This window comes from Catellatospora bangladeshensis (assembly GCF_016862575.1).
GTDB lineage: Bacteria > Actinomycetota > Actinomycetes > Mycobacteriales > Micromonosporaceae > Catellatospora > Catellatospora bangladeshensis.
The window spans coordinates 57,672-98,724 of sequence record NZ_BONF01000024.1; the positions used below are offsets into that span (position 1 = coordinate 57,672).

General features: G+C 73.9%; 39 protein-coding genes (1 of these 39 running past the window's edge). 19 read left to right on the plus strand and 20 right to left on the minus strand.

Features of this window, described 5'->3' with window-relative positions; translation table 11 throughout:
* Positions 1-323 carry the 5' portion of a GlxA family transcriptional regulator gene (locus Cba03nite_RS20350; RefSeq protein WP_203748483.1) on the minus strand. The gene continues 622 nt to the left of window position 1, outside the view, so the window shows 323 of its 945 coding nt (coding positions 1-323); its start codon is at positions 321-323; its stop codon lies off the left edge, out of view.
* Positions 324-488: 165 nt separating this feature from the next.
* Here Cba03nite_RS20350 and Cba03nite_RS20355 point away from each other — a divergent pair, with 165 nt between their 5' ends.
* From Cba03nite_RS20355 to Cba03nite_RS20370, 4 genes are all read left to right on the plus strand, one after another.
* A complete protein-coding gene (locus Cba03nite_RS20355; protein ID WP_203748486.1) occupies positions 489-1,142 on the plus strand; it encodes a DJ-1/PfpI family protein in 654 nt (217 codons plus the stop codon).
* Positions 1,143-1,144: 2 nt separating this feature from the next.
* Positions 1,145-1,462 (plus strand): hypothetical protein, encoded by a 318-nt coding sequence (locus tag Cba03nite_RS20360; protein ID WP_203748488.1) that lies wholly within the window; start codon positions 1,145-1,147, stop codon positions 1,460-1,462.
* 134 nt (positions 1,463-1,596) lie between these two features.
* Positions 1,597-1,899, plus strand: a complete 303-nt coding sequence (locus Cba03nite_RS20365; RefSeq protein WP_203748490.1) for a putative quinol monooxygenase — start codon at positions 1,597-1,599, stop codon at positions 1,897-1,899.
* Between the two features lie 37 nt (positions 1,900-1,936).
* Entirely contained in the window at positions 1,937-2,689 is a 753-nt protein-coding gene (locus Cba03nite_RS20370; protein WP_203748492.1) for a helix-turn-helix domain-containing protein, read from the plus strand.
* 9 nt (positions 2,690-2,698) lie between these two features.
* Here Cba03nite_RS20370 and Cba03nite_RS20375 read toward each other — a convergent pair whose 3' ends face one another.
* From Cba03nite_RS20375 to Cba03nite_RS20415, 8 genes are all read right to left on the minus strand, one after another.
* A complete protein-coding gene (locus Cba03nite_RS20375) occupies positions 2,699-4,714 on the minus strand; it encodes an FAD-dependent oxidoreductase (protein WP_203748495.1) in 2,016 nt (671 codons plus the stop codon).
* Between the two features lie 241 nt (positions 4,715-4,955).
* Entirely contained in the window at positions 4,956-5,795 is an 840-nt protein-coding gene (locus tag Cba03nite_RS20380; RefSeq protein ID WP_203748498.1) for an ABC transporter permease, read from the minus strand.
* Positions 5,792-6,745 (minus strand): ABC transporter ATP-binding protein, encoded by a 954-nt coding sequence (locus tag Cba03nite_RS20385; RefSeq protein ID WP_239125903.1) that lies wholly within the window; start codon positions 6,743-6,745, stop codon positions 5,792-5,794. Before Cba03nite_RS20385 ends, Cba03nite_RS20380 begins: the two co-directional genes overlap by 4 nt.
* On the minus strand, positions 6,742-7,827 hold the full coding sequence (locus Cba03nite_RS20390) for a hypothetical protein (protein WP_203748504.1): 1,086 nt from the start codon (positions 7,825-7,827) through the stop codon (positions 6,742-6,744). Before Cba03nite_RS20390 ends, Cba03nite_RS20385 begins: the two co-directional genes overlap by 4 nt.
* Complete coding sequence (locus tag Cba03nite_RS20395; RefSeq protein ID WP_239125904.1) at positions 7,811-8,680, minus strand: sigma-70 family RNA polymerase sigma factor; 870 nt, start codon at positions 8,678-8,680, stop codon at positions 7,811-7,813. The genes Cba03nite_RS20390 and Cba03nite_RS20395 overlap by 17 nt, the downstream gene beginning before the upstream one ends.
* Positions 8,681-8,804: 124 nt before the next feature.
* The gene (locus tag Cba03nite_RS20405) at positions 8,805-9,269 is read right to left on the minus strand and encodes a CAP domain-containing protein (RefSeq protein WP_203748507.1); all 465 of its coding nucleotides are present in this window, start codon (positions 9,267-9,269) and stop codon (positions 8,805-8,807) included.
* Positions 9,270-9,307: 38 nt separating this feature from the next.
* A complete protein-coding gene (locus Cba03nite_RS20410) occupies positions 9,308-11,458 on the minus strand; it encodes a DEAD/DEAH box helicase (protein WP_203748510.1) in 2,151 nt (716 codons plus the stop codon).
* Between the two features lie 121 nt (positions 11,459-11,579).
* On the minus strand, positions 11,580-13,223 hold the full coding sequence (locus tag Cba03nite_RS20415) for a serine/threonine-protein kinase (protein WP_203748513.1): 1,644 nt from the start codon (positions 13,221-13,223) through the stop codon (positions 11,580-11,582).
* Positions 13,224-13,343: 120 nt separating this feature from the next.
* Between Cba03nite_RS20415 and Cba03nite_RS20420 the strand changes: the two genes are divergently transcribed.
* Positions 13,344-13,676: a YciI family protein gene (locus Cba03nite_RS20420; RefSeq protein ID WP_203748516.1), complete on the plus strand. Its 333-nt coding sequence runs from the start codon at positions 13,344-13,346 to the stop codon at positions 13,674-13,676.
* A 13-nt stretch (positions 13,677-13,689) separates the two neighbouring features.
* Here the strand turns inward: Cba03nite_RS20420 and Cba03nite_RS20425 are convergent, their stop codons facing one another.
* Together Cba03nite_RS20425 and Cba03nite_RS20430 are read right to left on the minus strand one after the other, a co-directional pair.
* A complete protein-coding gene (locus Cba03nite_RS20425) occupies positions 13,690-14,718 on the minus strand; it encodes a cobalamin B12-binding domain-containing protein (protein WP_239125905.1) in 1,029 nt (342 codons plus the stop codon).
* Positions 14,719-14,732: 14 nt separating this feature from the next.
* The gene (locus Cba03nite_RS20430) at positions 14,733-16,346 is read right to left on the minus strand and encodes a SpoIIE family protein phosphatase (RefSeq protein WP_203748521.1); all 1,614 of its coding nucleotides are present in this window, start codon (positions 16,344-16,346) and stop codon (positions 14,733-14,735) included.
* A gap of 715 nt (positions 16,347-17,061) precedes the next feature.
* Here Cba03nite_RS20430 and Cba03nite_RS40365 point away from each other — a divergent pair.
* From Cba03nite_RS40365 to Cba03nite_RS20445, 3 genes are all read left to right on the plus strand, one after another.
* Positions 17,062-18,600: a sigma-70 family RNA polymerase sigma factor gene (locus Cba03nite_RS40365; protein ID WP_203748523.1), complete on the plus strand. Its 1,539-nt coding sequence runs from the start codon at positions 17,062-17,064 to the stop codon at positions 18,598-18,600.
* A gap of 108 nt (positions 18,601-18,708) precedes the next feature.
* Complete coding sequence (locus tag Cba03nite_RS20440) at positions 18,709-19,077, plus strand: hypothetical protein (protein WP_203748525.1); 369 nt, start codon at positions 18,709-18,711, stop codon at positions 19,075-19,077.
* 50 nt (positions 19,078-19,127) lie between these two features.
* On the plus strand, positions 19,128-19,442 hold the full coding sequence (locus tag Cba03nite_RS20445; RefSeq protein WP_203748527.1) for a hypothetical protein: 315 nt from the start codon (positions 19,128-19,130) through the stop codon (positions 19,440-19,442).
* Positions 19,443-19,530: 88 nt separating this feature from the next.
* On the opposite strand, the gene Cba03nite_RS20450 is transcribed toward Cba03nite_RS20445, so the two are convergent.
* From Cba03nite_RS20450 to Cba03nite_RS20460, 3 genes are read right to left on the minus strand one after another with little or no spacing between them, the layout of a single operon-like run.
* Positions 19,531-19,869 (minus strand): ArsR/SmtB family transcription factor, encoded by a 339-nt coding sequence (locus Cba03nite_RS20450; protein ID WP_239125906.1) that lies wholly within the window; start codon positions 19,867-19,869, stop codon positions 19,531-19,533.
* Positions 19,870-19,898: 29 nt separating this feature from the next.
* On the minus strand, positions 19,899-20,846 hold the full coding sequence (locus Cba03nite_RS20455; protein WP_203748531.1) for a cation diffusion facilitator family transporter: 948 nt from the start codon (positions 20,844-20,846) through the stop codon (positions 19,899-19,901).
* Positions 20,847-21,470: a methyltransferase family protein gene (locus Cba03nite_RS20460; RefSeq protein ID WP_203748534.1), complete on the minus strand. Its 624-nt coding sequence runs from the start codon at positions 21,468-21,470 to the stop codon at positions 20,847-20,849.
* Between the two features lie 134 nt (positions 21,471-21,604).
* Between Cba03nite_RS20460 and Cba03nite_RS20465 the strand changes: the two genes are divergently transcribed.
* From Cba03nite_RS20465 to Cba03nite_RS40370, 8 genes are all read left to right on the plus strand, one after another.
* Positions 21,605-21,994, plus strand: a complete 390-nt coding sequence (locus Cba03nite_RS20465) for a hypothetical protein (protein ID WP_203748537.1) — start codon at positions 21,605-21,607, stop codon at positions 21,992-21,994.
* A 78-nt stretch (positions 21,995-22,072) separates the two neighbouring features.
* Positions 22,073-23,149 carry a sulfite exporter TauE/SafE family protein gene (locus tag Cba03nite_RS20470; RefSeq protein ID WP_203748540.1) on the plus strand — a complete coding sequence of 359 codons (1,077 nt, stop codon included), beginning with the start codon at positions 22,073-22,075 and terminating at the stop codon, positions 23,147-23,149.
* Entirely contained in the window at positions 23,146-23,367 is a 222-nt protein-coding gene (locus Cba03nite_RS20475; protein ID WP_203748543.1) for a cation transporter, read from the plus strand. The genes Cba03nite_RS20470 and Cba03nite_RS20475 overlap by 4 nt, the downstream gene beginning before the upstream one ends.
* A gap of 100 nt (positions 23,368-23,467) precedes the next feature.
* Positions 23,468-23,737, plus strand: coding sequence for a metal-sensitive transcriptional regulator (locus tag Cba03nite_RS20480; RefSeq protein ID WP_203748546.1), 270 nt, complete (start codon positions 23,468-23,470; stop codon positions 23,735-23,737).
* Positions 23,738-23,865: 128 nt separating this feature from the next.
* Positions 23,866-25,194, plus strand: a complete 1,329-nt coding sequence (locus tag Cba03nite_RS20485) for a rhodanese-like domain-containing protein (protein WP_203748549.1) — start codon at positions 23,866-23,868, stop codon at positions 25,192-25,194.
* A 39-nt stretch (positions 25,195-25,233) separates the two neighbouring features.
* Positions 25,234-25,812 carry a rhodanese-like domain-containing protein gene (locus Cba03nite_RS20490; RefSeq protein ID WP_203748552.1) on the plus strand — a complete coding sequence of 193 codons (579 nt, stop codon included), beginning with the start codon at positions 25,234-25,236 and terminating at the stop codon, positions 25,810-25,812.
* A gap of 47 nt (positions 25,813-25,859) precedes the next feature.
* Positions 25,860-26,573 carry a sulfite exporter TauE/SafE family protein gene (locus Cba03nite_RS20495; RefSeq protein ID WP_239125908.1) on the plus strand — a complete coding sequence of 238 codons (714 nt, stop codon included), beginning with the start codon at positions 25,860-25,862 and terminating at the stop codon, positions 26,571-26,573.
* A 113-nt stretch (positions 26,574-26,686) separates the two neighbouring features.
* Positions 26,687-28,363, plus strand: a complete 1,677-nt coding sequence (locus Cba03nite_RS40370; protein WP_203748556.1) for a GDSL-type esterase/lipase family protein — start codon at positions 26,687-26,689, stop codon at positions 28,361-28,363.
* A 112-nt stretch (positions 28,364-28,475) separates the two neighbouring features.
* Here Cba03nite_RS40370 and Cba03nite_RS20505 read toward each other — a convergent pair whose 3' ends face one another.
* The 3 genes from Cba03nite_RS20505 to Cba03nite_RS20515 are packed head-to-tail and all read right to left on the minus strand — an operon-like array spanning position 28,476 to position 31,860.
* Positions 28,476-29,690, minus strand: coding sequence for an epoxide hydrolase family protein (locus Cba03nite_RS20505; protein ID WP_203748558.1), 1,215 nt, complete (start codon positions 29,688-29,690; stop codon positions 28,476-28,478).
* Between the two features lie 16 nt (positions 29,691-29,706).
* The gene (locus Cba03nite_RS20510; protein ID WP_203748560.1) at positions 29,707-30,639 is read right to left on the minus strand and encodes a thioredoxin family protein; all 933 of its coding nucleotides are present in this window, start codon (positions 30,637-30,639) and stop codon (positions 29,707-29,709) included.
* Between the two features lie 6 nt (positions 30,640-30,645).
* Entirely contained in the window at positions 30,646-31,860 is a 1,215-nt protein-coding gene (locus Cba03nite_RS20515; protein ID WP_203748562.1) for an epoxide hydrolase family protein, read from the minus strand.
* A 438-nt stretch (positions 31,861-32,298) separates the two neighbouring features.
* On the opposite strand from Cba03nite_RS20515, the gene Cba03nite_RS20520 reads away from it, so the two are divergent.
* Complete coding sequence (locus Cba03nite_RS20520; RefSeq protein WP_203748564.1) at positions 32,299-35,091, plus strand: AAA family ATPase; 2,793 nt, start codon at positions 32,299-32,301, stop codon at positions 35,089-35,091.
* Here the strand turns inward: Cba03nite_RS20520 and Cba03nite_RS20525 are convergent.
* Together Cba03nite_RS20525 and Cba03nite_RS20530 are read right to left on the minus strand one after the other, a co-directional pair.
* Complete coding sequence (locus Cba03nite_RS20525) at positions 35,088-35,732, minus strand: response regulator (RefSeq protein ID WP_203748566.1); 645 nt, start codon at positions 35,730-35,732, stop codon at positions 35,088-35,090. The genes Cba03nite_RS20520 and Cba03nite_RS20525 overlap by 4 nt on opposite strands.
* On the minus strand, positions 35,729-36,904 hold the full coding sequence (locus tag Cba03nite_RS20530) for a sensor histidine kinase (protein WP_203748568.1): 1,176 nt from the start codon (positions 36,902-36,904) through the stop codon (positions 35,729-35,731). The genes Cba03nite_RS20525 and Cba03nite_RS20530 overlap by 4 nt, the downstream gene beginning before the upstream one ends.
* Positions 36,905-37,053: 149 nt before the next feature.
* Between Cba03nite_RS20530 and Cba03nite_RS20535 the strand changes: the two genes are divergently transcribed.
* Positions 37,054-37,809 (plus strand): ABC transporter ATP-binding protein, encoded by a 756-nt coding sequence (locus Cba03nite_RS20535; protein WP_203748570.1) that lies wholly within the window; start codon positions 37,054-37,056, stop codon positions 37,807-37,809.
* Positions 37,806-40,349: an FtsX-like permease family protein gene (locus Cba03nite_RS20540; protein WP_203748572.1), complete on the plus strand. Its 2,544-nt coding sequence runs from the start codon at positions 37,806-37,808 to the stop codon at positions 40,347-40,349. The genes Cba03nite_RS20535 and Cba03nite_RS20540 overlap by 4 nt, the downstream gene beginning before the upstream one ends.
* A 214-nt stretch (positions 40,350-40,563) precedes the next feature.
* Here the strand turns inward: Cba03nite_RS20540 and Cba03nite_RS20545 are convergent.
* The coding region (locus Cba03nite_RS20545) for an RNA-guided endonuclease InsQ/TnpB family protein (RefSeq protein WP_203748574.1) at positions 40,564-41,053 on the minus strand (490 nt) is incomplete at its 5' end.

Below are 41,053 nucleotides of genomic sequence, written 5' to 3' on the forward strand. Positions count from 1 at the left end.
AGGATGAACGCGCCCGAGCAGATCGACGCGATGCGGGTCCCGCGTGCCGCCGCGGCCCGCAGCGCGTCCAGCACCTCATCGGGTACGCGGTCGAGGGCGGCCGTGCCCGGCAGGATGATCGTGTCGGCGTCGGCGAGGGCGTCCAGCTCCCACGGCGCCTGCAGCGTGAACGCGCCCGCATCGACGCTGGACGTGACCCCGCAGACGCGCACCCGGTACGGCGTCCGCCCATCCGGCAGCCGGGTACGCGAGAACACCTCGATGGGCGTGGCCAGGTCGAACGGGATGACCTGGTCGAGGGCGAGCACGGCCACGATGTGCATGGCCGGAACTATAGCGCCCACCTGTTTCCCGCCATGCTGCTGAAGTGCCCATCTGCGGCTGACAGGCACTTGGCGAGAACCCGTTGGAAGCTGGCAGTCCAGCCACTTCTCGTGATCATGCCGCCTGACTAGCGTCGAGATGCGTCCAAGGAGGTCTGATTCACGATGCTTGCCCAGTTCGTTCTCTTCGACGGATTCGATCCGCTCGACGTCATCGCGCCCTATGAGGTGATCGCCGCCGCCGGTGAGCTCACCGAGCACACCGTCACCGTCGAGCTGGTCAGCGCGGAAGGCGTACGCGAGGTGCCCAGCGGTCTCGGCCTGCTGACCCTGCGCGCCACCGCCCGGCTCGACCCGCACCGCGCCGACCTGATCGTCGTGCCCGGAGCAGCGGGGCAGCTGCCCGAAGAGGGTGGCGAACCCGCCGACGACAGCATCCCGGTGCTGCTCGGCCGCACGCTCGACACCGGGCTGCCCACGCTGCTCGCGCAGGCGCTCGGCCGCGACGGCGTCACCGTCGCCACCGTGTGCGGCGGCTCGATGATCCTGGCCATGGCCGGTCTGCTGGAGAACCGCCCGGCGACCACCCACCACCTGGGCACGGACCTGCTCGGCGCGACCGGTGCCGTGCCCGTCGACGCCCGCGTCGTCGACGACGGCGACCTGGTCACGGCCGCCGGGGTCACCTCCGGCCTGGACCTCGGGCTGTATCTGCTGGAGCGCGAGTTCGGCCCGCAGACGGCGCTGGCCGTGGAGCGGCTGTTCGCCCACGAGCGGCGCGGCACGGTCTGGCGCCGCCCGGCTCCGGCGGCGGTGTGACCATGTCCCACTCCGTCGAAGGCACCTGGGAGCTGTCCATCCAGACGCCCCTGGGCCGCCAGCACACCATCCTCACGCTGACCCGCGACGGGGACCGCCTGTCCGGCGTGATGCGCGACGTGCGCCACGGCGAGCAGGTCGCCCTGACCGGCCTGGAGCAGCAGGGAACGCGGCTGACCTGGGCCCAGTCGATCACCCGCCCGATGCGGCTGAACCTCACCTTCGAGGTCACGGTCGACGGCGACGAGATGACGGGCCTGGCGAAGGCGGGCCGCCTACCGGCTTCGAAGGTGACCGGCCGACGGTCACCGGCGGCGTAGGTCACCTGACTGCGCTGATGCTGTCCGATGCGAGCGTGAAGGCGTCCGGCTGACGGGAGCCGGGCGGGTGGTCCGGGCCGGACGATGGAACCGTTCCCGCCGCGGCAGTCGCGGCCTGATCAGGAGGTTTCCGCATGCTCATCGCCATGGTCGACTTCACCGTCGCCGCCGCCGACCGCCCGTCCGCGCTCGCCCACCTGGACCAGGAGCGCGACCAGGTGCGCGCCATGCCCGGCAACGCCGCCTACCGGGTGTACGCCTCCCGCGAGGACGACACCGCGATCACCATCGTGCACGAGTGGCACGACCAGGCGTCGTTCGCGGGCTACCTGGAGTCGCCGTCGTTCACGCGGTCGGGCCGGGTGCTCCGGCCGATGATGACCTCGGCTCCGGTGAGCCGCCGCTTCCACGCCGAGCTGCTGGAGACGGTCGGCTGACCGAGGGCTCCTACGATGTCGGGATGCGAGGCCGCCGATGACCCGTGAGGCGTACGCCTTCGTGCGGGACTTCGCCGCCGAACCCGCCCGTGAGCTGTGCGTGGACCGTCACTACCTGCTCTGCGCCTCCGCCGGTGTGCTCCGGCTGGAGGCGCAGGGCCAGGCTTGGCTGCTGCCGCCCGCACGAGCGGCGCTGATCGAAGCGGGCAGGCCGATCCAGGTGAGCATCCCGTCGCCGGTGACGACGGCTTCGGTGCTGTTCGACCCCGGTTTCGCCCCGGCGCCGCCCGCGCCGCTGACCGTGTTCGACCTCAACCCGCTGGCGCGGGCCTTAGTCGGCGAGTGCAGCGCCTGGGGCGACGGCGAGGAGCCGCTGCCCGCGTACGCCCGGACGCTGTTCGCCGCGCTCGCGGCCGTCACCTGGCGGCTGGCCGAGCAGCCGAGCCCCGTCGTCGTGCCGGCGGGACGGTCGCCGGAGCTGCGCCGGGCGCTGCGGCTGACCGAGGAGCGGCTCGGCGGCCAGGTCCGGTTCGAGGAGCTGGCCGCCGAGGTCGGGCTGGTGCCGCGGTCGCTGGCCCGCCGGTTCGCCGAGGAGACCGGCCTGACCTGGCAGGCGGTCCTGCGCCGGATGCGGGTGCTGCGCGCGATCGAGGAGCTGGCCGCGGGCGACGCCCCGATCACGAGGATCGCCTTCAGCGTCGGCTACACCTCGCTGTCGGCGTTCAACGCCGCGTTCCTCGACCTGACCGGACGCACGCCGACGCAGTACCGGGCGAGTTTCCGCCCGTGACCGCCAGGGTCACGCCGGGACGAAGCGGGCCGCGTCGGCGACGACGTAACCGTTGGTGGCCTCGGTGCGGATCAGGACGCTCGCGCCCGCCGGTGACGAACCGGCGGGCAGGGTGAACGTGCCCAGCGACACCCACTGCCCTCCCCCGCTGCGCTGATCGACGGTGCGGGTGGTGACGGTGCCGTTCGCGCACACGTCGACCGGGACGTTGCTCGCCCGGTTGGCGTGGGAGGTCCAGCGCAGGTACACCTGGTAGGCGCCCGCGGCCGGGATCGCCGGGGTGAAGCGCAGCCGGTTGACACCCTTGCCGGTGTTGTCGTCGTGCTCGTAGTCGGGGCCCCAGTAGCCCGTGGCCGCGGTGGACTTCAGCCAGACGCCCGCCCGGGTCACCCCGGGTGAGGTCGAGCTGTCCACGATGATCTCGCCGGGGGTGGTGAGCGGCCAGGTCAGCAGCTGGCCGTCGGCGCGCAGCCGGGACTGCAGGGTGGCGACGGGCACCTGCTGCACCGCCGAGCCGGCCGTGATCGCCAGGTGCGCCGCGGTCGCCGCCGACTGGGCCAGGATCATGAACACGGGCTCCATCCGGATCGAGCCGTAGGCGATGTGGCTGGCGGACAGGCACACCGGCACCAGCAGGTTCGCGCACTGCGACTCGTACGGGACGATCGCGCGGTAGCTGATCGGGTAGGGCTGCGGCACGCCGATCTGCACGTCGCCCTCGTTCTTCAGCGCGCCGGACACCACCACGCGCTGGCAGTGGTGCGAGTCCATGGTGTAGCTGGCCAGGCCGACCGAGTCGGCGGGCACGCGGCTGCCGCGGCAGTCGGCCTCCGTCATCACGTACCCGGAGACCATCCGGCGGGCCTCCCGGATGTAGAGCTGCGTGGGCCAGCCGCCGTTGCCGGCGAACTCGTCGGGGGCCAGGCCCCAGGAGGCCGTGGCGCTGCGCACCGACACGGGCAGCCGCGGATCGTTGGCCAGGAACCACATGAGGCCCTGCTGGTAGACGCGGTGCTCCTCGACCATCGCGGCCCGCGCGGCGTACGAGGCCGTGGGATAGCCGTAATTCGCGCCGATGAAGTCGGTCGAGAACGGGCCGTTGTTGTTGGAGTCCGTCTTGCCGCCGCCCACGGCGTGCGTGGTGAAGAACGGCCCGGTGTATCCCGCCTGGACGAGCCGGGCCAGCGGCTCGTAGCGGATCGCGTCGTAGCCGCCCGGCCTGGCGAACGGGATCCGGTTCGCCGCCTGGGTCAGGCACATCCGGAAGTTGTACGCCTGGATGCGCGCATCGCCGCTGCCGGTCGGCGCGACCGGGCCGGCCGAGATGCCCGGCAGCAGGCCGCTGGCCGGACTGCCCGGGGTGACATACGGGTCGACGAACCGGTCGAACTGGTGCCCGCTGCGCAGCTGCACCCCGTTGATGCTCTCGCCGTACACGGAGTTGGCCTCGCGGCCCGCCGTCCAGGCGACCCCGGCCGCCGCCATCAGATCGCCCTCGTAGGTGGCGTCGACGTACATCGCAGCGCGGTACACCTGGCCGTTGTCGCACGTCATCTCCGTGATCCGGTTGCCCGCCTTGGTGACGCCGGTGAGCCGGTTGTTCAGGTAGACCGGCACGCCCGCCTCGGCGAGCAGGTCGTCGCAGACCGCCGTGGCGACGTGCGGCTCGAAGGTGAAGCGGGCCGGTGAGGTCGGGGTGACGGCGGTGCCGTTGTACTTCGCGTACACCCGCCGGTAGAACTCCCCGGCCAGGCCGCCGATCGCGGTCTTCACTCCGCTGTCGGTCATCCCGAGCCCACCCGTGGACAGGCCGCCGACATGCGTGCCCGGCTCGACGATCAGCGCGGTGCGGCCGAGCCGCCGGGCGGTCACCGCGGCGGCGATGCCCGCCGATGTCGCGCCGTAGATCACCAGGTCGGCGGTGACGACGGCGGCAGCGAGCGCGGGCAGCTCAAGCGCGGGAACGGAGGCGGCGACCAGCGTGGCGGCGCCCAGGCGCAGGACGTGGCGGCGGGTGTGCGGCATGGCAGGCTCCTGCTCGGCAGAGGATCGGTCGAGGAGCGCGCCGCCGCACCTGACCATCAAGGATCATGCTCACATCGGCCGATGTCAACTCCTGCGCCGCCGCCACGAGCAGGCAAGCCGGGCGCGCGGGCTGGCAACCTTTCGGCGCTCCCGCGCGTCCACAATGGTGAAGCCGGCGAGGGGATCCACTTGCCGGCTTCACCATCCGCCGCCCGTCAAGCACGCGTGAGGGCACCGCGCCTCACAGGTCGCGCCGCTGGAAGGCCAGTGCGGCGAGCCCGAGCACGAGGGCGACCCAGACCGCGGCCCAGCCGAGATACGCGCCGGCGAGCGGCGCATCGCCGACCAGCGGATGGCCGATGAGCTGCGGGGACAGCAGGATCGGGTCCTGGAACGCGTACATCGCGCCGCGCCACAGGCCGTCGGTCGGCAGGATCATCCGGGACACCGTGCCGACCTGCGCCACGCTGTCGTTGCCGAGCGCGGTGCCGACTCCCCCGACGACGCCCGCGACCCAGGCCGCGCCGAACAGGCCCACCGCGACGATGCCGGAGGCCATCGGCGAGATCGCGGTCGACAGCAGCAGCCCGAGGGTGAGCAGCACCGTCGTCTGGGCCGCGAGCAGGGCCAGCCCGGCCACCGGCTGCGGCGCCTGGTAGCCGGTGGTGAACCGGACGATGAGCAGTTGCGCGCACCCGGCCGCGATCACGAAGCCGCTGCCGAACACCACCAGCCCCAGCCACTTGCCCAGCAGCACCGCCCCGCGGCGTACCGGCCTGGCCAGCACCGCCAGCGCGATCCCCGACTCGATCTCACCGGCCATGGTGGGCCCGGCGAGGAACGCGGTGCCGAGCGCGGCGATCAGGCTGAGCCCGAACATCACCAGGTTGAGCACGATGGTCGACGCCATCAGCGCCTCGCCGCTGGTGAGGCCGCCGAACTCGGCGTCGATCCGGGAGAACCCCCACGCGCTCAGCCCCAGCAGCACGGCCGTCAGCACGGCGAGCGCGCGCAGCACCCGGCGGCGGGCGACCTCGCGCAGGGTGAGCGCGGCGACGGTGAGGACGATCTTGGCGGTCATGCGTGCTCCTCGTGGCGCAGGATGTCCAGCAGCCGCTGTTCCAGGCTGATCCGTCCGGGTTCGACGGCGTGTACGCGTACCCCCAGTCGGACCAGGTCGGCGACGAGGTCCGGCACGGTGGCGGGGTCGAGGTCGGCGGGCAGCCGGACCGTGCGGTTGTCCCCGTCGCGGCTGACCGAGCCGGCGGCGGCGAGCCGCTGCTCGGCCTGCGGGCTCACCGTGTCGAGCCGCAGGCGCAGCTCGTTCTGCCCGAGCAGCTCGGCGAGGGTACCCGCCGCCGCGACCCGGCCCTTGTCGAGGATGACCACCCGGTCGCAGACCCGCTCGACCTCGCCGATGAGATGCGAGTTGAGCAGCACCGCGACCTGCCGCGACTTGAGTTCGAGCAGCAGGTCGCGCACGTCGGCACGGCCGATCGGGTCCAGCGCGCTGGTCGGTTCGTCGAGGACGACCAGCTCCGGCCGGGCGACCAGCGCGACGGCCAGGCCCAGGCGCTGCTGCATACCCTTGGAGAAGCCGCCCAGCCGGTCGCCCGCACGGTCCGCGAGGCCGACCAACGCGAGGCTCTCCCGCTGCTCGGCGGCCGGGATGTCCACCCCGGCGAGCCGGACGTGCAGGGCCAGCACCTCCGACGCGGTCAGCCAGGGCTGGTAGCGGAACAGCTCGGGCAGGTAGCCGACCCGGGCGCGGGCACGCGGATCAGCGCCCGGCTGCCCGAGCAGCAGCACCTCCCCCGCGTCCGGCCGGACCAGGCCGAGCAGCATCTTGATCGCGGTGGTCTTCCCCGCGCCGTTCGGCCCGAGCAGCCCGACCACCTCGCCCCGGCCGACGGTGAATGACACGTCGTCTACCGCGACCCGGCCGCGGTATCGCTTGCGCAGACCCGAGCACCACACCGCGGGCGCGGAAGCGGCCTGCTCGGGCCGCCGCTCAGCGGTGTCGAGACTCACCTGTCCCACCTCAGCTCGCGGGCAGCCGCCAGCAGCTCGTCCGGGGTCGACGAACCGGCCAGCGCGGTCACGACACCCCCGTCCACCCACACCACCCCCGCCATGACGCCGTTGCGCGAGGTGAGCACCGTGGCGGTCACGCCGTTCACGTCGGCGGTGGCGCTGGTCATCCGCTCGCCGGAGACGAGCAGCGGCAGCGTCGTGCCGTCGCCGGTGAAGCCGCGCAGCTGGGCGGCCAGGTCCTCGGACAGGATCGGCAACGACAGCAGGTAGTCCCGCGCGGTCGCGAACGGAACGCCGGTCGAGTACGCGGTGGGTGCGACGGCACGGGCCAGGATCAGCGTCGGCACGCCCCGGCCCTTCGCCCAGACGCCCAGCAGCCCGGGGCCGGCGGTCAGCCGGAAGCGGCTCCCGTCCAGGCCCGGCGGCACGGGTGGCAGCGCCTGGCCGTTCGTGGTCGCGAACTGCGCCGCCTTCGCCGCGGAGAAGGTGAACTCGGCGCTCACCCGGCCGCTGACCCGGTAGACCGGTTCCCCGGCGACACCACGCGGCAGCCGGACCACCTGCGGCACGGTCAGGCCAGTGGCCTGCGCGGCCGCGGCGGCGTCGGCGACCCTGCGCAGCTCGGGCTTCTCGAGGACGTGCAGCTCGCCGAAGGCGGACAGGTCCGGCAGGCTGACCAGGTCCGCATCGGACGCGGTCACCGGGACGACCTGCTCGGCGCGGAAGATCGGCAGCCAATCCGTGGCAGCGGCGACACCGGCCCCTGCCACCAGGGCCGCGACGGCGGCGACGGCGACCACGGGGCTGCGCAGCGCGATCCGGCGGCGCCGGACGGCAGCCGCGGCCGTGGTGGAGGCACCGGCCGTGGCGGTCGAGAGGCGACGCCAGCCCTCGTCGACGTCGACGTCGACGTCGACGGGCAGGTCCAGCACCGAGGCGGCCAGCGCCGCGTCGAGCCGGGCGCGCACCAGCGCGGTCTGGCAGGCCGGGCAGGCGGCGGTGTGGGCACGGTCGGCGGCGGTCACGCCGTCGGGCTCGTCGACGAGCCGGCGCAGCGTGCCGTCAGTCGGATGACGCATCACGGTTCAACTCCTTACGCAGGGCGGACTCGGCGCGGCGGACGGTGGTGCCGACGCTGCCGGGTGACATGTCGAGGGCGGCGGCAACCTCGGCGTAGCTGAGGCCGCTGTGCCGGAGGACCAGGGCAACGGCCTGCTTGCGGGGCAGCCGGGCCAGTGCCGCGCGGACCCGGCGCTGCTCGTCGCGGGCGACCACCGTGTCGGCGACGTCCGGGCAGTCCCCGTCGCCGCCCACGGCCCGCTCCCGGGTGGCCCGGCGGCGGCCCGCGCGCAGGTGGTTCAGCGCGGTGTGCGCCGCGGCGACGCACAGCCAGCCGGTCGCCTCCCCGGCCGGGACCGTGGAGCGGCCGAAGCCGAGGAACACCTCCTGCGCCACGTCCTCGGCCCCGTCGCGGGAGCCGAGCACCCGCGCGGCGACCGCGACGACCCTCGGGTACGCGACCCGGAAGACCTGCTCCAAGTCGGGCCGCACGGCGCCCGGCCGTGATCGGGGCACGGGCTCGGCTCGCCGCTGCGGCCAGCCCCGGCCGGGCGGTGACAGCACCGCCGCGCCGCCTGCTGGTTCAACACCTCGTTCCACACCTGCTGAGCACCGCCCGGCCGGCGGATGTGACACGGATGCGCCGGCGGCTCGGTAGAACTTGCGGCGGCGGCCGGTCTCGGTGATCCGCCAGACCGACGTGAGCTGGCCCAGCCGCTCCAGCCGGTGCAGCAGCGGGTAGAGCACCCCGTCCGGCCAGGCCTGCTGCCCTCCGGACAGCTCCGTCACCCGCTTGAGAATCGCGTACCCGTGGCGCTCCCGCTCCTCGACGGCGTCCAGCACCAGCGGCACAGCCCGTTCCCGTTGACCCATGGCCGTTCACCTACCCTAGAAGTCTTATGCATAGCAGTGCGATGCATAGTAGTTCTAGGTATAGTGTCCGTAAAGTGGCAGGCAGCGATCACGAGCTGGGTCTATCGACTGCGATGCCGCCGCATCACGGGGTGGCGAAGTCGGCCACCGCCACGTACTCGCTGCCTGCGGTCATGGCCACGGCTCCGATGTGGGTGTACCGGCAGTCGCTGATGATCGCGCGGTGGCCGGGGCTGTCCATCCAGCCGGCGACCGCCTGCCGCGCGTCGCCGGTGCCCTGCGCCCAGAACAGGATCTCGCCGGTACGCGCCGCCGTGAACCCGCTGTCGGCGATGCGCTGCCCGGCGGTGCTGCCGTCCGAACCGGTGTGCTCGCGTACGCCGTCGCTGAGCATGTCCCGCGCGTGGCGGGCGGCGGCGTCGGCCAGCCGCGGGTCGGCGGCGACCGGCGGGCAGGACAGCTCCGCCCGCCGCTCGTTGATCAGCGTCACGAGCGCCTCGCCGTCGCCCGGCTCCGGTGGCTCGGCCTGCCCGCCGGCGCATGCGGCGAGGCAGAGCACGAACCCGGCGGCCAGCAGCTTTCGGACCATGTCCACATGATGCCCGGCCGCCCGGCGGCGATAACCGTTCAGGCGTCGCCGGACTCCCGCAGGCGCGCCCGCTCCTGCTCGATGATCTTTTTCTCGGCGGTGGCCCGGGTGCCGTCGCCGCCGTCGATCGCCTGCGCGTTGGCCTCCTTGGCGGCGCTGGGCCGGGCGTACTCGTCGAACAGCGCGGCCTTGCCCGCGACCAGCTCCCGCATGCTGGTGTCCACGGTGTCCTCGGCGATCAGGCGGAACACCTGCACCGGCCGGACCTGACCCATCCGGTGGCAGCGGGCGATAGCCTGCTCCTCGGTGCTGGGCTTCCACTGCGGCTCGATCAGGATCACCACCGAGGCGGTCTGCAGGTTCAGGCCCACGCCGCCGACCTCGATCTGGCTGACCAGCACGGCGGGTCTCCGGCTCGCGGTGAACGCGTCGATGACCTGCTGGCGCTGCAGGGGCGGGGTGGAGCCGGTGAGCGGCCCGTGCGCCCGGTCGCCCAGCGCCGCCGCGACGGCGGTCAGCACGTCGCGGAAGTACGAGAACACGACCACCTTGTGGCCCTCGGCCAGCGCCTCACCGGCGATCTCGCGGACGTGGTCGAGCTTGGTCGACGTCCCGGCCGGATCACCGAAGGTGGCCCGGCGCATGGTCATGAAGTGACCCTCCCAGACGGCCTTGCGGTAGGCGGCGGCCTCGTCGGCCGACAGCGTCACCGGCTGCACCGTCTCGATCCGGGCGGGCAGCTCGTCGAGCACGTCGGACTGGTTGCGGCGCAGGTACGCCGGAGCGATGGCCTGCCGGAACGCGTCCGGAGAGGACGCCGCGGCCGCCTCGCGGGCGACGTCGGGGTTGATGTGCTCGGTGAGCACGCCGAACTCCTCCACCCGGTTCTCCAGCGGGGTGCCGGTGAGCAGGGCCACCCGTTCGGCGTGGTCGATGACGCGGCGGCTGTGCCGGGTCCGGTTGGCCGTGGGGTTCTTGATGTAGTGCGCCTCGTCGAACGCCACCATGGCGAGCTGCACACCCTTGAGGTCCAGCCGTTCCAGCGCCGTGTACGCGGTCACGCCGACACCGCCCTGCGTACGCCACGCGGCGGTGTTCTTGGCGACGTCGCCGCCGTACAGCAGCCGCGGGGTCAGCTTGCAGTGCCGCCGGATCTCGTGCATCCAGTTGCCGGCCAGGCTCGGCGGGCAGACCACCAGGAAGTGCCGCTCGCCCTGCGCCGCCAGGTGGCACATGGCCGCGAGCGTCTCCACGGTCTTGCCCAGGCCCATCTCGTCGCCGAGGATCACCCGCCGCTGCGCGATCATGAACCGCGCGCCGAACGACTGGTATCCCCGCAGGCTGGAGTTCAGCAGGCTGGTGTCCAGGCGCAGCTCGTCGACGCGGGCGGCGGTGTCCGACGGCAGCTGCCCGGTCCGCCCGCCGGTCTCCCGGCCGGTCGCCTCGGCCAGCAGGGTCAGGTAGCTGGCGGCGTCGGCCTGGTACTTGCGCCACAGTTGCTGATCGGTCGGCTCCTTGGCCAGGGCCGCCTCGGCGGCCTGCAACTTGGCTCGGGCCGCTTCCAGCCGCGGCGAGCGCAGCGCCGCCTCCAGCTCGGCGAGCGCGGCCCGGTCCGCCTCACGGCCCTCGCGGCCGCGGAACAGGCTGCGCCAGCGGCTGTTGGCCCGCCGGGCCGCCTCGATCCGGCCCGCGATGGCGTCGTGCAGCTCGCCGGCCCGGCCGAGGGCGGGCCGCACGCGGCGGCGTACCAGGAGCAGCCGGTGCAGCGAGCGCAGCAGGTGGGTGTCGGCCGGTGAGCGGCGGTCGGGGTCGGGGCGCAGCGCGGTGTCCGCCTCGATCTCGGCGGCCAGCGTCTCCATGGCGCCTTCGAGCTGCGCGACGGTGGCCCGTCCGATGCCGGGGACCTGGTGGAGCTGGTGGCGCCGGGCGATCAGCTGCCCGACCGTGGTGATCCCGGCCGCCTGCAGCGGCCCGAGGCGCAGTCTGCCGCCCGCCGCCTGCCGCAGCCGGGTGAGGTCGGCCTGGTGCAGGCGCTCGTCGAGCGACTGCCGCCGGTGCGTGTCGGCGAGGCCCCGGATCTCGGTGAGCAGCCGCTGCTCGGCGTCGAGCACGGTGCGGGCCGTGCGCTGGGCCTCCGCGGCGTCGGTGACCAGGGCACGCGCCTCACGGCTGCGGGCGGCGGCGACCATCGCGACCTCGCTTCACACTCGCCGCACCGGGGGTGGCACGGATCATCGGTTCTGCCTGCGGCGCGGATCGGTCGTGGTCCGACCTTCCGGCTCCTCTGACATGCCCGTCGGGTGTGCGACGCTACCAAGGCCTGCCCAGCGGTCCGCTGCCCGCTACGGGCTGGCCGGTGACGTCCTCCTCTTCGTCCTCGGCTGTGGACGGTGACGGCGCGGGCGGGCTCGCGGCCTCCGTGGGGCTGGGTTCGGGGCTGGGCGAGGCCGGTTGGGGGCCGGACCCGGGACTCTGCTGCGGCGGCGGCACGGGCCCGGTGGGCTCGGTGGACGCGGGCGCCTGGGCGGTCGGGCTCGGCTGGCCGCTGATGGGCGCCCCGGCCGGCCCGAGCAGGGACGCCGCGCACGGCCGGCCGTCGAGCCGGAACGCGGTCGGCAGCGGATTGCTCTCCTGATAGGTCCACGCGACAGGCAGGCTCAACCGGGCTTCGGGAGCCAGGTCCCGGGTGCCGGTGGCCGTGACGGTCCGGCCGTCCTGCCGCCACCGCGCGTCGGCGTCGACACGCTGCGTGCCGGGCAGGTCGAACGAGATCCGCGCCGGAGTACGGGTGTCCCCGGCGGCGTTGACGACAGTGACGGTCGCCGCGAACCGGCGGCCGGTGTCGCCGCGCAGCTGGAACGTCGCGTCGCAGGCGGGCGGGGCGCTGGCGGCGGGCGCCGCCGTGGACGGCTCGGACGGCCCGGCGCCGTTCAGGACCCACACCGCGACGGCGGCCGCGGCGAGTCCGGCGACCGCGGCGGCGAGCGCCACCGTACGGCCGCGACGGCGCGGCGCGACGGGTTCGGGCAGCGGCTGCCAGGGCAGGATGTGGGTCAGGGTGGCGGCGTCGGCGGGCAGGGCGGCGCCGGCGGCGGTCGCGGCACCGGCGGTGTCCACCTCGCCGAGGGTCTGCGCGAGCTGCGCGGCCGTGGGCCTGGCGGCGGGATCGCGGTCGAGGCAGGCCGCCACCGCCGCCGCGACGGCCGGGGGCAGGCCCTCGATGTCGGGCAGCGGATCCGGCGGCCGGAAACGCGGCGCGGTGAGCAGGCCGACCGGGGTGTCGGCCCGCCAGGGCAGCTCGCCGCTGAGCATGCGGTACAGCAGCACGCCCAGGGCGTACACGTCGGCGGCGGGCTGGACCGGTTGCCCGTCGACGCGTTCGGGCGCCAGGTAGGCCGGGGTGCCGATGAGGTTGCCGTCCGGGCCGACCTCGTCGCTGCCGGTGGAGGCGCAGATACCGAAGTCGATGATCCGCACGCCGTCGCCGGTGAGCAGGATGTTGCCGGGCGCGATGTCGCGGTGCACCACCCCGCGGGCGTGCGCGGCGGCGAGCGCGCCGGCGGTCTGCGCGGCGACCGCGACGGCCTGCGGCCAGGGCAGGCTGCGCCCGCCGTGCAGCGCCTGGCCGACCGAGCTGCCGTCGATCAGTTCCATCACCAGGAACGCGACCGGGACCTGGTGGTCCTGGCGGTCCAGGCCGAAGTCGTATACCTCGGCGATGTGCCGGTGCCGCAGCCGGGCCAGGGCCTGCGCCTCGGTGCTCAGCCGCTGCACCGCCCACTCGTCGGCCACGAACCGCGGGTTGAGCAGCTTCACCGCGACCATGCGGCCGAGCCGCTCGTCGCGGGCCTGCCAGACGGTGGCGCTGCCGCCGCTGCCGACGGGTGCGGCGAGCCGGTAGCGGTCGTCGAGCAGCGTGCCCGTCTGCCAGGATCCAGCCGCGGTGGTGCTCATGCACAGCGCCTACCCGTCCCGCACGCTCACGAACCCGCCGGGACCGTGTCTGGACATACAGCCCGATGTGATGGTTTGCCCGGCGGCACGCGGGGTAGCCGACCGGGAGGAGGTGTCACTGTGGCCAGGTTTGTGACCATCGGGTACGGCAGCCGGGAAGGCTACGACCGCACCGACCCGGCGCTGCGGGACGCGGCGCACGCCCACGACGACCGGCTGCGTGCGGCGGGCGTGGAGATGGGCGTCGCGGGCAGCCCGGTGCAGGTGCGCAACCACGACAGCGCGGGCGTGCGGGTGCAGCGGGGCCCGTTCCTGTCGGCTGCCCTGCCGGTCGCCGGGTTCTCGGTGCTCGAAGCGGACTCGCTGGAGGAGGCGGTACAGCTCGTCTCGGCCTCACCCTGCGCCGTCGCGCACGGGGTCGTCGAGGTGTGGCCGTTGCAGGAGTCGCCGTAGCGGCGCTCGTGCCTCAGCCGGCCAGCCGGCGGTGCCCGGCGGCCAGGTGCGCCCGCGCCCGGGGGAAGTCGTAGAGCTGCTGCTGGTACACGTCGAGCACCAGGTCGACCGTGGGCAGCGGGACGCGCCGGGTGCCCAGCACGACGCAGAGCCAGTCGAGGAACGTCCCGAACAGCTCGGGGTCGTCCACTAGCAGCCCGGCGCACAGGAACTCGACGATCTGGCCGAGGTCGAACTCGGTGGCCTCGCGCTGCGCCGGGGTGTAGCGGCCCACCACGGGGAACCGCTCGGCCAGGGCCTCCATGCCGGAGGCGACCAGCTGCGGGCCGCGTTTGGCGATCAGCACATGCTCGTCGTCGCTGACGAACGACTCGCGCCGCGGTTCGCTCTCGGCCAGGGACAGCCCCGGCCAGGAGCGCAGCACGCCGAGCGCCTCGCGGGCGTCGCCGGCGACCCGGTCGGCGCCCAGCGTCCGCCCCCAGCGCGCCGCCGGGCCGAACCCGCGGCCACCGGCCAGCACGGGCGTCGCGGTGCTCTGCGCGGCCTCGATGACGCGGTGCGCGGCGGCCAGCCGGGTCGGCACCGAGCAGCTGACCGCCACCACGTCGGGTCCGTGGCGGTGCAGGTAGGAGATCAGGTGCGGTCCCGGCACGCTGGCGCCCAGGAAGCGCACGTCCCAGCCGTCCCAGCGGACCACCTCGGCGAACAGCCGCGCGGGCAGCGCATGCCACTCGCCGTCCACGCACGCCACCACCAGGATGCCGCGCTCGGCGGCGCCGGGCCGGTGGTGGGCCGCCAGCGCGGCGACGACGTGCTCGCTGACATGGGTCGCCGCGTGCTCCTGCGCGACGCTCCACTCGTTGCGCGCCCAGAGGTCGCCGATCGCCGCCTGGGTGGGCGCGACCAGGTCGAGCAGGACGTCGCGGGGCGGCACGCCGCGCTCGGCGAGGGCGAGCGCGAAGTCGACGGCGGGCGCCTGCGCGCCCTGGCCGACCAGCGCGAGGTATCCCGCACGGTCTGCTTCGGACACGGCCGTGGTCATGTGGCGAACCTCCCTCATCCTGCCGGTGCCGCCGGGCCGCCCGCGGCCTGGATCACGAGCACCGCGATGTCGTCCTGCAGGCGGTCGCCGACCCAGTCGGTGACCCGCTGCGCGACCCGTTCGGCGATGACGGCGGCGGGTGCGCCGCGGTACGCCCGCAGCTCGGCGGCCAGCCGCTGCGGGCCGAAGAGCGGGCGGTCGGCGGAACCGGCGCGGGCCTCGGTGACGCCGTCGGTGTAGAGGACCAGCGCGTCGCCCGGCCCGAGCACGACCTGCGCCTGCCCGAACGGCGCGTGCAGGAGCAGGCCGACGGCGGTGCCGGAGACGTCGACCTCGGCCGGCTCGCCGGCGGCCCGCATCAGCAGCGGCGGTGCGTGGCCGCCGGTGGCAAGGCTCACCGTGAGCGAGCCGTCGGGCTCGGGGGTCATCGCTCCGATCAGCAGCGTGGCCAGCGTCGGCCCGTCGCCGGTCAGCGTCGCCTGGTTGAGCAGGTCGAGCAGCCGCGACGGGCACGACTCGGTCAGCCACAGCGCGCGCAGGCTCTGGCGGATGTTGCCCGACTGCACGGCGGCCTCGATGCCCTTGCCGCACACGTCGCCGAGCACGAACATCCAGCTGCCGTCAGGACCGGGGCGTACGTCGTAGAAGTCGCCGCCGATGCGCAGCCGCTCCCACGCGGGACGGTAGGCGGCGCCGAGCGCGACGCCGGGCACCTGCGGCAGCGCGGGCGGCTCGACGCTGCGCTGCACCAGCTCCGCGGCGTCGGCCTGGGCCGCGTACAGCGCGGCGGCGCTGATCGCCGCGCCCGCCCGGGCGGCGAACTGGCGGACCAGGTGCACCTCCACCGCCTCGAACGGCGCGCGGCCCGCATGCCGGGCCAGCACCAGCGCCCCGGCCGGCATGCCGTGGCCAGGCAGCGGCACGACCATCGCCGAGCCGACCGCGCCGAACCCCTCGGCGAGCAGCCCGGCGATGTCGTCGCCGAGCCGGGGATCGTCCTGCACGGTCAGCCCGGTCAGGGCCTGGTCCAGGGCGCTGCCGGGCGGCACCGCCCACTTGGACAGCGTGCCGGTGCTCTCCGTCCGGTCCTCGGGGCCGGCGTCGACCCGTACCCAGGACAGCTGCCGCTCGTCGTCGCAGACGACCACGGCACAGTCGGCCAGCGCCGGCACGGCCAGCAGCGCCGTGGTCCGCGCGGCGCGGCCGCGGTTGAGGCAGGAGCCGAGGCGGCGGCCCGCGTCGGCGAGGAACGCCGAGCGCCACCGCTCGGCCAGCAGCGCGTCGACGCGCATGACCTGTTCCGTGACGTCACGGACATACCAGAGGGTGTGCTCGCCGGAGCGCACGCCGCGGCCGCGCAGCCGCCGCTCGTCCAGATCGACGTCGAACGCGCCGGGCGGTCGCTGCACGACGTCGGCCAGGGGTGGCGCGGTCACGGCCCGTCCGGCCGCGACGCCGAGGAGGCGCACTGCCTCGGCGTTGGCGAAACGGACGACACCGCCCCGGTCCACCGCGAAGATCATCTCGTCGGAGCCGTCCAGCAGCTCGGCCCAGGGCATCTCGTCCAGGCCGGAGGGCGCGGCCGGGCTGTCCGGGCCGGCGGCGTCGTCACCGGTGAGAACGTTCACGGCAAGAGGATCAGAGGCCAGGGGAGGCTGCGGCCGCACCGTCATGATCTCTTCGCTCATGCCCCTACCCTGCCACGACCGCCCCCGCGTCGCCGAAGGCACGGGTCCACGGGACACTACCCGCCGGCATGAGCCAGTAATCGTGACGCCGGTCACTCCTGTATGCGCCGAACGGGGACCCGGTGCGGTCGACGCCTGACGACGCCGTGACCGCACCGCGCCGCACTGATCGGTGCCGGTTTGCCGGGCCGGGAGCGGGGCGACGCTCCACGACCCACCATTGTTCTCCATTTCTCGATGTCGGTGCTCCCACTCCAGGGCCGGAGCGGGGCGGCATGGTGGGCGAATTGGAACGCCGGGCACGTTCCCATCCGATATGCGAGATTGCCAGAGTCTCTCGCCGCCTTCAAGAGGAGATCTCTTATCGGCATCGGCCGAACGGCCGCGTCAGCACACTCCCAATGCCGCTTAACCGCAGGTGGAAACGCGACACCAGGCTTCTGCCGAGGATTCGGAAGACGTCGTGCGACCGCTTTCACGAGCTTTCCATAACCTTTTCTCCATCAATTGTCAGGCACGGAGGAAAACCGTTATGCGCGAGCCTGCCGCGGCGTCGCGGGGCGCGATGCCGCCGACCGCCGCGCGGGCCGCTTGACGCCACGCCGTTCCTCGGCCAGAGTCGATCCCCCGATCCACTGACGACAGCGACACGGACATGCCATCCACCAGCACCGGCGAGGCCGCACTCGTCACCGCGGCACAGGCGGGCGACCGGCGGGCGCTCGCCGCCCTGCTCGAGACGTACCTGCCCTTCGCGTACACCATCGTGCGCCGCGCCCTCGGGTCCGGCGCCGACGTGGACGACGTGGTGCAGGAGACCATGCTGCGCGCCGTACGCGAGCTGCGCGAACTGCGCGATCCGCACACCTTCCGGGCATGGCTGGGCACCATCGCCGTCCGGCAGGTCAGCACCCACCTGCAGCGGCGCCGCACCGCCGAGCCGTACACCGGCGGCGAGCTCGACGACCTGATCGAGACGGCCGACGCGGGCGCGTCGTTCGAGGGGCTGACGATGCTGCGGCTGGACGTCGCCGCGCAGCGACGGCAGGCGGCCCGCGCGGCCCAATGGCTGGACGACGACGACCGGGTGCTGCTCTCGCTGTGGTGGCTGGAGGTCGCGGGGCGGCTGTCTCGCACCGAGCTGGCGGCGGCCGCCGGGGTGAGCGTGGCCCACGCCGGGGTACGCGTACAGCGCCTGCGGCAGCAGCTGGAGCAGTGCCGCGCCCTGCTGGCAGCCCTCGACGGGCGGCCGCGCTGCCCGGAGCTGGAGAGCGTGGCCGCCGGCTGGGACGGCACCCCGGGCTCGGCCTGGCGCAAACGCCTGACCCGGCACGTGCGCGACTGCGCCACCTGCGCCGGGGCCGCGGGCGGACTGGTGGCCGCCGAGCAGCTGCTGACCGGGTTCGCCCTGCTGCCCGTCCCGGTCGCGCTCACCGCCGCCGTGCTCGGCAAGGGCGCCGTCACCGGGACGTCGTCGGTGACGCTGGCGGCCAAGGCCGGGGTGCTCGGCAATCTGGCGAAGACGTTCGCGGCCTCGCCGATCGCCGCGACCGCCGTGACCGGATCCGTGGTCGCCGCCGCCGCGGTGGCCGCGATCGCCTGGCCGTCGCCGTCACCCGCGCCGCCCCCGTCCGCCGTGGCGCCGCAGCCACCGGCCGTGACCACACCTGCCGCCTTGCCACCCTCGCCGAGCCCTTCCCGCACCCGTCCGGCCCCCAGCGCCACCCCGCGGCCGTCACCGGCCCCGGCGGCCCCGCTGACGACCGGGCCGTTCTCACTGGAGGCGGGCGGTGAGCCCGGCCTGTTCGCCACGACCGCGGACGGGCTGGCCGTGCTGGCGCCGCTGTCGGCCGCGAGCGGCGCCGACACCCGCGCAACGGCCACCTTCCAGGCCGTCTCCGGTCTGGCCGACGCGAAGTGCTTCTCCTTCCGCGCCTCGGACGGCCGCTACCTGCGCCACTCGTCGTGGCGGCTGCGGCTGGACCCGGCGATCGACACGGAGCTGTTCCGCGGCGACGCCACCTTCTGCGTACGCCCCGGGCCGTCGGCGGGCACGGTGCTGCTCGAAGCGTCGAACTATCCGGGCTGGTTCATGCACCGGCGTGGCACGCAGCTGTGGGTCGACCACAGCGACGGCTCGGCGGCCTTCCAGGCGGAGAGCGCGTTCCGGGTCCGTCCGCCGCTGGCCGGGTGAGCGCTCGGCGCACCGGCCCTCACCCGCAGAGGTCGGCCTGACCAGGTCCTGCGCACGGGTCGGCGGCCGCCCCCGGCCCGGGGCGGGCGCCGCTTGTACGATCCTGCGATGACCGAGAGCGTCCTCCTCCGTTTCTCCTTCTTCGAGCACGAATGGGACGAGGACATCGACTCGCCCGAGAAGGCGGACGCCGAGCTGCTCCGCCGTGCGACCGAGGGCACCTGGTTCGAAGTCGAGGACGTCGATCCGGACGAGTTCGACACGATCGAGGCCCTGGCCGAGCGGGTCGAGGAGGTCATCGGCGGGGAGTGGGACGCGCCCGCGACAGTGGCCCGGCTGCCCCTGGACCGGCTCCGCACGCTCATCGCCGAGGGCGGCTGGACCTTCGTGGCGGGTGAGTTCTCGGACTTCGAGGGCCACCACAACGACACCGAGCTGCTGGTGAAACTCACCCGCGCGCCGGGGAGCCGGGCCTAGGGTCGAGTAGAGCGCACGCTCGTGCGCCGGATGCGCTGAGAGGGGCCCGGATGAGCCAGCTTCGGAATCTGCAGATCGAGATCCTGGACCGGCCGGCCGTGGACGATCTCATCGGCAAGGTCGACGACACGTCGGCGCAGCCGGGCATCGCCGAGCGGGTCCAGCAGTGGCGGGCCGAGCACGGGCACGAGGACGCCACGGCCGAGGCGTACTCCTTCGTCGTGGTGGGACCGACCCTGATGTTCCTGCACCGCTGCCCCGACGGCGTGATCCTGCCGTTCGCGGCGTACCCCGACGGCACCCTGAAGGTGTACACCGACCCCGATCACGCGGGTGAGAGCTTCCACCGGCGCGACGACACGTGACTCAGCCGTCAGCGCACTGGGGGATCGGGACGCAGCGCCGCAGCAGGGCGTCGCCGCGCCACGCCTCTCGGCTGCGGCAGTCCGGTCATCAGCAGCAGTCCTCGGTCTGCGCCGCCGGGCAGACGCTCGGGTCGACGGCCAGCACCACCCCGAGCAGGTCGCCCAGGGCGTGAGCCAGGCGCGGGTCGGACAGCTCATAGCGGGAACGGCGTCCCTCGGGGGTGGCCACGACCAGGCCGCAGCCGCGCAGGCAGGCGAGGTGGTTGGACAGGTTCTGCCGGGTAACGCCGAGCAGGTCGGCCAGGTCGGCGGGGTAGGCCGGGGCGTCCCGCAGGGCCAGCAGCAGCCGCGCACGGGTCGGGTCGGACAGGGCGTGCCCGAAGCGGGCCAGGACCTGCCCGTGGCTGAGGGCGCTGACGGTCTCCACGGCTAGATAGTACACGATCCACTGAACTGTTAGCGGCGATGCACCTGGCCGTGTGCGACCTCGCAGTGCTCGACATCGGCGGACTGCTCGCCGAAGTGGTCGACCTGCAGGGTGGTGTGCCGGATGCCGTGCGCGGCGGCCAGCCTGCGTTCGAGCGCGTGGCGCACCTCGTGGCAGTCGGCGGGTTCGCCGACCAGCACGTGCGCGGACAGCGCGGCCTGCTCGCCGTCGAGCGCCCATACGTGCAGGTCGTGGACCTCGACCACGCCTTCGACGGTCAGCATGTCGGTGCCGAGGTCGTCGGGGCGCACGTGCGTGGGCGCCGCGTTGAGCAGCACCCGGCCCGACTCGCGCAGCAGCCGCCACGCGCCCTTGACCATCAGCGCGACGACCACCAGGGTCGCGACCGCGTCGGCCCGCACCCAGCCGGTGAGCATCACCACGGCACCGGCGGCCACGGCCGCGACCGAGGCGAACATGTCCATCAGCACGTGCTGGTAGGCGCCCTCGATGTTGAGGCTGGCACGGTTGGCCCTGCTGATCGCCCACGCGGCCACGACGTTGACGGCCAGCCCGAGCACGCCCGTGACCACGACCATCCATCCGGTGACCGGCGGCGGGTCGGCCAGCCGCCCGACCGCCTCCACGCCCAGCCAGCCGGCCAGCAGCAGCAGGCTCAGCCCGTTGACCGCCGCGGACAGGACCTCCGCACGGGCCAGCCCGAACGTGTAGCGCCCACCCGCGGGCCGGGCCGCGATCCGCATCGCGAACAGCGCCAGCACGATCGCGGCGGCGTCGGTGAGCATGTGCGCCGCGTCCGAGATCAGCGCCAGCGACTGCGCGACGACCCCAACGGCGACCTCGACCAGCATGAACCCGGCGATGACGGCCAGCGCGACGGCGAGCCAGCGCCGGTCCGCGTCGGCGCTGACGCCGTGCGAATGTCCGTCGTGGTCGTGGTGTTCGTGCTCGCGCATCTACGCCTCCCCGAGGGCGGCTGCCTTCAGGCGGCCCACCAGCGGCAGGAACCGGCCGGTACGGGCGGCGTACCGGCGGTAGGCGGCGCCGTGCGTGCCGAGCAGGTACGGCTCCTCGACCACGCGCACCTGCAACTGCACCCCGACGAGCAGCGCCACCAGCCCGGCCCCGCTGACCAGGTTCGGCACCAGCAGCAGTGTGCCCGCGGCCGTCATGCCCATCGCGGTGAAGATCGGGTTGCGGCAGAACCGGAACAGCCCGCCCACCACCAGGTCGGTGCGCTCGGCCGGGTCCACTCCGACCCGCCAGGAGGAGCCCATGGTCAGCTGCGCCAGGACCACCATGACGGTCCCGGCGGCGGTGAGCACCGCTCCGGCGACGGTCACGGCGGCGGGGACCGCGAGCCCCGGCAGGCCCGCCAGCGCCGCCACGGGCGCGGCGAGCAGCAGCACCAGCGCCCCGACGAACAGCACCCTGGCCCACCAGGCGAGCGAGCCCGGCGGCTGGCTGCCCAGCCGCATACCGGTGTCCCGGGTGGCGCGCCAGGCCAGGTAGCTGCGTACACCGAAGGCGTAGAGGGCGCCGGTGAGGTTGGCCGCCAGCGCGAACCACGCGGCCGTCATCGCCACCCGCCCGCGCGCCGCATATTGATGTGCACCATGCCCCGACAGTACAGCGAATCGTGAATTCATTGCAACATGAACATGGGAACGGATGTCGCCCCCGCTACCGGCCGGCCGGACCGTATCCTGTCCACATGCAGCACACCGCGACGCGACCGGCCCGGATGCCGGTGCGCGTCGCGCTCGTCGCGCTGCTGCTGGCCGGGCTCGGGCTGTGGCAGTCCTGGCAGTGCGGCGAGGAGATGTCGCCGCTACTGCTCCCGGTCACCACCGTGACGGCGGACGCCGGTCACCACGGTTCCGGCATGACCTGGCATCCCGGGGCGCCGTCCCACGACGGCGGGCACGGTCTGCTCGCGGCCTGCCTCAGCGTGCTGGCCTCGATCGCGGCGGCGTTCTGGCTGATGGCCGACCCGTTGCGGCTGCTCGCCCTGCTGCGCCGCGCCGGCCTCACGCCCCTGCGGGCGGCCGGGCCGTCACCCCGGGCGGCGACGCTCGCGCAGTTGTGCATCCTGCGCACATAGGAGCAACCGGCTTCAACAAATCCATGGGTATGGATGTTAGTCGAGTTGTCTTCCTCGTGTGAAAGGGTTCCTGCTCTCGTGTCGGTCAATCTTGTCTCCGTACTGCTGCTCGGCCTGCTGGCCGGTGGTGTGTCCTGCGCCGCCGTGCAAGGCGGCCTGCTGGCCGGCCTGGTCTCCCGCCAGCGCCCGCCCGTCCCCGCCGGTCCCGGCGCACGTCCCGGACCGCCCGCCGCCGGGCTCGGTGACGACCTCGCCCCCGTCGGCGGGTTCCTCACCGGCAAGCTGCTGTCGCACACCCTGCTCGGCGTCCTGCTCGGCCTCCTGGGCACCGCCGTCCAGCTCGGCATGCACGTCCGGGCCATGGTCCAGGTCGGCGCCGGGCTGCTCATCATCGCGATGGGCCTGGCCCAGCTGGGCGTCAAGGCGTTCCGCGGCCTCACCTTCACTCCCCCGGCGTCGTGGACGCGCCTGGTGCGAGGCCGGGCCCGGTCGCAGTCCGCGCTCGCCCCGGCGGTGCTCGGCGTGGCCAGCGTGCTCATCCCCTGCGGGGTGACGCTGTCGGTGATGGCGCTGGCGGTCGCGGCCGGCTCGCCGTGGCAGGGCGCCGCGATCATGGCGGTGTTCGTGCTCGGCACCGCGCCGCTGTTCACGCTGCTCGGCTATGCCGCCGCCCGCGCCCGCCGCGCCGCGGGCGCCTGGGCACGGCGCCTGGCCGTCGCCACCGGCGTGGTGGTCCTCGCCCTGGGCGCGTACACCCTCAACGGCGGCCTGGAGCTGTCCGGCTCCCCCGTGGCGGCCAGCCAGCTGGCGTACGCGCTCGGCCTGACCGGCGACGAGCCGGACGCCGTCACCGGGGACCGGGTGACCGTCGCCGACGGCCGCCAGACGGTGCTCGTCAGCGCGGTCACCGGCGCCTACGAACCGGCCCACCTGCAGGTCGCCGCCGGTCTGCCCACGACGCTGATCGTGCGGTCGGCGAAGGCGCGCGGCTGCGTGCGCGCGTTCGTCATCCCGGACCTGGGCATCGAGAAGATCCTGCCGATCAGCGGCGACACGCGCATCGACCTCGGCGTGCTCAAGCCGGGCACGCTCGCGTACTCGTGCAGCATGGGCATGTACACCGGACGCCTGACGATCACGGAGGCCACGCCGTGACCACCTACACCTTCACCGTGACCGGCATGCACTGCGCCAGCTGCGGCATCCTCATCGACGAGACCCTGGAGGACGAGGTCACCGGCGTCCAGCGGGCGGAGACGTCCGTGCGGCAGGGCCGCACCGTCGTGACCGCCGACGACGGCCTGGACCCGGCGGTCATCGCCGCCGCGATCACCGCTGCCGGCTACCCGGCAGTGATCGCCACCGGCCGCTGAACCTCCTCGGAGCCGCCGCCGTGACTGCGTGGCGGCGGCTCCGAGGTGGCATATGCCACCGGACCTGGCGCCGGGATACCCCCGGGGGTACCTTGGCGTCATGCAGCTGAACGAAGCACTGGCCGGAGACGCCCTGAACCGGCTCAAGCGCGCCCAGGGCCAGCTCGCGAGCGTCATCTCGATGATCGAGGACGGCGAGGAGTGCGTGAAGGTGCTCACCCAGCTCGCCGCCGTCTCCCGGGCGCTCGACCGGGCCGGGTTCAAGATCGTCGCCACCGGGATGCGGCACTGCCAGGCGGCCCGCGAGCGCGGCGAGCAGCCTCCGCTGACCGAGGAGGAGCTGGAGAAGCTGTTCCTGGCCCTGGCCTGACCACCCCGCCGCCACCTCGCCCGGTGGCGGCATTATTCGGCCTCCCGTATACCCCCGGGGGTATAAAGATGGCCGTTTTCTGACTTTTATATACCCCCTGGGGTATAGATTGCGAAGGAAGGACCGCTATGGAGATCGTCTCGTTCCGCACGCCCGGCCTGGGCGACCAGACGTACCTGCTCACCCACGACGGGCAGGGCGTGCTCGTCGACCCTCAGCGCGACATCGACCGGTTCCTGACCGCGGCGGCCGAGCGCGACGTGCAGCTGCGTTTCGTACTGGAGACCCACCTGCACAACGACTACGTCTCCGGAGCGCGGCAGGCCGCACAGCGCGCCGGAGCGGAACTCGTGCTGCCCGCGGCCGCCGGGCCCGCATACCCGCACACCCCGGCCTTCCACCTGGAGGACATCCAGGGCGGCCACGGGCTGACGCTGCGGCCGATCCACACCCCGGGCCACACCCCGGAGCACACCAGCTATCTCGTGCTCGTCGACGGCGAGCCGGTGGCCGTGTTCTCGGGCGGCAGCCTGCTGGTCGCCTCCGCCGGGCGTCCCGACCTGCTCGGCCCGGAACGCGCCCGCAGCCTGGCGAAGCTGCAGCACGGCTCGCTGCACCGCCTGGCGGGCCTGCCGCGTGACGTCGAGCTGCTGCCCACCCACGGCGAGGGCTCGTTCTGCACCGCGTCCGGCGCCGGGCGCTACACCTCCTCGATCGGCGCCGAACTGGACGGCAACCCGTTCCTGGCCGTCGGCGACGCCGAGGCGTTCGCGGACCGGCTGCTGGCCCAGCCGCTGCCGATCCCCGCGTTCTACCGGCACATGGGCCCGGCCAACACGTTCGGCGCGCCGCCCATGCCGCCGGTGGACGTGCCCGAGCTGACCGTCGACGGGCTGCCCGCCGCCGCGCACGTCGTCGACATCCGGCCCCGGCCGGCGCTGGCGGCCGGTCACCTGCCCGGCGCGCTGGGCATCGAGCTGCGCGACGACTTCGGGTCCTGGGCGGGCTGGCTGCTGCCGCATGCCGAGCCGGTCGTGCTGGTCGCCGACCGCGACCAGGACGTCGCCGAGGCCGTCACCCAGCTCGCCCGGATCGGCGTCGACGGCGTCGCGGGCCGGGTCCACGACCTCGGCGCGCACGCCACCGCCCGGTTCGAGCTGCTCGGCCTGGACGCGTTCGCCGAGCGGGCCGCCGCCGCGGACGCCCAGCTGCTCGACGTGCGGATGCCCGCCGAACACGCCGCGGCCGCCGTCGCGGGCGCGGTGCACCGCTTCCTGCCCGACCTGCTGGCCGAGGGCATCCCGGCCGAACTCGACCAGTCCCACCCCGTGCTGGTGGCCTGCGGATCCGGCCGACGCGCCGCGATCGCCGCGACCGTGCTGCTGCGCGCGGGATACCAGCCGGTCGTCCTCGACGGCGTGGGCGTGCCCGAACTCGCCGCCACCCTGTCCGCCTGACCCGTCCCCTTCCACCGATCCCCGAGGAGTCACCACCCCATGTCCCAGTCCATCGACGTCGTGTCCACGCGCGCCCTGCTCGCCGCCGGGTCCGAGGTGCTCCTGCTCGACGTGCGCACGCCCGCCGAGTTCGAGACCGCCCACCTCCCCGGCTCCGTCAACGTTCCCCTGGATCAGCTCGACGCGTACCTGCCGCAGCTCCTGGCAGCCTCGGGCGGTGACCTGATCCTGGTCTGCCAGTCCGGCAACCGCGCCGGGCAGTGCCAGGCCCGGCTCGGCGCCGCGGGCGCGGCGGGGTCCAGGGTCCTGTCCGGCGGGCTCAACGCGTGGCTGGCGGCCGGCGCCCCGGTCGTGCGCGGGCGGCAGCGCTGGAGCCTGGAGCGCCAGGTGCGGCTGGTCGCCGGGGGTATCACCCTGGCCGCGATCGTCGTGAGCGTGTGGCTGCCGCCCGCCCGCTACCTGGCCGGATTCATCGGCGCGGGGCTGACCTTCGCCGCGCTCACCGACACCTGCGCCATGGGCATGCTGCTGGCGAAGCTGCCGTACAACCGGCCGCGGGTCACCGGCGGCGTCCCGGCCGCGGCGGCGAAGCTTCGTGAGCACGGGTCCGCCCGGTGAGCGCCGCCATCTGCCTGGCGCTGGCGGCGTCCGTCCTGATCGGCCTCATGCTGGGCCTGCTCGGCGGCGGCGGGTCGATCCTGACCGTGCCGGTCCTGGTCTACCTCGCCGGTGTCGCGCCCAAGCCCGCCATCGCGATGTCGCTCGTGGTCGTCGGCGTGACCAGCGCGGTCGCGCTCATCCCGCACGCGCGGGCCGGGCGGGTGCGGTGGCGCACCGGCCTGCTGTTCGGCGCGGCCGGGATGGCCGGCGCCTACGGCGGGGGCCGCGTCGCCCAGTACCTGCCCGGCGGTGTCCTGCTCACCGCGTTCGCCGTGATGATGCTGGTCACCGCGATCGCGATGCTGCGTACCCGGCCCCGGAGCACCCGGCCGCACGGGGAGTCCGGGCGCCCCCTGCCCGTCCTGAAGATCCTTGCGGAGGGTGTCGCCGTCGGTGTGGCCACCGGCCTCGTCGGGGCGGGCGGCGGCTTCCTGGTGGTGCCCGCGCTGGTGGTGCTCGGCGGGCTGGCCATGCCCGCCGCCGTCGGGACGTCCCTGCTGGTGATCAGCATGAAGTCCGCCGCGGGCCTGGCCGGTTTCCTGCACAGTGTCTCCATCGACTGGCGGCTGACGGCCGCGGTCACCGCGGTCGCCGTCATCGGCAGCCTGGCGGGCAGCCGCCTGGCCGGACAGCTGCCGCCCGACCTGCTGCGCCGGGCCTTCGGCTGGTTCGTCATCGTCATGGGCACCGGCCTGCTCGCCAGCCAGCTCGCGAGCTGACATCCCAGCAACCGAGCCGGGCGATCCGCACGGCTTGACTTCGGCACCGCGCCAACGCATGGTGGGAGCGCTTCCATCGAAGCATCTGGAACCCCTACCACGGAGGCACGCCCATGTCTCGACACCACCCGCCCGGAACCGCACTCCACGGACCCACCACCGGCGCCCGGCGCCGGACCGCGCTGGCGGCGTTGTGCGCGCTCGCGCTCGCCCTGACCGTCGCGATCACCGGCGCGCCGGCCGCCCACGCCGCCGCGCCGGTGCGCGTCATGCCGCTCGGCGACTCCATCACCGGCGGCCCCGGCTGCTGGCGGGCCGTGCTCTGGGACCGCCTGCAGCGCAGCGGCTTCACCAACGTCGACTTCGTCGGGACGCTGCCCGGCGGCGGCTGCGGCATGACCGGCTGGGACGGCGACAACGAGGGGCACGGCGGCTACCAGGCGACCGGCATCGCCAACCAGAACCAGCTGCCCGGCTGGCTCGCCGCCACCCACCCCGACGTCGTGCTCATGCACCTGGGCACCAACGACGTCTGGAACAACCAGCCCACCGCGACGATCCTCACCGCGTTCGGCAAGCTCGTCGACCAGATGCGTGCCGACAACCCGAACATCAAGGTGCTGGTCGCGCAGATCATCCCGATGACGCCGAGCGGCTGCTCCTGGTGCCCGACCGGCGTATCGGCGCTCAACGCCGCGATCCCCGCGTGGGCCGCGGGCAAGTCCACCGCGCAGTCGCCGGTCACGGTGGTGGACCAGTTCTCCGGCTTCGACACCGCCGTCGACACCTCCGACGGCGTACACCCGGACGACTCCGGGTTCCAGAAGATGTCCGACCGGTGGTATCCGGCGCTGACGCCGCTGCTCGGCGGCACGACGCCCGCGGACACCACCCCGCCGAGCGTCCCGGCCGGACTGCGGGTGAACGTGAACTGCAGCATGGTCGTCACCCTGAACTGGACCGCGTCCACCGACAACGTGGCCGTCACAGGCTACGACGTGTTCCGCTCAGCCAGCGGCTCCCCGGCCACCGCCGTCGGCACCACCACGACGACGACGTTCACCCACACGCTCAGCGGGCTGGCGCAGTACCAGGTCCGCGCGCGTGACGCCGCGGGCAACACGTCGGCCCTCAGCGAGCCGGTCAGCGCGCTGCCGCCGCCGTGCCCGCCGCCGGACACCCAGCCGCCGACCACGCCGGGCACGCCCACCGCCTCGGCGACGAGCGCGACCGGCACCACGCTGACCTGGGCCTCGTCCACCGACAACATCGGCATCGCCGGGTACGAGATCCACCGCGCCCCCGGCGCCACCGGTGGCACCTTCACCCAGGTGGGCACCTCGACCGCCGCGACCTTCACCGACACCGGGCTCGCCGCCGGCACCACCTACCGCTACCAGGTGCGGGCGCGCGACGCGGTCGGGAACACCTCGTCGTTCTCCCCCGCGGTCACCGTCACGACCACGTCCGGGGGCGGTGGCTGCACGGCCGCGCTGACCCTCCAGACCGGATGGGGCGGCGGCTACGTCATGCAGCCGAACACGGTGACCAACACCGGCACCGCCGCCATCAGCGGCTGGACGGTCACGTTCACACTGCCCGCCGGGCATGTCCTCACCGGCTCGTGGAACGCATCGGTGAGCGTGAGCGGCCAGACCGTCACCGCGCGCGGCATCACCGGCCAGAACGCGACCATCGCGGCCGGATCGAGCACCACGTGGGGCTTCCAGGCGTCGCGGCCGAGCGGCTCCACGACCGTACCCACCACCGCCGTCTGCACCACCCCCTGAGCTGACGCCGTCCCCGGGACCGTGGTGGTCCCCGGGGACGGCGCGTCACGGCGTGCTAGACGGCAGCCCCGCGGGCCAGATGTGACGGGGTCGACAGACGCCGCGAGCCGGCTCAGCGCAGGGAGCGCAGGCCCGTGCGGACCTCATCCACGTAGGACGCGGGCTGCTCCCAGGCCGGGAAGTGGCCCCCCGCGGGCAGCCGGTGGTAGTGGACCAGGTTCGGATAGCCCTGCTCCGCCCAGCTTCGGGGGGCCAGGTACAGCTCGTCCGGGAAGACGCTGACCGCGACCGGCAGCCGCACGCCCTTGACGCCGAAGAACGAGAAGCTGTTCTCCGCGTACATGCGGGCGGCCGACACCCCCGTGTTCGTCAGCCAGAACAGCGTCACGTTGTCGAGCACGTCGTCGCGGGTCAGCGGCTCCTCGCCACCGGCGAAGGCGCGGGAGATCAGCGCCAGGCCCTTGGCTTCGAGGTCGATCAGCCACGCCGCCAGGAACACCGGCGAGTCCGCCAGCCCCGTCAGCGTCTGCGGGCGCGAGCCCTGCTGGAGCGCGTACGTGACGTGCTTCCAGGTGAAGTCGAGCTGCGCGCAGGCGGCCCGCTCCTCTTCGGACAGTCCGGCGGGCAGGTGGCGCAGCGCGTCGGCCGCGCCGACGACGTTCTGCTGGAAGAGCCGGTCGATCTCGGCGGGCACCACACAGGCCATGTTGGTATGGATGCCGGCCAGCCCCGGCACCTCCTGCGCCGCCATCAGGTCGACCACGATCGCGCCCCAGTCGCCGCCCTGCGCGACGTACCTGTCGTAGCCCAGGCGCTGCATCAGCTCGGCCCAGGCACGGCCGACATGATCCGGTCCCCAGCCCGGGGCGGCCGGTTTGCCGGAGAAGCCGTAACCGGGCATCGACGGGACGACCACGTGGAAGGCGTCCTCGGCACGGCCGCCGTGCGCGGCCGGCTCGGTCAGCGGCTCGATGACCTTGAGCAGCGCGACGACCGAGCCGGGCCAGCCGTGGCAGAGCACGATCGGCAGGGCGTCCTCGTGCTGCGAGCGGACGTGCAGGAAGTGGATGTCGAGCCCGTCGATCTCGGTCAGGTAGCCGGGGTACGTGTTGAGCCGCGCCTCGCAGCGGCGCCAGTCGTACTCCTCGGCCCAGTACCGGGCCAGCTCCTGGACCGTGGCCAGGCGGGGTCCCTGCGACTCGTCGTCGACCGTCTCCCGTTCCGGCCAGCGCGTATGCAGGATCCGCGCACGCAGGTCCGCCAGCGCGGCGTCGGGGATCTCGATCCGGAACGGCCGCAGCGCCGCCCGCTCGGCTGTCGCTGTCATGGTGCCACCTCGCCGGTCAGCCGAACGTGAACGCGTACGCCTCCGCGCCTGGCTCCTCGAAGATGATCTCCAGGGTCCGCTCCCGGACCCGGTCCCGCTCGCGGATCAGCTGGTACATCCGGCCGTCGTCGAGCAGCCCGCCGCCGTCGGCGTCGACGTGCACGCCGTGCGAGGCGCCGGGCGGGCTTCCGTCCACCAGCACCCGGAACGGGACCGGTGCGGGCGCGGCGCGGTTCATCACCAGGTGCGCGTCCCGGGCCTCGAACCGGCACGCGATGCTCCCGCGGCCCTGCTCAAGCGCGGCCCGTTCGCGTTCCACCGCCCATGCGCCGGACAGCGCCCAGTGGTTGAGGCGCAGCTCCCGCGGAAGCGTGTACGCGTGGTGCTCGCCGTCGGCGGAGAAGCGCTCGCCGCGCGCGTACCCGAGGTAGGTCTCGGGGGTGCGCAGGTGGTCCCAGTCGGCCGCCGCCTCCACGCCGACGCCCTCGACCTGGACCAGGTCGCGCTCGACACCGAGCAGCCACTGCAGGACCCGCTCGGACTCCTCGTACCGTCCCTCGCCGAAATGCTGATCGCGCGCTACACCGTCGCCGTCGAGGAAGTACAGCGCGGGCCAGTAGTGGTTGTCGAAGGCGGTCCAGATCTTGTAGTCGTTGTCGACGGCCACGGGGTAGTCGACGCCTCGCTCGCGCATCGCCCGGCGGACGAGGCCGACGTCGTGCTCGAACGAGAACTCCGGCGTGTGCACGCCGAGCACGACCAGCCCGTCGTCGCGGTACGCCGCCGCCCAGGCCCTGGTCCAGGGCTGGGTACGCAGCCAGTTGATGCATGTCAGCGTGCCGAAGTCGACGAGCACCGCGCGGGCCCGGAACTCGGGGGGACCGAGCGGCTCACGGTTGAGCCACTCGGTCGCCCCGCCGAACGCGGGCAGGTGCACACGTTCGTACATGGCCTGCTACCGGACCGAGCGCAGACCGGTGCGGATCTCGTCCACCAGGTATCCGGGCTGCTCCCAGGCGGCGAAGTGCCCGCCCTTGGGCAGCTTGTTGTAGTGGACGAGGTTCGGGTAGGCCTTCTCCGCCCAGCTCTTCGGCGCCTGGTAGAGCTCGTCGGGGAAGACGCTGACCGCGACGGGCAGCTTGACGCCCTTTACGCCGAAGAACGAGTACGCGTTCTCCGCGTAGAGCCGCCCCGCCGAGACGCCCGTGTTGGTCAGCCAGAAGTGGGTGACGTTGTCGAGCACGTCGTCGCGGGTGAGACCCTCCGGCACCCCGGCGAACGAGCGCGAGATCAGCGCCATGCTGCGCGGATCGTGGTCGAGCAGCCACGACGCCAGGAAGATCGGCGAGTCCGCCAGGCCGGTCAGGGTCTGCGGCCGCGAGCCCATCTGCAGCGCGTACGCCACGTGCTTCCAGGTGAAGTCGAGCTGCTCGCAGGTGGCCCGCTCCTCGTCGGACAGCCCGGCGGGCAGGTTGTGCAGCGCGTCGGCGGCGCCGATGACATTGCGCTGGAACAGGTTGTCGATCTCGGCCGGGACCACACCGGCCATGTTGGTGTGGATGCCGACCAGGCCCGGGACCTCCTGAGCGCCCATCAGGTCGACGACGATCGCGCCCCAGTCGCCGCCCTGCGCGAGGTAGCGGTCGTAGCCCAGGCGGTTCATCAGCTCGCCGTAGGCGCGGGCGATCCGGTCCGGGCCCCAGCCCTTCTCGGTCGGCTTGCCCGAGTAGCCGTAGCCGGGCATCGACGGGATGACCACGTGGAACGCGTCCTCGGCGGTGCCGCCGTGCGCGGTCGGGTCGGTGAGCGGCTCGATGAGCTTCAGCTGCTCGATGATCGAGCCGGGCCAGCCGTGGCAGATGACGATCGGCCTGGCGTTCTCGTGCTTCGACTTGATGTGCAGGAAGTGGAAGTCCAGCCCGTCGATCTCGGTGAGATAGCCCGGGTACTGGTTCATCCTCGCCTCGCACCGGTACCAGTCGTAGTCGTGCGCCCAGTACTGGGCGAGCGCCTGCATGGTGGCGAGCGTCGGGCCCTGGGTGTCGTCGGCGACGGTCTCCTTCTCGGGCCAGCGGGTGTGCATGATCCGCGCGTGCATGTCCTTGAGGTCGGCCTCGGAGGTCTCGACCTTGAACGGCCTGATCGCAGCGGCGTCGGATGTGACAGACATCGTTGTTTCCTTGCTGTGGTGGGAGATTCGGGAAGGGCCTGCGCCCTCCGGACCGCGGTTCGCGATGACCGCGGTGGTTACCGCTCGTGAGCCGCGCGCCCGGCGCGCCTGCTCCGACTGGTGCTAATGCAGCATGAATCAACCCTCTTCGAGTCATGGTAGAACCGAACCGGCCCGGGATCGGCCGACTTCGCGGGCTGCCCGGTCGCCGGCGACCGCGCCGGCCCGTCCACGATCGCTTAGCCCGGGGCGCTTCGCCCCCGTGCCGGGCCCGGGTCCACCCCCGGGGGCCCCGGCACCCCCGAATCAGCGCAAACAGGCATTTTCCCCGTGTACCAGCGGCATGTCCGTGTTCCGCACACCCAGCCCAAACCACGTGAACAGGCCCGATCACTCGTCACGTCACCGATCACCACCCTGGCCTGGGAGGATTCGAGCATGGGCGCGTCGCTCGCCGACCCCAGGGGCGGACTGCGCGGACGGCACCGGGAACTGACGGCGCTGCGCCAGGCGCTCGCCGACGCCCGTGCGGGCACCAGCGCCGTGGTCGTCCTCCGAGGCGAGGCAGGCATCGGCAAGACCACTCTCCTCAGCTACCTGAGCGCGCAGGCGGCCGGCTTCGCCTCGATCAGCGTCACCGGCGTCGAGTCGGAGATGGCGCTGCCCTACGCCGGCCTCCACCAGCTGTGCACCCCGCTGCTCGGCGAACTGCCGAGGCTGCCGGGACCGCAGCGCGAGGCGCTGTCGATCGCGCTCGGGCTGCGGGCGGGCGACGCGCCGAACCCCTTCCTGGCCGGGCTGGCGATGCTGAGCCTGCTGGCGGCCGCTGCCGAGCGACGGCCCCTGCTGTGCCTGGTCGACGACGCGCACTGGCTCGATCCCGAATCCCTGCGGGTGATCGCCTTCGCCGCCCGGCGGTTGCTGGCCGAGCCGATCGCGATGCTGCTCGCCATACGGTCTCCCGACGGCGACCGCGAGCTGACCGAACTGCCGGGCCTGACCGTCGAGGGCCTGACCGACGGCGACGCGCGCGACCTGCTGGCGTCGGCCGTGCACGTGCCGCTCGACCCGCGGGTGCGCGACCGCGTCGTCGCCGAGGCCCACGGCAACCCGATGGCGCTGCTCCTGCTGCCGTACACGGTCACCCCGGCCGACCTGGCGGGCGGTTTGCGGCCAGCCGGCCGCCGGCCCGTGACGGAGGAGGTCGAAGCCGCGTTCTACCAGCGGTTCCGGCAGCTGCCCGCGGACAGCCGACGGCTGCTGGTCACCGCGGCCGCCGAGCCCACCGGCGACCCGAACCTGCTGTGGCGGGCCGCTGACCGGCAGGGCATCCCCGCCGACGCCGGTGCGGCCGCCGAAGCGGCCGGGCTCGTGGAGTTCGGCACGGCGGTGCGGTTCCACCACCCGCTTGCCCGGTCGGCCGTCTACCGCAACACGCCCGCGCCCGAGCGCCGGGCGGCGCACCGGGCACTGGCCGAAGCCACCGATCAGGACACCGACCCCGACCGCCGGGCCTGGCACCGTGCGCAGGCCGCCGCCCGCCCCGACGGCACCCTCGCGGCCACCCTGGAGGAATGCGCCCGGCGGGCACAGGACAGGGGCGGCGGGGCGGCCGCGGCCGCGTTCCTGCGCCGCGCCGCGCAACTGACGCCCGAGCCGCCGCACCGGGCGGCCAGAGCGCTGGACGCGGCCCAAGCCGCTCTCGACGCCGGGGCCGTGGACCAGGCGCACGAGATGCTGGCGGCGGCAGCCGCGGGACCGCTGGACCACCTGCGGCGCGCCCGGCTGCAGCGGCTGCGTGCTCGGCTCTGCTTCGCCGAGGAGCGCGGCGGCGACGCACCCCGGCTGCTGCTGGACGCCGCGCACAGGCTGGCGCCCCTGGATGCCGCCTCGACCCGGGACACCCTGCTGGAGGCGTTCGGAGCGGCCCTGTTCGCGGGGCGCCTCAACACCGGACCCGGTCAACCCGAAATCGCGCAGGCCGCCCGGACCGCACCGCCCGCCCCCACCCCGCCGCGCTCGGTTGACGCGCTGCTCGACGGCCTCACCAGCCTCGTCGCCGACGGCTACCCCACCGGGTCCGCCGCCCTGCGGCACGCGCTGCTCGCCGTACGCAGCGAGCAGCGCGTCGCCGCGCCGGGCACGGACCGGCGCTGGCTGTGGCTGGCCTGCCCGGTGACACCCGAACCGCTGGCGCCCGAGCTGTGGGACGACGACGCCTGGCACGAACTGGCCACTTCCGCCACCGACCTCGCCCGCAGCGCGGGCGCCCTCACCGTGCTGCCCCTCGCGCTCAGTTACCAGGCCTGTTACCGCATCCACGCGGGCGATTTCGAGCTGGCGGCGGCGCTCGCCGACGAAGCGGACGCGATCTCGGCCGCGGTCGGCAGCGCACCGATGGTGTACCCCGCCCTGGTGCTCAGCGCATGGCGGGGTCAGGAGGCCCAGGCGCACCGGCTCACCGCGGCGGCTCGCGCCGAAGCCGCCGCGCGGGGTGAGGGACGTGCGCTCGCCGTCGCCGACTATGCCATCGCCGTCCTGCACAACGGGCTGGCCCGCTACGACACCGCACTGACCGCCGCGGCACGCGCCGCCGAGTACGAGGATCTGGGCTTCCTCGGCTGGGTGCTGACCGAGCTGATCGAGGCGGCCGTGCGCGCCGGACAGCCAGCACTCGGCGAGGCCGCGTACGAGCGGCTCGCCGAGCGCACCCGCGCCGCCGGGACCGCCTGGGCCCTGGGCGTGGAAGCCCGCTCACGGGCGCTGCTGAGCGACGGGCCCGCGGCCGATACGGCATACCGTGAGGCGATCAGGCAGCTCGGCAGGTGCCGGATCACGGTCCACCTCGCGCGCGCCCGCCTGCTCTACGGCGAATGGCTGCGCCGCCGCGACCGGCGCGGGCAGAGCCGCGAGCAGTTGCGGGCCGCGTACGACCTGCTCAGCGGGATCGGCGCCGACGGGTTCGCCGCACGTGCCCGCCGGGAACTGCTGGCCACGGGTGAGACGGCCCGCAAGCGCACGCCCGACGCCGTCACCGACCTCACCGGGCAGGAGGCGCAGATCGCCCGGCTGGCGCGGGACGGGCGCACCAACGCCGAGATCGCCGCGCACCTGTTCATCAGTCCCCGTACCGTGGAATGGCACCTGGGCCGGGTGTTCGCGAAGCTGGGCATCGCCTCCCGCCGGGAGCTGCGCACGGCTCTGCCCGGGCCGGTGCCGCACCCCGCCTAGCCGACCAGGCGGCGTTCCCACGCCCAGGCGGCGATCTCGACCCGGTTGCGAGCCCCGAGCTTGGTCTGCACGCTGCCGAGGTGGGTCTTGACGGTGCCCAGCGAGATGAACAGCTGCGCGGCGATCTCGGCGTTGGTCAGGCCGCGGGCGGTCAGCTTGACGACCTCCAGCTCGCGCGGGGACAGGCCCTGGTCGTCGCCGCCCCGGCCGGGCAGCGACGGGGTCAGGTGGGCCAGCAGCCGCACCGTGATCGAGGGGCTGATCAGCGAGTCGCCGGACGCGGCGGCGCGGACCGCCTCGACCAGCAGCGCGGGCCCGGAGTCCTTGAGCAGGAAGCCGCAGGCGCCGTTGCGCAGCGCGGCGTGCACGTACTCGTCCAGGTCGAACGTGGTGACCACGACGACCTTGGGCGGGTCGGGGGTGGCGGGACCGGCGAGCAGGCGCAGCGCCTCCAGGCCGTCCAGGCGCGGCATGCGGATGTCCATCAGCGCGACGTCGGGCCGCACCCGGCGGGCCAGGTCGACGGCCTCGACGCCGTCGGCGGCCTCGCCGACGACCTCCATGTCGGGCTGCGCGCCGATGATCATGCTGAAGCCGGTGCGGACCATCGCCTGGTCGTCGGCGATCATCACCTTGATCATGCCGGCTCCCGCCAGGTCAGCGGCATCGCCGCGTCCAGCACCCAGCCCCGCTCGATGCCGGGACCGGCGGTGATCCAGCCGCCCACGGCGCGGACCCGCTCGTGCAGTCCGACCAGCCCGTATCCGGCGGGCTCCCGGCCGTGCGCCGGGCGGGGCGGCTCACCGTCGTCGGCGACGCGCACGAACAGCCAGCCGGGCGTACGGCGTACCCACACGTCCACCACCCCGGCCTGGACCGCGTGCCGGCGCACGTTGGTCAGCGCCTCCATCACCACCCGGTAGGCGCTGGTCGACACCTCGACCGGCAGGGCGTCCAGCCTGCCGTCCACGTGCAGGCGGGCCGTCGCCGGGCTCGCCCGGTTGAACCCGTCCAGCAGCGGCGCCAGATCCGTCGCGGTGGCCAGCGGGGCGAGCGGGGCCTCCGGCGCGCGCAGCACGGTGACCATGCGCCGCATCGACGCCATCGTCTCCGCCCCGGCGTGCTCGATCTGCTCCAGCGCGGCCAGCGCCCGCTGCGGGTCCTGCTCGCCGATGTAGCGGGCGCCCTGGGCCTGCACGATGATGCCGGTCACGTGGTGCGCGATGAAGTCGTGCAGGTCCCGGGCGAACTCGGCGCGCTGGGCGGCACGGACCTCCTCCAGCGCCCGTCGCCGCCCGCTGTCGAGCATGCGCACGTACGTGCCGGCGGTCACCGCCACGGCCGCCGCGATGGCCAGCAGCAGCCCGAAGACCACGAAGACGTTGGCGGTGCCGTTGCGCAGCGGGAGCAGCACCACGGCGGCGCCGATGACGAGCACCGCCCACGGCGCCATGGCAGGCGAGGCGCGGCGGGCGGTCACGTAGAGCAGTCCGAGCAGGGCGGCGGTCTCGGCCAGGCCCCAGCTGTCGGGCGACCCGTACTCGGCGGCGCCGGCCAGCAGCATCAGGCCGCTCAGGGCCAGCGACACCGCCGCGACCGGCAGCGCCAGCCGCGGCAGCACGGGCGAGTTCTGCCGGTACGGCAGCAGCCAGACCGCGGCCACCGCCACCGGCAGGAACAGCCGCATCAGCGCGACCGGGGGCATCGAGCGCAGCAGGCCGTAGCGCACGTCGAAGACGCCGAGCACGGCCAGCGCGACGAGCAGGGCCAGCCGGCCGAGGACCTGCCACCAGGGGCGTAGCGGGGATGTCATCGTCACCCAGCGTAGCGAGCGCTCAGCGGTGCCCGGATCGGCCGAAAGTCATAGCCGCCCGGCGGCGAACCTTGCGGTCGGCCGATGCGCCGCCCCTCCCCGCCGCGAAAGGCTCTGCTGCGGAATCAGGAGCCATCCCTGGAGGACATGTGAGTACGCAGCAACCCGCCGGCCCGCTCTACGCGACGGCGGCGGTCGACCTGGTCAAGGTGTACGGCACCGGCGCCACCGCGGTCCGTGCCCTGGACGGGGTGACGGTCGGCTTCACCCGCGCCGAGTTCACGGCGATCATGGGCCCGTCCGGGTCGGGCAAGTCGACGCTGATGCACTGCCTGGCCGGGCTGGACACGGCCACCTCCGGGCAGGCGCTGCTCGGCGGGACGGACCTGACCAGGCTCGCCGACCGGGTGCTGACCAAGGTCCGGCGCGAGCGGATCGGCTTCGTGTTCCAGGCGTTCAACCTGCTGCCGCAGCTGACCGCGGCGCAGAACATCACCCTGCCGCTGGACCTGGCCGGGCGGCGGCCCGACCCGGAGCTGCTGGACTACCTCGTCACCGCGCTCGGCCTGGCCGACCGGCTGGCCCACCGCCCGAGCGAGCTGTCCGGCGGCCAGCAGCAGCGGGTGGCCCTGGCGCGGGCCCTGGTGTCCCGGCCGGAGGTCGTCTTCGCCGACGAGCCCACCGGCAACCTCGACTCCGCGTCCGGCGCGCAGGTGCTGGCGCTGCTGCGCGACGCGGTGCGCGACCTCGGCCAGACCGTGGTCATGGTCACCCACGACGCCACCGCCGCCGCGTACGCCGACCGGGTGCTGCTGCTGGCCGACGGCCGGGTCTCGGGCGAGCTGGACCGGCCCGGGTACGACGCGATCACGCACGCGCTGAGCGGGCAGGCGGCCGCCCGATGAGCCGGACGGTGCTGCGTACGCAGCTCGCGGCGGTGGCCCGGCGCCCGGCACGGCTGCTGCTGACCGGCCTGGCCGTGCTGGTCGCCTCGTTCGTGGTGTTCGCCACGGTGCTGGCCCAGCAGATCACCGAGCGGACCGTGCTCGACGGCCTCAGCGGCACGCCGGAGCAGGCGGCGTTCGTGGTCGGCGGCGACGCCATGCCGACCGCGCAGGACCTGGCCGCCATCCGGGCCGTGCCCGGCGTGGCCGAGGCGGTGGGCCGGTTCGAGACCTCGGTGCTGGTCGGCTCGGCCGCCCACGGGGCCTTCCTCCAGGTGACGGCCGACCCGGGCAGCGGGCCGCTGGCCCTGGTCCGGACCGTCGCCGGGCGCTTCCCGCAGACGGCGAACGAGATCGCGGTGACCGCCCGCACCGCCGAGCGGGTGGGCCTGCCCCTCGGCTCGGTGGCGAACGTGCGGACCGGCTCCGAGACGCCGCCGGTCGCGCTGACCGTGACCGGGATCGTCGAGACGTCCCGCGACTCCGGCGCGCAGGCGTACGCCTCGGAGGCCGCCGTCGCCGCGCTGACCCCGGACGGAGCGGGCGGCCGGATCGAGGTGCGCCTGTCCGACGGCGCGTCCGCCGACGAGACCCGGCAGCGCATCCAGACCGTGCTCGGCGCCGCGACCCGGCCGCAGGACACGGCCGTGCCGGGCATCCGCCCCGGCGCCGAGGTGCGGGCCGAGGAGGCGGCCCGTGCCGTCGAGCAGATCGCCAACCTGTTCGCGCTGGTCGCCATGTTCGTGGCGATCGCGGTGATCGCGGCCGGGCTCGTCGCCGCGTCCACCTTCCGGATCGTGTTCGCCCAGCGCACCCGGCAGCTCGCCCTGCTGCGCGCGGTGGGTGCGGGACGCGGCGGGATCAGCCTCGCGCTGGCCGCCGAAGGGGCGCTCACCGGCCTGGTCGCGGGCGTGGTCGGGGTGCTGGCCGCGCTGGCGTTCGGGCACGGCCTGCCGGCGGTGCTCGGCTGGTTCGGGGTTGCGCTGTCCGGGCCGGGACTGCCGGTGGGCGCGGCGCTCGCGGTGGTGTTCGGCGCGGTGGCCGTCACCGTCGCGGCGGTGCTGGCCCCGGCGCTGTCCGCCGCCCGGGTGGCCCCGCTGGCCGCGCTGCGCGCCGCGCAGACCTCCCCGGCCCAGCGTGGCATCGGGGTGTTCCGGCTGGTCTGCGGCCTGCTCCTGGCCGTCGGCGCGGTCGTGTCCGCGCTGCTCATCGGATCCCGGCTGCCCGGTCAGGACACCGAGGACTACGCGCCGCTGCCGATGCTGCTGGGGCTGGTCGCCTCCGGCATGCTCGCCTTCGTGGCCCTGATGCTGCTCGGCCCGCTGCTGGTCCGGCCGCTGCTGGCGGTGGCCGGGTGGCCGCTGCACCGCCTCGGCCCGGTCGGGCGGCTGGCCGTCGGCGGCATCGGGGGCGCACCGCGCCGGGCCGCGGCGGTGTCGACCGTCGTCGCGCTGGGCGTGACCCTCATCGCCGGGGTCCTGGTCGGCAGCGCGTCGGTGCAGGCCCTCGCCGACCGGGAGATGGCGCTGTCCGCCCCGGCCGACTTCGAGGTGACGTCCGGCGACGAGCCGATCCCGGCAGCGGTCGTGACGCAGGTGCGGGACCGGTCCGAACTGGCACACGTGACGCCCTACCGGCGGCTCGGCGAACTGCGGATCGACGGCGACCCCGAGAACGCGTACGACGCCAACGACCTGGACCTGACGGCGCTGCCGGTGCTCGGCGTGCTCGACGTCGAGGCGGGCACGCTCGCCGACACCGGCGCGGGGCGGGTGGTGCTGTCCGGATACTTCGCCGAGGTGCTCGGCAAGACCGCCGGTGACCGGCTCACCCTGTCCCGGCAGGGGCACACGGTCGAGGTCCGCATCGCCGCGGTGCTGCCGGGCTGGGTGCCGCTGAACTCGGCGCTGCTCGCCGACCCGGCCGACCTGGACCGGCTCGGCGCACCGGCGGGCTACTCCGGGATCCTGGCCGACGCCGCCGCGTCCGGCGAGGACGGGCGCACCGCAGGACAGCGGGCCCTGCGTGGCATCGCCGAGAGCACCGGCGGGTTGCGGCTCAGCGTGCTCGCCGACGAGCGCGACCAGTACCAGGACGTGCTCGACTCGCTGCTCGGCATCGCGCTCGGCGTCGTCGGCCTGACCGTGCTCATCGCGGTCGTCGGCGTCGGCACCACCACCGCGCTGTCGGTGGTCGAACGGGCCGCCGAATCCGGGGTGCTGCGGGCGATCGGCCTGTCCCGCGCCCGGCTGCGGCTCATGCTGACCACCGAATCCGGGCTGTACGGCGTGCTCGGCGCGACGCTCGGGCTGCTGCTCGGAGTGCCGTACGCCTGGCTGGCGGTGCGGGCGCTGGGCGTCGGCGCGCCGGTGGAGCTGCCGGTGCTGTCGCTGCTCGGCCTGTTCGCGGCGCTGGTCGCGCTCACCGCCCTCGCCGGGGTGCTGCCCGCCCGCCGGGCTTCCCGGATCAGCCCGATCGCCGCGCTCGGCACCGGCGACTGAGCCCGGCACCGGCCGCCGCACCACCGCATGATCGCTCCCGCCCTGCCCGGCAGCACGGCGGGAGCGATCATGGTCGATCCGGCAGCGGCGGCGCCTGCCACCGCAGCGAATCGGTACACGCTGGACGCGGTGGCCGCACCGGATACACATCCGTTGCTGATTCCATAGTCGGATGTCAGCAATCCCGGCCTTTCGGGCGGGAAGGTTCCTGCCATCACCGAAGCGTGACCGCTTCGGGTCGGCGAGGATCTCTCGTTTCTGTCCGCTGGTGCGGGATTGCGCCACCTGCCCGCCCACCCGGCCGCTTGCGCGGTCGGGTGGTGGCGCGGGTCTGACGGTCGGCTCCACGAGGGTTCGACGCTTTCGCGTCCTGGTCTCCGGCCACTCCGGTACCAGCCAAGACTGCCGCCGCCAGGGCGGCGAGGTTACGTGCCGCGTTCGCGTCACGGTCCATCACCAGCGGACACTGTTCGCAGGTGAACACCCGAACATGCAGCGGCAGCTTGGCTCTCACCGCACCGCACTCCGAGCAGGTCTTCGACGACGGGTACCAGCGGCCGGCCTTCACGGTGACCCCGCCGGCCCACTCGCCCTTGTATTCGATCTGACGGCGTATCTGCCCGAACCCGGCGTCGGCGATCTTCCGGGCCAGGCGCCGGTTGGCCAGCATCCCGGCCACGTTGAGGTCCTCGACCACTACCGTC

Excerpts from the sequence above, each read along its gene's own strand:
- Cba03nite_RS20490 (WP_203748552.1), top strand. The coding sequence starts at position 25,234 with ATGTCCCAGTCCATCGACGTCGTGTCCACGCGCGCCCTGCTCGCCGCC.
- Cba03nite_RS20540 (WP_203748572.1), top strand. The coding sequence starts at position 37,806 with ATGAGCCGGACGGTGCTGCGTACGCAGCTCGCGGCGGTGGCCCGGCGC.
- Cba03nite_RS20480 (WP_203748546.1), top strand. The coding sequence starts at position 23,468 with ATGCAGCTGAACGAAGCACTGGCCGGAGACGCCCTGAACCGGCTCAAG.
- Cba03nite_RS20515 (WP_203748562.1), bottom strand. The coding sequence starts at position 31,860 with ATGTCTGTCACATCCGACGCCGCTGCGATCAGGCCGTTCAAGGTCGAG.
- Cba03nite_RS20455 (WP_203748531.1), bottom strand. The coding sequence starts at position 20,846 with ATGCGCGAGCACGAACACCACGACCACGACGGACATTCGCACGGCGTC.
- Cba03nite_RS20505 (WP_203748558.1), bottom strand. The coding sequence starts at position 29,690 with ATGACAGCGACAGCCGAGCGGGCGGCGCTGCGGCCGTTCCGGATCGAG.
- Cba03nite_RS20530 (WP_203748568.1), bottom strand. The coding sequence starts at position 36,904 with ATGACATCCCCGCTACGCCCCTGGTGGCAGGTCCTCGGCCGGCTGGCC.
- Cba03nite_RS20410 (WP_203748510.1), bottom strand. The coding sequence starts at position 11,458 with ATGGTCGCCGCCGCCCGCAGCCGTGAGGCGCGTGCCCTGGTCACCGAC.
- Cba03nite_RS20445 (WP_203748527.1), top strand. The coding sequence starts at position 19,128 with ATGAGCCAGCTTCGGAATCTGCAGATCGAGATCCTGGACCGGCCGGCC.
- Cba03nite_RS40365 (WP_203748523.1), top strand. The coding sequence starts at position 17,062 with ATGCCATCCACCAGCACCGGCGAGGCCGCACTCGTCACCGCGGCACAG.
- Cba03nite_RS20360 (WP_203748488.1), top strand. The coding sequence starts at position 1,145 with ATGTCCCACTCCGTCGAAGGCACCTGGGAGCTGTCCATCCAGACGCCC.
- Cba03nite_RS20370 (WP_203748492.1), top strand. The coding sequence starts at position 1,937 with ATGACCCGTGAGGCGTACGCCTTCGTGCGGGACTTCGCCGCCGAACCC.
- Cba03nite_RS20395 (WP_239125904.1), bottom strand. The coding sequence starts at position 8,680 with ATGGGTCAACGGGAACGGGCTGTGCCGCTGGTGCTGGACGCCGTCGAG.
- Cba03nite_RS20375 (WP_203748495.1), bottom strand. The coding sequence starts at position 4,714 with ATGCCGCACACCCGCCGCCACGTCCTGCGCCTGGGCGCCGCCACGCTG.
- Cba03nite_RS20380 (WP_203748498.1), bottom strand. The coding sequence starts at position 5,795 with ATGACCGCCAAGATCGTCCTCACCGTCGCCGCGCTCACCCTGCGCGAG.
- Cba03nite_RS20525 (WP_203748566.1), bottom strand. The coding sequence starts at position 35,732 with ATGATCAAGGTGATGATCGCCGACGACCAGGCGATGGTCCGCACCGGC.
- Cba03nite_RS20485 (WP_203748549.1), top strand. The coding sequence starts at position 23,866 with ATGGAGATCGTCTCGTTCCGCACGCCCGGCCTGGGCGACCAGACGTAC.
- Cba03nite_RS20510 (WP_203748560.1), bottom strand. The coding sequence starts at position 30,639 with ATGTACGAACGTGTGCACCTGCCCGCGTTCGGCGGGGCGACCGAGTGG.
- Cba03nite_RS20355 (WP_203748486.1), top strand. The coding sequence starts at position 489 with ATGCTTGCCCAGTTCGTTCTCTTCGACGGATTCGATCCGCTCGACGTC.
- Cba03nite_RS40370 (WP_203748556.1), top strand. The coding sequence starts at position 26,687 with ATGTCTCGACACCACCCGCCCGGAACCGCACTCCACGGACCCACCACC.
- Cba03nite_RS20390 (WP_203748504.1), bottom strand. The coding sequence starts at position 7,827 with ATGCGTCATCCGACTGACGGCACGCTGCGCCGGCTCGTCGACGAGCCC.
- Cba03nite_RS20405 (WP_203748507.1), bottom strand. The coding sequence starts at position 9,269 with ATGGTCCGAAAGCTGCTGGCCGCCGGGTTCGTGCTCTGCCTCGCCGCA.
- Cba03nite_RS20520 (WP_203748564.1), top strand. The coding sequence starts at position 32,299 with ATGGGCGCGTCGCTCGCCGACCCCAGGGGCGGACTGCGCGGACGGCAC.
- Cba03nite_RS20415 (WP_203748513.1), bottom strand. The coding sequence starts at position 13,223 with ATGAGCACCACCGCGGCTGGATCCTGGCAGACGGGCACGCTGCTCGAC.
- Cba03nite_RS20440 (WP_203748525.1), top strand. The coding sequence starts at position 18,709 with ATGACCGAGAGCGTCCTCCTCCGTTTCTCCTTCTTCGAGCACGAATGG.
- Cba03nite_RS20495 (WP_239125908.1), top strand. The coding sequence starts at position 25,860 with ATGCTGGGCCTGCTCGGCGGCGGCGGGTCGATCCTGACCGTGCCGGTC.
- Cba03nite_RS20465 (WP_203748537.1), top strand. The coding sequence starts at position 21,605 with ATGCAGCACACCGCGACGCGACCGGCCCGGATGCCGGTGCGCGTCGCG.
- Cba03nite_RS20460 (WP_203748534.1), bottom strand. The coding sequence starts at position 21,470 with ATGACGGCCGCGTGGTTCGCGCTGGCGGCCAACCTCACCGGCGCCCTC.
- Cba03nite_RS20365 (WP_203748490.1), top strand. The coding sequence starts at position 1,597 with ATGCTCATCGCCATGGTCGACTTCACCGTCGCCGCCGCCGACCGCCCG.
- Cba03nite_RS20425 (WP_239125905.1), bottom strand. The coding sequence starts at position 14,718 with ATGACCACGGCCGTGTCCGAAGCAGACCGTGCGGGATACCTCGCGCTG.